The 57,671-nt window shown below is 62.5% G+C and carries 47 protein-coding genes and 1 tRNA gene (2 of these 48 cut by a window edge); 29 read left to right on the top strand and 19 right to left on the bottom strand.

The annotated features are described in order from the left end of the window. From CCOS864_RS27330 to CCOS864_RS27315, 4 genes are all read right to left on the bottom strand, one after another. Nucleotides 1–515, bottom strand: partial view of a diiron oxygenase gene (locus CCOS864_RS27330; RefSeq protein ID WP_115089502.1) — the 5' portion only. It extends 427 nt beyond the left edge of the window; 515 of the gene's 942 nt are visible here — the first part of the coding sequence; the start codon lies at nt 513–515; its stop codon lies off the left edge, out of view. Further along, nucleotides 512–1,288 carry a DUF3050 domain-containing protein gene (locus tag CCOS864_RS27325; protein ID WP_115089501.1) on the bottom strand — a complete coding sequence of 259 codons (777 nt, stop codon included), beginning with the start codon at nt 1,286–1,288 and terminating at the stop codon, nt 512–514. The genes CCOS864_RS27330 and CCOS864_RS27325 overlap by 4 nt, the downstream gene beginning before the upstream one ends. 626 nt (nt 1,289–1,914) lie before the next feature. Beyond that, nucleotides 1,915–2,502 carry a thioesterase domain-containing protein gene (locus CCOS864_RS27320; RefSeq protein WP_115089500.1) on the bottom strand — a complete coding sequence of 196 codons (588 nt, stop codon included), beginning with the start codon at nt 2,500–2,502 and terminating at the stop codon, nt 1,915–1,917. Between the two features lie 77 nt (nt 2,503–2,579). Continuing rightward, entirely contained in the window at nt 2,580–3,275 is a 696-nt protein-coding gene (locus tag CCOS864_RS27315; protein WP_115089499.1) for a GntR family transcriptional regulator, read from the bottom strand. Nucleotides 3,276–3,582: 307 nt separating this feature from the next. Here CCOS864_RS27315 and lapG point away from each other — a divergent pair, with 307 nt between their 5' ends. Continuing rightward, nucleotides 3,583–4,275, top strand: a complete 693-nt coding sequence (gene lapG, locus CCOS864_RS27310; protein ID WP_115089526.1) for a cysteine protease LapG — start codon at nt 3,583–3,585, stop codon at nt 4,273–4,275. Nucleotides 4,276–4,285: 10 nt separating this feature from the next. After that, nucleotides 4,286–6,232: a cyclic di-GMP receptor LapD gene (lapD, locus tag CCOS864_RS27305; protein WP_115089498.1), complete on the top strand. Its 1,947-nt coding sequence runs from the start codon at nt 4,286–4,288 to the stop codon at nt 6,230–6,232. Between the two features lie 37 nt (nt 6,233–6,269). Here the strand turns inward: lapD and CCOS864_RS27300 are convergent, their stop codons facing one another. Then, on the bottom strand, nt 6,270–6,614 hold the full coding sequence (locus CCOS864_RS27300) for a tryptophan synthase subunit beta (RefSeq protein ID WP_115089497.1): 345 nt from the start codon (nt 6,612–6,614) through the stop codon (nt 6,270–6,272). 159 nt (nt 6,615–6,773) lie between these two features. Beyond that, the gene (locus tag CCOS864_RS27295; RefSeq protein ID WP_115089496.1) at nt 6,774–14,831 is read right to left on the bottom strand and encodes a retention module-containing protein; all 8,058 of its coding nucleotides are present in this window, start codon (nt 14,829–14,831) and stop codon (nt 6,774–6,776) included. 347 nt (nt 14,832–15,178) lie between these two features. Between CCOS864_RS27295 and CCOS864_RS27290 the strand changes: the two genes are divergently transcribed. The 7 genes from CCOS864_RS27290 (at nt 15,179) to CCOS864_RS27260 (ending at nt 24,014) form a co-directional block, all read left to right on the top strand. Further along, nucleotides 15,179–16,516, top strand: coding sequence for a TolC family outer membrane protein (locus tag CCOS864_RS27290; protein ID WP_115089495.1), 1,338 nt, complete (start codon nt 15,179–15,181; stop codon nt 16,514–16,516). Between the two features lie 42 nt (nt 16,517–16,558). Then, nucleotides 16,559–18,715, top strand: coding sequence for a type I secretion system permease/ATPase (locus CCOS864_RS27285; RefSeq protein WP_115089494.1), 2,157 nt, complete (start codon nt 16,559–16,561; stop codon nt 18,713–18,715). A 1-nt stretch (nt 18,716) separates the two neighbouring features. Then, nucleotides 18,717–20,078, top strand: a complete 1,362-nt coding sequence (locus tag CCOS864_RS27280; protein WP_166675625.1) for an HlyD family type I secretion periplasmic adaptor subunit — start codon at nt 18,717–18,719, stop codon at nt 20,076–20,078. Nucleotides 20,079–20,326: 248 nt separating this feature from the next. Further along, on the top strand, nt 20,327–21,226 hold the full coding sequence (locus CCOS864_RS27275; protein ID WP_115089492.1) for a TauD/TfdA dioxygenase family protein: 900 nt from the start codon (nt 20,327–20,329) through the stop codon (nt 21,224–21,226). Nucleotides 21,227–21,244: 18 nt separating this feature from the next. Continuing rightward, nucleotides 21,245–22,264 (top strand): ABC transporter substrate-binding protein, encoded by a 1,020-nt coding sequence (locus CCOS864_RS27270; RefSeq protein WP_093377476.1) that lies wholly within the window; start codon nt 21,245–21,247, stop codon nt 22,262–22,264. 5 nt (nt 22,265–22,269) lie between these two features. Beyond that, nucleotides 22,270–23,133: an ABC transporter ATP-binding protein gene (locus CCOS864_RS27265; protein ID WP_115089491.1), complete on the top strand. Its 864-nt coding sequence runs from the start codon at nt 22,270–22,272 to the stop codon at nt 23,131–23,133. A gap of 14 nt (nt 23,134–23,147) precedes the next feature. After that, on the top strand, nt 23,148–24,014 hold the full coding sequence (locus CCOS864_RS27260; RefSeq protein WP_115089490.1) for an ABC transporter permease: 867 nt from the start codon (nt 23,148–23,150) through the stop codon (nt 24,012–24,014). Between the two features lie 5 nt (nt 24,015–24,019). On the opposite strand, the gene CCOS864_RS27255 is transcribed toward CCOS864_RS27260, so the two are convergent. Further along, a complete protein-coding gene (locus CCOS864_RS27255; protein ID WP_115089489.1) occupies nt 24,020–25,030 on the bottom strand; it encodes a helix-turn-helix transcriptional regulator in 1,011 nt (336 codons plus the stop codon). Between the two features lie 206 nt (nt 25,031–25,236). Here CCOS864_RS27255 and CCOS864_RS27250 point away from each other — a divergent pair, with 206 nt between their 5' ends. From CCOS864_RS27250 to CCOS864_RS27225, 6 genes are all read left to right on the top strand, one after another. After that, nucleotides 25,237–26,055 (top strand): tetratricopeptide repeat protein, encoded by an 819-nt coding sequence (locus CCOS864_RS27250; protein ID WP_115089488.1) that lies wholly within the window; start codon nt 25,237–25,239, stop codon nt 26,053–26,055. A gap of 94 nt (nt 26,056–26,149) precedes the next feature. Continuing rightward, complete coding sequence (locus CCOS864_RS27245; protein WP_115089487.1) at nt 26,150–26,602, top strand: MarR family winged helix-turn-helix transcriptional regulator; 453 nt, start codon at nt 26,150–26,152, stop codon at nt 26,600–26,602. Then, entirely contained in the window at nt 26,599–28,689 is a 2,091-nt protein-coding gene (locus CCOS864_RS27240) for an FUSC family protein (protein ID WP_115089486.1), read from the top strand. The genes CCOS864_RS27245 and CCOS864_RS27240 overlap by 4 nt, the downstream gene beginning before the upstream one ends. After that, nucleotides 28,686–28,898, top strand: coding sequence for a DUF1656 domain-containing protein (locus CCOS864_RS27235; RefSeq protein WP_038997753.1), 213 nt, complete (start codon nt 28,686–28,688; stop codon nt 28,896–28,898). The genes CCOS864_RS27240 and CCOS864_RS27235 overlap by 4 nt, the downstream gene beginning before the upstream one ends. Further along, nucleotides 28,895–29,770: an efflux RND transporter periplasmic adaptor subunit gene (locus CCOS864_RS27230; protein ID WP_115089485.1), complete on the top strand. Its 876-nt coding sequence runs from the start codon at nt 28,895–28,897 to the stop codon at nt 29,768–29,770. The genes CCOS864_RS27235 and CCOS864_RS27230 overlap by 4 nt, the downstream gene beginning before the upstream one ends. After that, nucleotides 29,767–31,167: an efflux transporter outer membrane subunit gene (locus CCOS864_RS27225; RefSeq protein WP_115089484.1), complete on the top strand. Its 1,401-nt coding sequence runs from the start codon at nt 29,767–29,769 to the stop codon at nt 31,165–31,167. The genes CCOS864_RS27230 and CCOS864_RS27225 overlap by 4 nt, the downstream gene beginning before the upstream one ends. 83 nt (nt 31,168–31,250) lie before the next feature. Here the strand turns inward: CCOS864_RS27225 and CCOS864_RS27220 are convergent, their stop codons facing one another. After that, entirely contained in the window at nt 31,251–31,997 is a 747-nt protein-coding gene (locus tag CCOS864_RS27220) for a slipin family protein (protein ID WP_038997749.1), read from the bottom strand. A gap of 1 nt (nt 31,998) precedes the next feature. After that, entirely contained in the window at nt 31,999–33,384 is a 1,386-nt protein-coding gene (locus CCOS864_RS27215) for an NfeD family protein (protein WP_115089483.1), read from the bottom strand. A gap of 102 nt (nt 33,385–33,486) precedes the next feature. Here CCOS864_RS27215 and CCOS864_RS27210 point away from each other — a divergent pair, with 102 nt between their 5' ends. The 3 genes from CCOS864_RS27210 to CCOS864_RS27200 all read left to right on the top strand — a co-directional run bounded on the left by CCOS864_RS27210 (nt 33,487) and on the right by CCOS864_RS27200 (nt 34,958). Further along, nucleotides 33,487–33,945 (top strand): aminoacyl-tRNA deacylase, encoded by a 459-nt coding sequence (locus CCOS864_RS27210; RefSeq protein WP_115089482.1) that lies wholly within the window; start codon nt 33,487–33,489, stop codon nt 33,943–33,945. Between the two features lie 60 nt (nt 33,946–34,005). After that, nucleotides 34,006–34,248 (top strand): DUF2789 domain-containing protein, encoded by a 243-nt coding sequence (locus CCOS864_RS27205; RefSeq protein WP_010222083.1) that lies wholly within the window; start codon nt 34,006–34,008, stop codon nt 34,246–34,248. A 71-nt stretch (nt 34,249–34,319) separates the two neighbouring features. Further along, on the top strand, nt 34,320–34,958 hold the full coding sequence (locus tag CCOS864_RS27200; RefSeq protein WP_038997745.1) for a hypothetical protein: 639 nt from the start codon (nt 34,320–34,322) through the stop codon (nt 34,956–34,958). Between the two features lie 12 nt (nt 34,959–34,970). On the opposite strand, the gene CCOS864_RS27195 is transcribed toward CCOS864_RS27200, so the two are convergent. The 4 genes from CCOS864_RS27195 to CCOS864_RS27180 form a co-directional block, all read right to left on the bottom strand. Beyond that, nucleotides 34,971–35,411, bottom strand: a complete 441-nt coding sequence (locus CCOS864_RS27195) for a CBS domain-containing protein (RefSeq protein WP_115089481.1) — start codon at nt 35,409–35,411, stop codon at nt 34,971–34,973. Between the two features lie 174 nt (nt 35,412–35,585). Continuing rightward, a complete protein-coding gene (locus CCOS864_RS27190; RefSeq protein WP_415842486.1) occupies nt 35,586–36,044 on the bottom strand; it encodes a DUF805 domain-containing protein in 459 nt (152 codons plus the stop codon). A 15-nt stretch (nt 36,045–36,059) separates the two neighbouring features. After that, entirely contained in the window at nt 36,060–36,413 is a 354-nt protein-coding gene (locus CCOS864_RS27185) for a zinc ribbon domain-containing protein (protein ID WP_115089480.1), read from the bottom strand. A gap of 134 nt (nt 36,414–36,547) precedes the next feature. Further along, entirely contained in the window at nt 36,548–38,404 is a 1,857-nt protein-coding gene (locus tag CCOS864_RS27180) for a DUF3857 domain-containing transglutaminase family protein (protein ID WP_115089479.1), read from the bottom strand. Nucleotides 38,405–38,584: 180 nt separating this feature from the next. Between CCOS864_RS27180 and CCOS864_RS27175 the strand changes: the two genes are divergently transcribed. Next, nucleotides 38,585–40,558 carry a TonB-dependent receptor family protein gene (locus CCOS864_RS27175; protein ID WP_244211952.1) on the top strand — a complete coding sequence of 658 codons (1,974 nt, stop codon included), beginning with the start codon at nt 38,585–38,587 and terminating at the stop codon, nt 40,556–40,558. A gap of 88 nt (nt 40,559–40,646) precedes the next feature. Here CCOS864_RS27175 and CCOS864_RS27170 read toward each other — a convergent pair whose 3' ends face one another. Both CCOS864_RS27170 and CCOS864_RS27165 read right to left on the bottom strand, forming a co-directional pair. Further along, the gene (locus CCOS864_RS27170) at nt 40,647–40,949 is read right to left on the bottom strand and encodes a DUF3077 domain-containing protein (RefSeq protein WP_115089477.1); all 303 of its coding nucleotides are present in this window, start codon (nt 40,947–40,949) and stop codon (nt 40,647–40,649) included. Between the two features lie 464 nt (nt 40,950–41,413). Then, nucleotides 41,414–41,490 (bottom strand) — tRNA-Arg (locus CCOS864_RS27165). 261 nt (nt 41,491–41,751) lie between these two features. Between CCOS864_RS27165 and gabD the strand changes: the two genes are divergently transcribed. From gabD to CCOS864_RS27150, 3 genes are all read left to right on the top strand, one after another. Continuing rightward, complete coding sequence (gabD, locus tag CCOS864_RS27160) at nt 41,752–43,194, top strand: NADP-dependent succinate-semialdehyde dehydrogenase (protein WP_115089476.1); 1,443 nt, start codon at nt 41,752–41,754, stop codon at nt 43,192–43,194. Between the two features lie 183 nt (nt 43,195–43,377). Further along, nucleotides 43,378–44,658, top strand: a complete 1,281-nt coding sequence (gabT, locus tag CCOS864_RS27155; protein WP_038997739.1) for a 4-aminobutyrate--2-oxoglutarate transaminase — start codon at nt 43,378–43,380, stop codon at nt 44,656–44,658. Between the two features lie 140 nt (nt 44,659–44,798). Further along, complete coding sequence (locus CCOS864_RS27150; RefSeq protein WP_115089475.1) at nt 44,799–46,007, top strand: response regulator; 1,209 nt, start codon at nt 44,799–44,801, stop codon at nt 46,005–46,007. A gap of 100 nt (nt 46,008–46,107) precedes the next feature. Here CCOS864_RS27150 and CCOS864_RS27145 read toward each other — a convergent pair whose 3' ends face one another. Continuing rightward, entirely contained in the window at nt 46,108–47,097 is a 990-nt protein-coding gene (locus CCOS864_RS27145) for a GGDEF domain-containing protein (RefSeq protein WP_115089474.1), read from the bottom strand. 135 nt (nt 47,098–47,232) lie between these two features. Continuing rightward, entirely contained in the window at nt 47,233–48,417 is a 1,185-nt protein-coding gene (gene desA / locus CCOS864_RS27140; protein WP_115089473.1) for a delta-9 fatty acid desaturase DesA, read from the bottom strand. Between the two features lie 149 nt (nt 48,418–48,566). Here desA and dibA point away from each other — a divergent pair, with 149 nt between their 5' ends. From dibA to CCOS864_RS27110, 6 genes are all read left to right on the top strand, one after another. After that, nucleotides 48,567–50,462: a phosphodiesterase DibA gene (dibA, locus tag CCOS864_RS27135; protein ID WP_115089472.1), complete on the top strand. Its 1,896-nt coding sequence runs from the start codon at nt 48,567–48,569 to the stop codon at nt 50,460–50,462. A gap of 175 nt (nt 50,463–50,637) precedes the next feature. Then, on the top strand, nt 50,638–50,820 hold the full coding sequence (gene oscA, locus CCOS864_RS27130; RefSeq protein WP_007941032.1) for a sulfur starvation response protein OscA: 183 nt from the start codon (nt 50,638–50,640) through the stop codon (nt 50,818–50,820). Between the two features lie 47 nt (nt 50,821–50,867). Beyond that, nucleotides 50,868–51,875, top strand: a complete 1,008-nt coding sequence (locus tag CCOS864_RS27125) for a sulfate ABC transporter substrate-binding protein (RefSeq protein WP_115089471.1) — start codon at nt 50,868–50,870, stop codon at nt 51,873–51,875. 88 nt (nt 51,876–51,963) lie between these two features. Then, complete coding sequence (cysT, locus tag CCOS864_RS27120; protein WP_010222098.1) at nt 51,964–52,782, top strand: sulfate ABC transporter permease subunit CysT; 819 nt, start codon at nt 51,964–51,966, stop codon at nt 52,780–52,782. A 14-nt stretch (nt 52,783–52,796) separates the two neighbouring features. Continuing rightward, on the top strand, nt 52,797–53,669 hold the full coding sequence (cysW, locus tag CCOS864_RS27115; protein WP_038997732.1) for a sulfate ABC transporter permease subunit CysW: 873 nt from the start codon (nt 52,797–52,799) through the stop codon (nt 53,667–53,669). A gap of 3 nt (nt 53,670–53,672) precedes the next feature. Continuing rightward, nucleotides 53,673–54,662 carry a sulfate/molybdate ABC transporter ATP-binding protein gene (locus tag CCOS864_RS27110; protein WP_010222100.1) on the top strand — a complete coding sequence of 330 codons (990 nt, stop codon included), beginning with the start codon at nt 53,673–53,675 and terminating at the stop codon, nt 54,660–54,662. Between the two features lie 124 nt (nt 54,663–54,786). On the opposite strand, the gene CCOS864_RS27105 is transcribed toward CCOS864_RS27110, so the two are convergent. Both CCOS864_RS27105 and CCOS864_RS27100 read right to left on the bottom strand, forming a co-directional pair. Further along, nucleotides 54,787–56,394, bottom strand: coding sequence for an alkaline phosphatase family protein (locus CCOS864_RS27105; protein ID WP_115089524.1), 1,608 nt, complete (start codon nt 56,392–56,394; stop codon nt 54,787–54,789). Between the two features lie 100 nt (nt 56,395–56,494). Continuing rightward, complete coding sequence (locus tag CCOS864_RS27100; RefSeq protein WP_115089470.1) at nt 56,495–57,445, bottom strand: LysR family transcriptional regulator; 951 nt, start codon at nt 57,443–57,445, stop codon at nt 56,495–56,497. A 144-nt stretch (nt 57,446–57,589) separates the two neighbouring features. Here CCOS864_RS27100 and CCOS864_RS27095 point away from each other — a divergent pair, with 144 nt between their 5' ends. Continuing rightward, on the top strand, nt 57,590–57,671 hold the 5' portion of the coding sequence (locus CCOS864_RS27095) for a TonB-dependent receptor (protein ID WP_115089469.1). 2,261 nt of this gene lie beyond the right edge of the window; only the first 82 of its 2,343 coding nucleotides appear in the window; its start codon is at nt 57,590–57,592; its stop codon lies beyond the right edge, outside the window.

Genomic DNA, 57,671 nt, shown 5'->3' with positions numbered 1-57,671 from the left:
AGGGTGTTTTCGGCGATACCTACGCAAATCAGCTCAAGGGCGTCGCGAAGGTGCTCCGGCGCCAGCGCCAGGGCCGCAGGTATCGCCCGGCTCAGTTCAATCTCCCGGGGTAGGGCAATCGGCTCGATCCCGGTCAGGGCGATGGTTTGTTGCATGAAGTCCATGGCTACCAGGGCGTGGTAGTCCTCATCTACCACCACGGTCATGGCGTCGTAGCGACAGGCGAACGGAAAGCGAATGGCGAAGCGGTCCTTGGCGATCCGCCGCGCCGTGCGGTCGACGATCTCGGTCTCGAAAATCACCACGTCGTTGATGAACTTGTACAAGCTCTGGGCCAGGGCGAAATCGCGTTGCTGCGGGCACTCGCGCACAAAGGTCTCACTGAGCACCAGCGGCTGGCGGCTGAGCGGGTAGATCAGCCGCTGATCGTCCTCGACCAGGCGTCGTGGCCGGGTGCGGATGGTTGCGTGGCTCTCCCAGGCCTCAGCGAAGGAATGGTAATCGAGGGCGTTCATGCACTGACCTCCGCGACGGTTTCGCGCATCGACAGGCGCAGGCGGTCCCACAGGGCGATGCGGCTGTCGATGGCGGCGATGGCGGCTTCCAGCACCTGGCGCTGCTGCACCGGGTCGCTTTTTACCAGCCTTGTCAGCAGGGCTTCGGCGGCTGGGCCGTGGTCTTCGGCGTCGACCTCGATATGCCGTTGCAGGTAGTAACGGAAGGTCGGCGCCTGTTCGCCGGTGATGCCCCAGTCATCGAGGATGCGCTGGAACATGCTTGGAATGACGCTTTCGCGCCCATGCAGGAAGGCCGCGGCGACGCTATGGGCCGGTGCGCCAAGGGCGGTCTCCAGGGTGTGGCTGACGAACTGCCGGGCCGCCTCGCTGGCGCCAGCGCGCTGCAGGGCGCTGGCGTAACCAACACCTTCACGCTGCAGGCTGACGAAGCGCTCGATCGCCGCCGTGCTGGCGCCAACTTCGCGCATGGCGTCCAGGTACAGCTCGAAATGGCTGTAATGCCCCTGGCCCAGGCGATCGTCGGACTCTTCGCCGAGGACGATCTCGTTGATCAGGCGGGCGGCGTTGGGGTCAAGCGGTGGTAGCCAGGGCAGCTGGATACAGGTCAGCTCCTGCTGCAGGCGCTTGGTCAGCGACATGAAATCCCAGACGGCAAATACATGGGTTTCCATGAACCGCTGCAATACCGGCAAAGAATCTATTTCGGCAAAGATCGGGTGGGCGGCAAGTTCGGCTTTGCGGGCGATAAGATGCGAAGTCAACGTATTCATGGGGTTTCCTTGTCAGTGGCTAATGTCCGGTCAATCGGCCTTCATCGACAGTTTCGAAGTTTTCAATGGCCGAGCAGGGGCCTCGACCGAACAGTTCGATAGCTGCGTGATGACAGGCGTATCGATGCAATAAGCATCATTTTTCTCAGGTTGACGGGGGCTTTGTGATCAGGCTGGCCCGTGCCTATAAAAAGTTAGAACAACTTTTAAGTGTTCGGCAATAACTTTGTTAATTATATTTTTAGTTGGTTTTTTCGAGTGCGAAGTAAGTAATTAAAACTTTAGTTTGAAGTTTTATTGATAGGTAAGTGCTCCTTCCGGCAACGAAGTGTCAGAATAAAAACTGCGTGAGTGAATGCCTCACTCGGAGCACAGAAGAATGGAAGTCGGACCTGGTTGACTCTAAGGGGCAGCTGATCGATATCGGTCCTTGCCCGGCGCTAGGCTCCTTCTGCAGGTGTGCAAAAAGCAGACGACCAGGTCCGCCCGAGGGCAATCAGCGGTCGCTGCGCGGGTAAGAGTGTGCCGAAAATGCAGGGGCCGCCATGGCTGGCTGAAACAGGAAGAGACAAATCAGGGGCGCGAGAGCACCCCTTGAGGGCAGGGGATGGGTATGTCTGGAGGGGTCAGAGGCTAAGCAGGCCCAGGTGCGTATTGATGATTTGAATCAGGCGCTGGTTGAACCGGGGGGCTTCGCCTTGGTCATCGGGCAGTTCGATCAGCTCGATCTCCCGGCAGCTGTAGTCGTGCCAACCCAGCATGCGCGGCAGATACCCTGACGGATACAGCGCAGTGACTGGCACTTTGAGTCCGGCCGGGGCCTCGCCTGCATCAGCTGAAGGGCTGTCGCTGGTCGAGACAAACAGATGGCGGGTCTGGCCCGGGTGCAGTTGCTCGGTGTTGCGGGCCAGGGCGAAAGCCAACTGCGCCCCTACGCCCTGACCAAACAGCGCATGGGGTTTGTGCAGGTAGACCTGCAAGCGTTCGACCAGGGTGGCGATCAGGGTGGGATTGTTTTGCAAGGGCAGTGGACGGGTCAGGTCGCCATAGGCCAGGACGTTGACGGTCACCAGTTCGATATGGTCATTGAGCGCTACGGACCAGGCGCGGTATTGGCTCAGATGGTCCTGACTGCAGGCGAGGCAGATCAGGCGGATCTGCGGCGGCTGGGCAGAGCCCGGTACGGTTCTGCGCTGAAGAGTGGGAGCGTGCACTGCCTTTCCTTCCGCTCAAGGTGTGCCCCGAGCGCGATTGCTGCCAGTGGCCGGGGTCGCCGGCCATGGCTGTGGGTTCACTCTGCCGATTGTCTGCTCAGGTAGGCCTTGATCGTTTTTGCCCCGTTGTTCAGGTGGCGTTCGAGGATCCTGATGGCATCTTCAACCGACTTGTCGTTAGCGGCGTCCACCAGCCCGATGTGATCGTCCTGGGTCAGCTTGCCCAGGCCCATCGACGACAGGTGGAAGCGCAGAAAGCGTTCTTCTTCATTGAGCTCGTTTTCAATCAGGCGCAGCAGCTTCTGGTTGGGCGCCTTGCTGTACAGGCTCATGTGAAACAGGCGGTTCAGGCGACCGATTTCGGCATGCCGGGTTTCGTTTTCCAGCTCCGCGATATAGCCGCGAGCCATGGCGATATCCTCGGCGTCGAGCAAGGGGATCGACTGGCGCAGGGCCTCGGACTCCAGGAGGACCCGCAAGGCGTAGGTGTCCACGGCATCTTCGCCGATCAGTGGCGCGACCACGGCGCCCTTGTGCGCCACCACCTGCAGCAGCGACTGCGCTTCGAGCTGGCGCAGGGCCTCGCGCACCGGCATGCGGCTGACGCCAAACAAGGTGGCCAGTTCCTGTTGACGCAAGGCCATGCCCGGCGCCAGGCGACCATCGAGGATGGCACTGCGCAGCCGCTCTTCAATCACACTGCGCGCCAGGTGGGGCGGAACTTGCTCGCCACCGCCCAGAATGTCGCTCAGAAGTTTGGTTTTCTCGGCCACGCTGTCTCTGCCTGAAGTCGAAACGGTTTTGGATCCAGGATCCAATAACACTAGTTAGGGGAGATTTACTTGTCAAACCGTGCCGACGAGAGCCCTGATTTCACTAACGAAACAGCAATCAACGGCCGCTTGCTTGCTATCGTGAAGGAAGTTTTTGCTCAAGGGAAGCCGGGTTGCAGCCCACGCCTGACAAGGGGTTGCCCGTGATCAACAGTTTGATGGCGCGATGATTGTAAGGTGCCATTGTTTTTTCCGGGTCGAGGCCGCACCATCGGCGTTTTCCACAGGTCTGCGCGGATTGTTCGCATTGGCGATACCTCTGGCTGTTCAATTGACTGTGCGTCGGCTTGGCCTTGCCGTGGTGCTCGGCTGCCTGTTGCTGGGCGGTCTGCACGCCGATTGGGATTTCTCGCAGATCAGCCGCCGCGCCCAGTCGTTGTACGGGCCCTTGGGGCCTGGTCAGGGCCGGGTCGATGCCTGGCAGAACCTGTTGGCGACCCAGAAGCAGGGCAGCGAGGCCGAACGCCTGAAAGTGGTCAACCAGTTCTTCAACCAGCAGCTTCGCTATGTCGAGGATATCGACCTGTGGCGCGAGGTGGACTACTGGGCAACCCCGGTGCAGTCGTTGATCAAGGGCGCCGGCGACTGTGAAGACTACGCTATCGCCAAGTATTTCAGCCTGCGCCGGCTCGGTGTTCCTGCCGAAAAACTGCGGATTACCTACGTCAAGGCCTTGCGCCAGAATCGCGCGCACATGGTCCTGACCTATTATTCAAGCCCGGAGGCCATGCCACTGGTGCTCGACAGCCTGATCGACGCGATCAAGCCCGCCAGCCAGCGGCCGGACCTGTTGCCGGTGTATTCCTTCAACGGTGAAGGCCTGTGGCTGACCGGTGCGGGTGGCAACAAGAAGGTGGGCGACACCAAGCGCTTGTCGCGCTGGCAGGATCTATTGAAGAAGATGCAGGCCGAAGGCTTCCCCGCCGAGCCGGCTTACTGAAGGAGCACAGATGTCACTGTTCAAACAATTGCTGCTTGCCATCTGCCTGTTCCTGGTAGTCGCCTTCAGCGGCAGCTTCATGGTCAGCCTGGAGAGTTCGCGCAGCCAGTACGTCAACCAGCTGCGCTCCCATGCCCAGGACGCCGCCACGGCCCTGGCGCTGTCGCTGACGCCGAATATCGACGACCCGGCGATGGTCGAGCTGATGGTCAGCTCGATCTTCGACAGTGGTTATTATTCGAGCATCAAGGTCATCGACACGGGCTCCAATGCCTTACTGGTCGAGCGCCACGCCGAGCCAGATGCCAACGGTGTGCCGGCCTGGTTCATTCGCCTGATCGGCCTGGAGCCCGCCGGTGGCGATGCCATCGTCAGCCGCGGCTGGCAGCAGGCGGCACGGGTCGAGGTGGTCAGCCATCCGATGTTCGCCCTGGCCAAGCTTTGGCAGAGTGCCCTGGGCAGCCTCGGCTGGCTGCTGCTGTGCGGCGCCTTGAGTGCGGTGCTCGGCGCGCTGTTGCTGCGCCGCCAGCTCAAGCCGCTGGATTACATGGTGGCGCAGTCCCACGCCATCGCCCGGCGCGAGTTCCTCAGTTTGCCGGACTTGCCGCGTACCCCGGAACTGCGCCGGGTAGTGCAGGCCATGAACCAGATGGTCGAAAAGCTCAAGGCGCTGTTCAAGGAGCAGGCCGAGCGTAGCGAAAAGCTGCGGGTCGAGTCGTACCAGGACAGCCTCACCGGGCTTGCCAACCGCCGCTATTTCGAGATGCAGCTCAACGCCCTGGTCAGCAACCTCGAAGAGGCGCGCCCGGGTTACCTGTTGCTGCTGCGGGTCAAGGACCTGGCCGGGCTCAACCAGCGCCTGGGCGGTCAGCGTACCGACCAGTTGCTGCAGGCGGTTGGCCAGCAACTGCAACGCACCTGCGCCAACTACCCGGAAACCAACAACCTGATTACCCGCAGCCGCGGCGGCGAGTTTGCAGTGCTGGCGCCGGGGCTGGTGCATGAAGAGGCGATCCAGCTGGCCCAGGCCCTGGAAGTGACCCTGCAGAGCCTGGCCGATACCGGCGCCAGTGATGTAACCCCGGTCGCCTGCATCGGCATGGCCCCTTACAGCCCGGGTGACGAGCCCCAGGCTTTGCTCAAGCTGGCTGACGAAGCCCTGGCGCGCGCTGAAAGCCAGCTGGAGCCAGGCTGGGTGTGCCTGGAGCAGGGTACTGCACCGCAAGCCGGCGATACCCACCATGCCTGGCATACCCTGCTCGATGAAGCGTTGCAGCAGGGGCGCTTCCAGCTGTTCTTCCAGCCGGTGGTGGCCTGTGATGCACCGGAGCGGGTGCTGCATTACAAGGTGATCTCGCGGGTGCTCGACGCCCAGGGCCAGGCCATCGCCGCCGGACGCTTCCTGCCCTGGCTGGAGCGTTTTGGCTGGTCGGCGCGGCTCGATGTACTGATGCTCGAGCAAGTGCTCAAGCACATGCACACCCACAAGGAAGCGCTGGCCCTTAACCTGTCGGCAGCGACCCTGGCCGATCCGAAGGCGTTGCAGCGGGTCTATGACCTGCTCGGCCAGAATGCCGTGCTGGGTCCGCGCCTGACCCTGGAAATCGGTGAAGAACAACTGCCTGAACAAGCCGTGCTTGAGCAGCTCACCCGACGCCTGCGGGTACTGGGCTTCAGCCTCAGCCTGCAGCGTTTCGGCGGACGTTTCAGCATGATCGGCAACCTTGCACACCTGGGTCTGGCCTACCTGAAGATCGACGGCAGCTACATCCGCGCCATCGACCACGAACGGCACAAGCGCCTGTTCATCGAAGCGATCCAGCGCGCAGCGCACAGCATCGACTTGCCGCTGATTGCCGAGCGGGTCGAAACCGAAGGTGAGCTCAAGGTATTGCGCGAGATGGGTATTCAGGGGGTTCAGGGAAGACTGGTCGGCGAGCCGGCACCCTGGCGTTGAGGCAAGCGGCTGCAGGCCCGCAACGGGCCTGCGCCAGTCAGATCAGGCCGCTGTGTTCTTCACTGTCATCGATCAGGTTGGTCAGGCCGCCCAGCACCTGACGGGCATTGGATCGGCTGAGCAGTTTGGCCTGAGCGCCGGCCGGCAGGTCGGTGATGCTGATCACGCCTTTGGTGGTCAGCACCTCGATCAAGTCCTCGAGCACCCGGATCATGTCCAGGTCACTCTGTTTGAGCTGCTTGAGGCTGTTCTCGACTACGTCGTCGGCGAACCACTCCTGGACCTCGGCATGGTCGGCCGGGAGCATCTCCGTGTATTCGGCGTAGGGTGCGGCCTCTACCCGGACCAGTTGGCCCTGTGCATCGCGTTGCACGTAGAACATGGGGGTATCCCTCTGAATGTCAGTCCGTATCCGCAGTCAGCAGCATAGGCCAAGCTGGCCGGGCGTGTAGCCCCGGCGAGCGAGTATGCGCTGTGAATACGGTGCAGGCAAAGTCCGAAGCGCCGCGCCAGCCCCGGGAGGGCTGGCGCAGGCTGTGGATCAACTGTTGGAGTGGTCGATCTTGATGGTTGGGTCGGCACCGGTAACCAGCGAGTTGATCGTGGTATTGGCCCAGTTGACCCCTTCCAGCTTGATCGTCACATCGGCATTGGCCAGGCCGCCAGAAGCGTTGAGCTTGCCTTCGGAGCTGACCTGCAGGGTCGACTCGCCGTTGACCGTGGTGATCTTCAGGTAGTTGTCGATGGTGCTGGCCTTCTCGCCCTGGAGCAGGTCGCTCAGGTCCAGACGGTCACCTTCGGCAGCCTTGAAGTCCTTGATCACGTCCTTGCCGGTGTCGCCGGCCTTCCATACGAAGGTATCGGCACCGCTGCCGCCGGTCATGATGTCGTCGCCCTTGCCGCCGATGAGGATGTCGTTGCCTTCACCGCCAAGCAGGGTGTCATTGCCGGTACCGCCGAGCAGGATGTCATTGCCCTTGCCACCATCGAGGTAGTCGTTGCCACCCTGGCCGAAGAGAATGTCGTTGCCGTCGCCACCGAGCAGCGTGTCCTTGCCATCGCCAGTACGTGATACATCAAACTCGCTGACGTGCTCGGCGATGTACTGGTGCAGCACGCGTCCGTCGACATCACCCTGGTCCACGCCCAGCTTGCCGGCCACATAGGCTTGCATGGCTTCGACGCCGTTGCCGGCGATGCCGTCAAAACTGACCAGGTCACCGAACAGGATGTCATTGCCGTCGCCGCCACTGACTGCATCGTTGCCCGGCAGGCTGGCCTCGGTATGGCCAAGAATCGCTTCGGCCAGTTTGCTCGGGTCGATGTTGGCCTGCGGTTTACCATCGGTGTCGTATGGTTTCAGATCGTTGGAGTTGACCCCGCCATTGAGGCCGATCGCTTCCACGCTCGAATGCTTCGACAGCAACAGGAAAGACTCTTTGGAGTTGGCGTCGACGTAATACCAGTTCTGGCTCGACAACTCATAGGTGCCATCACCTTGCGCGTGCAACTCGCCCGAAGCGTTGCTGTCGGCGCGCCAGCGGTAGCCATCCCAGTATTGAGACGAGAGGTTACCCTGCTTGTCGATACTGATCCGGTTGTAGCCACCGACCATTTCATTGCTGATGACATTGCCCAGTTTGTAGTTCAGCGAGGCCAGTACGCTATCCATCGAGTAGCCCGAGTCTTTGAACGTCGGGTTACCTCGCTCGTTGCCTTGAGAAACGTTTGGCTGGCCATCGGTAATGAAGAACGTCTGGTTGCTACCGTCACTGCCGGTGTCCTTGAGGTTCTGGAACCAGTTGGCGGTGGTTTTGAACGCATCTTCGTAGTTGGTATTGCCGCCGGGAGTCAGCTTCTTCAGTGCAGCTTGCAGCGCTGCCAGTCCACCATTGTCGGCCAGGTTGATCGAGAAGGTGGTGTTGACCTGGGTGGAGAAGTCCACCAGCAGAATATTCACCGTACCCGACTGAGCACCTTTGACACTGTTAGCCAGGGTGTTGAACACCGACTCCAGGGATTTCTTCGCCGCGTCCACACCGGCGTAACCCATACTGGCTGAAGTATCGACAATGAACGCCAGGTTGTAATCCTGCCCTGGGGTTACATGCAAGCCATTGACGTCGGCGACCACGATGTCGTTGTTGGTGCCAAAGTCGCGGCTGTCGTTATCGGACGTCAGGTTGGTGGTGGCATAGGTATCCGGGTAAACGGTGACCTTGATCGTGCCCTGGGTGAAGTCGGTGCTGCCGTTGGCCTTCTCGGTGGCCGTCGAAGTGACGGTCACGTCGAACTGGCCCTGGTAGTAGGCTGGCGGCTTGATGCTCAGGCCGTTGAGGTTCCAGCCGGTGACGTCGACCTGGCTACTGCCGACGGTGACAGTGTGGCCGGCGCCATCGCTCAGTACCGAGCCTGCCGGAATGCCGCCCAGCTTGACGCTGAGGGTCTCCGAACCATCGGTGTCGGTGAGGTTGGTGGAGATACCGACCAGCTTGACGGTGCCGTTCTCGGCGCCTTCATTGAGCTTGTAGCCCTGGTAGTAGCCTTCGCCATTGGCACCGTGCAACTCGCCGACGGTGACGCCAGCATTGGTCAGCTCGTTCACGCCCGGGTACATCGGGATGTTGGCGTTGTTCAGGTCGACCGGGGTACTGCCATTGACCGACAGGTTGACGTCGTAGCTGCCCGGGCCGCTCTGGTTGGCGTGGTAGATATCCAGGGTGTAGTAGCCGCTGATGGTCGGCTTGAACGATCCGCTGATCGCACCGCCCGCACCCCAGGTGGCCTGGGCCACGTTCTTGCCGCCGATGGTGATCAGCAGGCTGTCATCGCCGACACCGCTGAAGCTGTAGGTCTTGCCCGCTTCGAGGTAGATCAGGCCGGAAGTCTTCGAGCCCGAACCGCCGACGACGCTGGAGTCGGACTGGGCATTGGTGACCAGCGAGCTGCTGTTGGCCTTGCCCGAGTTGTCGAACACGGTCTTCAGCGCATCGCCGGTGATGCCGTTGCCGTTGGTACCCAGGCCGCTGAGGCTGTTCCAGGTTTCCTTGACCAGGCCGATCGAGTTGACGTTGTTGCTGCCGATGTTCAGGTCAGGTTTGTCGGCCACCGGAGTGATGTCGACCTTGACGGTGCTTTCGTTGCCCAGGCCCTGGCCATCGGTTGGCTTGAACTTGATGTGTGCGTAGTCGGCCTCTTTGTTGCCGACGCCGGTGCCACCGTTGGCATTGATACCCGACTCGTTGCGATCCGGCACGAACTTCAGCTTGCCGGCATCGATGTCGGCCTTGCTGAAGACCTTGCCAGCATCGGCTTCGGTCAGGGTTTTCCAGACGTTGCCATCCTTGTACTGCAGCACGCCGTCGGCGGGCAGTTTGGTGATGGTCAGGCCCAGGTTGGCCGCCGGGGTATCGGCATCGATGATGCCGAAGTTGGCCCAGCTCAGCACCAGGTCGGTGTCTTCGGTACCGGTCACGGCGCCGCCCGCGGCAACAGGTGCCTCGTTGCTGACGATGGTGGTGGTGACACTGCCCGCGCTGCCGCTGACTGCCAGGTTCTCGAAGTTGCCGCCGGTGGCCGAGTCGATCTTCACGGTGAAGTTCTCGGCACTCTCGGCAATGCCATCACGGATGATCGGCACGCTGAAGGTGCCCACATCGCTGCCCGCCTTGATCACCACGGTGGCGACGCCGGTGTAGTCCGCACCGTTGGTGGCGGTGCCGCTGTAGGTCAGCTTGATGACTACATCGGTTTGCGCCTTGTTGGTCAGGGTCAGCGTGTAGTTGGCCGAGTCACCTTCCGCCACCGAGGTGGTGCCGCTGATGCTGACGGTGGTGGTGTCGATGGTGTCGGTCACCTGGGTGACGGCTGGCTGCTTGCTGATCGCCAGGTCTTCGAAGTTGCCACCGGTGGCGCCAGTGATGGTGGCGTTGACGCTGCCCGCATCGATGTACACGTCATCCGCTGGCGCAGGCACGCTGGCCGTGCCCGTGGTCTTGCCGGCATCGATGGTGATGGTTGCACCGTTGCTCAGGGTCACGGTGACCGCGGTCTGCGCCTTGTTGCTCAAGGTCGCGGTGTAGGTGATGTTGCCACCTTCGGCGACCGATGGCGTGGCGCTCAGGGTCAGGTTGGTGGTGTCGATGGTATCGGTAACGCTGGTCACGGCGGACGAACCGTCGACCTTTAGTTCTTCGAAGTCACCGCCGGTGCTGCCGGTGATTTTCGCACTGACGTTACCGGCATCGATGTACACGTCATCGCCAGGCGCGGCGATGGTCACCTTGCCTTCGGTCTGGCCTGCGGCGATGGTGATGGTCTCACCGTTGCTCAGGGTGACCTTCATCTCGGTGCCAGCAGGGTTGCTCAGCTTGGCCACGTAAGTGATCGAGCCGCCTTCGGCCACGGTCGGAGTCGCCGTCAGGGTCAGGCTGGTGGAGTCCTTGGTGCCCGGGCCGTCAGTGACGGTGGTGCTGGTGTTGCCGGTGCTGACCAGTTTTTCGTAGTTGCCGCCGCTGGTGCCGGTGATGCTGTTGGTCAGGGTCGGATTGGTGGTGTGCACGTTGTTCGGTGCAACGTAGTCCACAGTGCCGGTGCTCTGGCCTACAGGAATGGTGATCTGCTGACCGTTGGCCAGGTTGATGACCAGGTCGGAACCGGTCACCGGCGCGCTGACTTTCGCGGTGTAGGTGACCACGCCGCCTTCGACAACACTGTTGGTGCTGGCGGTCAGGGTTACGGTGCTGGTGTCGATGGTGTCCTTGACGTCGGTGACAGCCGGGGTGTTATCCACAGCCAGCTTCTCGAAGTCGCCACCGGTGGTGCCAGTGACAGTCACGCTCAGCTTGTCAGCGTCGATGTATACGTCGTCGCTTGGTGCATCGATGGTGATCTTGCCTTCGGTCTGGCCCTTGGCGATGGTGATGACTTCACCGTTGCTCAGGGTGACCTTCATCTCGGTACCGGCTGGGTTGGTCAGCGTCGCGGTGTAGGTGATCGAGCCGCCTTCGTTGACTGTTGGCGTCGCGGTCAGCTTGAGGCCGGTGGTGTCGTCAGTACCTGGACCGTCAGTAACGGTGGTCACCGGGTTGCCCGCAGTGTCCAGCTTCTCGTAGTTGCCGCCGGTGGTGCCGGTGATGCTGTTGGTCAGGTCCGGGTTGGTGGTGTGCACGTTGTTGGGTGCGACAAAGTCCACGGTGCCCGAGCTTGCGCCGACAGGGATGGTGATTTGCTGACCATTGGCCAGGGTGATCACCAGGTTCGAGCCGGTTACCGGAGCAGTGACAGAAGCGGTGTAAGTCACCACGCCACCTTCAGTCACGCTCGGAGTGGCGGTCAGGGTGACAGTCGAAGTGTCGATGGTGTCGGTCACTTCGGTGACGGCTGGAGTGTTATCCACATCCAGCTTCTCGAAGTCGCCGCCAGTGGTACCAGCGACAGTCACGCTGACTTCCCCTGCATCGACGTACACGTCGTCTTCCGGAGCCGGAACAGTGATGCTGCCTTCGGTCTGGCCCTTGGCGATGGTGATGACTTCACCGTTGCTCAGGGTCACCTTCATTTCGGTGCCGGCTGGGTTGGTCAGGGTAGCGGTGTAGACGATTTCGCCGCCTTCGGCGACGGAGCCAGTGGCGGTCAGCTTCAGGCCGGTGGTGTCGTCAGTACCCGGACCATCGGTGACGGTGGTCACCGGGTTGCCCGCGGTATCCAGCTTCTCGTAGTTGCCACCGGTGGTGCCGGTGATGCTGTTGGTCAGGTCCGGGTTGGTGGTGTGCACGTTGTTGGGTGCGACAAAGTCCACGGTGCCCGAGCTTGCGCCGACAGGGATGGTGATTTGCTGACCATTGGCCAGGGTGATCACCAGGTTCGAGCCGGTTACCGGAGCAGTGACAGAAGCGGTGTAAGTCACCACGCCACCTTCAGTCACGCTCGGAGTGGCGGTCAGGGTGACAGTCGAAGTGTCGATGGTGTCGGTCACTTCGGTGACGGCTGGAGTGTTATCCACATCCAGCTTCTCGAAGTCGCCGCCAGTGGTACCAGCGACAGTCACGCTGACTTCCCCTGCATCGACGTACACGTCGTCTTCCGGAGCCGGAACAGTGATGCTGCCTTCGGTCTGGCCCTTGGCGATGGTGATGACTTCACCGTTGCTCAGGGTCACCTTCATTTCGGTGCCGGCTGGGTTGGTCAGGGTAGCGGTGTAGACGATTTCGCCGCCTTCAGCGACCGAGCCAGTGGCGGTCAGCTTCAAACCAGTGGTGTCATCGGTGCCCGGACCGTCAGTAACGGTGGTCACTGGGTTGCCCGCAGTGTCCAGCTTCTCGTAATTACCACCGGTGGTGCCGGTAATGCTGTTGGTCAGGTCCGGGTTGGTAGTGTGCACGTTGTTCGGCGCAACAAACTCAACCGAACCGGTGCTCTGACCGACAGGAATAGTGATCTGCTGACCATTGGCCAAAGTAATAACCAGCGCAGAGCCAGTCACTGGTGCAGTCACCGAAGCGGTGTAAGTGACCACGCCACCTTCAGCCACACTGCTGTTCGCTGTCAAAGTGACAGTCGAAGTATCAATGGTGTCAGTAACTTGCGTAACAGCCGGGGTGCCATCTACAGCAACTTTCTCGAAGTCGCCGCCGGTAGTGCCAGTGACAGTCACGCTAACTTCACCGGCATCGACGTACACGTCGTCTTCCGGTGCCGGAACAGTAATGCTGCCTTCAGTCTGACCTGCAGCAATAGTGATCACCTCACCATTGCTCAGGGTTACCTTCATTTCGGTGCCGGCCGGATTGGTCAGCGTGGCGGTATAAACAATCGAGCCGCCTTCAGCGACCGAACCGGTAGCCGTCAGCTTAAGACCGGTAGTGTCATCAGTACCTGGACCGTCAGTAACGGTAGTCACCGGATTACCCGCGGTATCCAGCTTCTCGTAATTACCACCGGTAGTACCGGTAATGCTGTTGGTCAGGTCCGAATTGGTAGTGTGCACGTTATTCGGCGCAACAAACTCAACCGAGCCAGTGCTCTGACCGACAGGAATAGTGATCTGCTGACCATTGGCCAGGGTAATAACCAGTGCAGAGCCAGTAACCGGCGCAGTGACCGAAGCGGTGTAGGTAACCACACCACCTTCAGCCACACTGCTGTTCGCTGTCAAAGTGACAGTCGAAGTATCGATGGTGTCAGTAACTTCGGTAACCGCCGGCTGATTGCTGACCACCAGGTTCTCGAAGTTGCCGCCATCGACATTGTCGATGCTCACGCTGACGTTGCCGGCATCGACATACACATCATCGCTTGGTGCAGGCACGGTGACGCTGCCTTCAGTCTGGCCCGCCGCGATGGTGATCACCGCGCCGTTGCTCAGGGTCACGGTCACCGGGGTGCCGGCCGGGTTGGTCAGGGTCGCGGTGTAGATGATCGAACCGCCTTCGGCCACGGTGCCGGTGGCGTTCAGGCTCAGGCCGGTGTCATCGATCGAGTCGTTGATGGTGGTGACCGCCGGGGTCGGGTTCGGAACCAGGTTCTCGAAGTTGCCACCGGTAGCGCCCGTGATGGTGGTGCTGACGCTGCTGCCGTTGTTGTAGACGTCGTTCGGCGGGGTTTGCACGTCGACGGTGCCGGTGGTCTGGCCGGCGCCGATGGTGATGGTGCTGCCGTTGGACAGGGTCACGGTGACCGGCGTCTGCGCCGGGTTGGTCAGGGTGGCGGTGTAGGTGATCACACCGCCTTCGGTGACACTCGGGTTGGCGCTCAGGCTGACCGTGGTGGTGTCGATGGTGTCGGTGATCTGGGTCACTGCCGGGGTGGTGTCCGGGGTGACGATCAGGCCCGCGCCGCCGGTGGTGCCGGTGATGGTCGCGGAAATCTCGCTGCCGTCCAGATACACAGTATCGTTCGGCGGGATGGTCACGCTGACGCTGCCGGTGGTCTGCCCGGCGTTGATGACGATGACCTGGCCATTGGACAGGGTCACGGTCAGGTCGGTCAGCGGTGGCTGGCCCAGGGTGGCGGTGTAGGTGATCACGCCACCCGCTTCGGTGATCGACGGCGTGGCGCTCAGGGTCAGGCCGGATTCGCGCGTAGGCGTGGTGGTTGCCGGGTTGTTGGCATCGTCCAGGCCGCCCAGTTCCTGGGTGGCGGCGCCGGTGGCAAAGCCGATCGGGCCGGTCGGGAAGCCAATGGTCGGGTCGACCGAGCCTGCGGTGGCGTCGAGCATCACGAAGCTGTGGCCACCACCGGCCGCGCCGCCGCTACCTGCGGCCGACGGGCCTGCTGCGGTGGCTTCGAGCTCGGTGGTCGGGTCAGCACCGGCGGCGATGGCCTGCTGCAGCTCTTCCACCGAAGGCGCAGCCTGGGCGGTGGCTGCCGCCAGGTCAGTGCTGCTGTCCGGGGTCTCGGCGCTCCACTGGGTGTCGCGGCCCAGGTCCAGGGTGCGGCCGTCGGCCAGCTCCAGGGTGACAGCGCCGGCCAGGCCGGTCAGCACCTGCTCGCCAGCGAACAGGCGGTCACCTTCGATGAGTACACGTTGAATCCCTTCTGGGGATACGGCGATTACTTGGCCAACAATGCTTTTGACGATGGCAACAACACTGCTCATTGGACTCTCCGGACTACCCGTTCAATTTGGCTTCCATGCCAGCCGGCGCTGAATTGCCGCTTTCTGATGGAATGTTTCAATAGTAAGTTTGGCGCTTTTGACGTCAATATATTGTCGATAACTGTTGGCTATTAAGTTTATGCCAAAGTATTGACCTTCCTGCTGCCATCCTAAACAATCAGCACCGTAATGTCACATTGATATTTGAGCGGCTGCCACTCTTCCTCCGTACGATCCAAGTACCCCTTCGGAAGTTTCCGACATAAGGTCATTCCGGTTGCCATTTTCTAATGCAGCAACGATTTCTGCTGTGATTTGGGACAAGACGTCCCTGGGAAAAAAGTTAAATGCGCGCGTCACTGTTCACTGCTCTTCCTTTCGTCCTCGCCACCAGTTTCGTTCAAGCACAGAGCCTGCCAGAGGCCATGCAGAAAGCCCTCGAGGTACACCCGGAAATCCAGGCCGGGGTTAACAGCCGAATCGCTGCCGATTACCAACTGCGCGCCGCCAAAGGCGGTTACCTGCCACGCGTCGACGTGCTGGCCGGCTACGGCCGTGAAGGCACCGACAGCCCGAGCACCGGCAACCGCTGGGAAACGCTCAACCGCGGTGAGTCGAGCGTGCGCCTGCGGCAGATGGTCTTCGACGGTTTTGCCACCTCGAGCGAAGTCGGCCGCCAGCAAGCCACCGTCAACTCCCGCGCCTACTCGCTGTTGGGTGCATCCGAGCGCACCGCGCTGACCGTTGCCCAGGTCTATCTGGATGTCCTGAGCCGTCGCGAGATGGTCCGCCTGGCAGAAGACAACCTGCGCAGCCACGAGCGCATCTACGACCAGATCAAGCTGCGCACCGCCCGTGGTGTTGGCCGCCTGGCTGACCTTGATCAGGCCGAAGCGCGCCTGGCCCAGGCCCGCAACAACCTGATCACCGAGCAGACCAACCTCGCCGATGCCAAGACCAACTACCTGAGCGTGGTCGGTCAGATGCCGGACGAGTTAAGCAGCCCTACGCCGTTTGTCGACCTGTTGCCGGCCAACCTCGACGAAGCCCGCCAGCAGATGGTCGAGAGCAGCCCGATCCTGCGCTCGGCAGAGTCCGATATCGCAGCGGCGGAGAAGCAATACGCAGCGGCAAAGTCTACTTTCTATCCGCGTTTTGATGCAGAACTCGGACGGACGGCCGATAACGATCTGGATGGCATGAACGGCCACAACAATGAATGGCAGGCTATGCTGCGTATGAGCTTCAACTTGTATGCCGGCGGTAGCAACAAGGCCGACCTGGAATCCAAGTCGTACCTGACCAACCAGGCGCTGGACATTCGCAACAATGCCTTGCGCCAGCTCAATGAGGAGCTAGGCCTGGCATGGAATGCTATGGACAACGCCAATGCGCAGTTGCCGATCGCCCAACAATACGTCGATCACAGCAACAGTGTGCGCACCGCCTACCAGAAGCAGTTCAGCCTGGGCGAACGTACCTTGCTAGACTTGCTCGACAGCGAGAACGAACTCTTCACTGCCCAACGCCGTCTCACCGAAGTGAAGAACAGCCAGCTGTTTACTCAGTATCGAATCAAAGCGACCATTGGTCAGCTGCTCAAGAGCCAGGGTGTTGTCGCACCGATGGCCTCTGTGGTGCAGAACGACCTTAAACCGAAAGTGAACCTGCCAGGCATGAACTGAGGTTCACTGTTATAGCCAACCGCAACCGTTAAGAGAGCCCGCGTGGAATCAGAAGTCAGTCGAGTCCAGCTCAGCCATGATCCACGCAGTCAGCACGACGATCCGTTGCTGGACAGCCTGCTGTCTCTTTGCGTGCTGCACCAGAAGCCCGCCAGCCGGGCCATGCTGACCACCGGCCTGCCGTTGCCGGCCCAACGCCTGAGCCCGGAGCTGCTGCCACGCGCGGCAGCCCGTGCCGGCCTGCAGGGCCGCTTGCTGCAACGCAAGCTGGAGCAGATCCCGAGCATCGCCATGCCGGCCATGCTCCTGCTCAAGGACGGTCGCAGCACGGTCTTGCTGGGTTGGGAGAACGACGACACCGCGCGCCTGTTGCTCAGCGAAAGCGACGGCGGCGAAGTGCATGTCAGCCGCGAGGCCTTGCAAAGCGACTACAGTGGCCGGGTGTTCTTCGCCCAGCCGCAGCACAAGTTCGACGTCAACCATGGCAACCTGATCCCGCGGGCGCGCTCCTGGTTCCGTGACACCCTCAAGCGCAGCCGCTGGCTGTACATCGACGCCATCGCCGCAAGCCTGGTGATCAACCTGATTGCCCTGGCCGCACCGCTGTTCGTGATGAACGTCTATGACCGCGTGGTGCCCAACCAGGCCACCTCGACCCTCTGGGTCCTGGCCCTGGGTATCTCCGGCGCCTACATCTTCGACCTGATCCTCAAGGGCCTGCGCAGCTTGTGCCTGGACCTGGCCGGGAAGAAGACCGACCTGATCATCTCCGCCACGCTGTTCGAACGCATCGTCGGCATGGCCATGAAATACCGGCCGGCAAGGGTCGGCAGCTTTGCCCAGAACATCCATGAATTCCAGGGCCTGCGCGACTTCCTCGCCTCGCTGACCCTGACCAGCCTGATCGACCTGCCGTTCACCCTGCTGATCCTGCTGGTGATCGCCATCATCGGCGGGCACCTGGTGTGGATTCCAATCATCGCCTTCCCGCTGGCCCTGGGCATCGGTTATGCCCTGCAGAAGCCGCTGGTGGCGACCCTTGAGCGAACCATGGCACTGGCCTCCGAGCGCCAGTCGAGCCTGATCGAGACCCTCGCCGGGCTCGATGCGGTCAAGGTCAACAACGCCGAAAGCGAACGTCAGTACATGTGGGAGCAGACCATCGGCACCCTCAGCCGCCTCGAGCTGCGGGTCAAGGTGCTCTCGGGCCTGGCGATGAACATCACCCTGCTGATCCAGCAACTGGCGGGCGTGGCGCTGATCTGCGCCGGTGTCTACCAGATCATGGCTGGCAACCTGAGCATGGGCGGCCTGATTGCCTGCTACATGCTCAGTGGCCGCGCCCTCGGCCCGCTGGGCCAGCTCTCCGGCCTGCTGACCCGTTATCAGCAAGCCAAGGTGACCATGGTCTCCACCGACCAGATGATGGAACTGCCGCAAGAGCGCAACTTCGAAGAACGCCCGCTGAGCCGTCAGGTACTGCAGGGCGCCATCGAGTTTCGCGGCGTCGATTTCACCTACCCCAACCAGCAGAACCTGGCGCTCAAGGGCGTCAATGTATCGATCCGCCCCGGCGAGAAGATCGGCATCATCGGTCGCAGCGGCTCGGGCAAGAGCTCGCTGGCCAAACTGATCGTCGGTCTCTACGAAGCCGATGCCGGCTCGTTGCTGGTCGATGGCGTGGACATCCGCCAGATCGACGTCAGCGAGCTGCGCCACAACATCGGCTATGTGCCCCAGGACATCCAGCTGCTGGCCGGTACCCTGCGCGACAACCTGGTCAGTGGTGCCCGTTACGTGGAGGACGAATTGGTCCTGCAGGCCGCCGAACTGTCCGGGGTTCACGAATTTGCCCGCCTGCACCCGCAAGGCTACGAGCTGCAGGTTGGCGAGCGGGGCCAGAACCTGTCCGGAGGTCAGCGGCAGAACGTCGCCCTCGGCCGTGCCCTGTTGCTCAACCCGCAGATCCTGCTGCTCGACGAGCCGACCAGCGCCATGGACAACACCGGTGAAGAACGCCTCAAGCAACGCCTGCAAGTGGTCATCGAGAACAAGACCGTGGTCCTGGTGACTCACCGGGCTTCGCTGTTGTCACTGGTCGACCGCCTGATCGTTGTCGATCGCGGGCAGATAGTCGCGGATGGCCCGAAAGCCGCCGTCATGGATGCGCTGAAGAAGGGGCAGATCAGTGTTGCTTAAGATGGATATGGGCCAGATCAAGGACAGCCTGCGCAGGTATTTCAAGGGTTCCGAATCACTCAGCGGCCAGCCGCTGCCCGAGGTCAACAAGGCGCTGATCGAAGATGCGCCGCGCATCGTGCGCCTGACCATCTGGGGGGTGATCGGCTTCTTCCTGTTCCTTGGCCTCTGGGCCAATTTCGCCATTATCGACGAAGTCACCCGTGGCGAAGGCAAGGCCATCCCGTCGTCGAAACTGCAGAAGATCCAGAACCTGGAAGGCGGCATCGTTGCGCAGATCTACGCCAAAGAGGGCGAGATCGTCGAAGTGGGCGACCCGTTGCTGCGCCTGGACGATACCCGGTTCGTTTCCAACGTCGGTGAGACCGAGGCTGATCGCCTGGCCATGGCCCTGCGTGTCGAGCGCCTGAGCGCCGAGGTCGAAGACCGGCCGCTGAAGATCGACGAAGAAATCCGCAAGGCCGCGCCGAGCCAGGCCGCCAACGAAGAGTCCCTGTACCAGAGCCGCCGCCAGCAGTTGCAGGACGAAATCGGCGGCCTGCAGGAGCAACTGGTGCAGCGCCAGCAAGAGTTGCGCGAGTTCAGCTCCAAGCAGGGCCAGTACCGCAACAGCCTGCAGCTGCTGCGCCAGGAGATCAGCATGTCCGAGCCGCTGGTGGCTCAGGGCGCGATCTCCCAGGTTGAAGTGCTGCGCCTCAAGCGTGCCGAGGTCGAGAACCGCGGCCAGCTGGATGCCACCTCGCTGGCGATTCCGCGTGCCGAGTCGGCGATCAAGGAAGTCGAGCGCAAGATCGACGAGACCCGCGGCAAGTTCCGCAGCGAAGCCCTGACCCAACTCAATGAGGCGCGCACCGACCTGAGCAAGGCCCAGGCCACCGGCAAGGCCCTGGACGATCGGGTCAACCGTACCCTGGTCACCTCGCCGGTGCGCGGTATCGTCAAGCAGCTGCTGGTCAACACCGTTGGCGGGGTGATCCAGCCGGGCAGCGACCTGGTCGAGATCGTGCCGCTCGATGACACCCTTTTGGTCGAAGCGCGCATCCGTCCGCAAGACATTGCCTTCCTGCACCCGGGGCAAGAGGCGATGGTCAAGTTCACCGCCTATGACTACACCATCTACGGCGGCCTCAAGGCCAAGCTCGAACAGATCGGCGCCGACACCATCACCGACGAAGACAAGAACACCTTCTACGTGATCAAGCTGCGCACCGAGCGCAGCCACCTGGGCACCGACGACAAGCCGCTGCTGATCATCCCGGGGATGGTCGCTTCGGTGGACATCATCACCGGCAAGAAAAGCGTGCTGAGCTACCTGCTCAAGCCGATCATCCGCGCCCGGGCCGAAGCGCTGCGCGAGCGCTAAAAGCATCGCTGGCAAGCCAGCTCCCACAGTTGGACTTTGTGGGAGCTGGCTTGCCAGCGATGAGGGCCTGAAGCTCACCATATGCTTATGCTCTAAAGATATTTAAATTCTTTCTCTTATGACTTTATAGTCACTCCCCTGCGTACCTGTCGACCAATCGGCGCGCCGCACGACCGAACCAACACGGAACACCGTGAGTTTCTGATCGATGCGCGCACCTTTGGGCGCGCTCTGCGTGGGAGTGAATCATGTCAGCGGCCTCTAACGCCTTGTCGTCCATCGACAGCGCACAGCAGCAAGCCTTCGAAATCCTGCCGTTCAGTGGTGCCGTCGGCGCCGAGATCATCGGCCTGGACCTGACCCGACCGGTCAGCAGCGAAGACTTCACCCGGATCCACCGGGCCCATCTCGATCACCACGTGCTGGTGTTTCGCGACCAGCGCATTACCCCCGAACAACAAATCGCCTTCAGCCGCCGCTTCGGCGTGCTGCAGATCCACGTGCTCAAGCAGTTCTTGCTCAGCGGCCACCCGGAAATCCTGATCGTCTCCAACATCGTCGAAAACGGGCAGAACATCGGCCTGGGCGATGCCGGCAAGTTCTGGCACTCGGACCTGTCGTACAAGGAACTGCCAAGCCTGGGTTCGATGTTGCACGCCCAGGAGCTGCCCAGCGAAGGCGGCGACACCTTGTTCGCCGACATGCACAAGGCCTGGGACGGCCTGCCCGAGGCCCTGCGCAAAGCCGTCGAAGGCCGCAGCGCCGCGCATTCCTACACTGCCCGCTACAGCGAAACCAAATTCGAAGGCAACTGGCGCCCGGCCCTGACCGCCGAGCAGTTGGCCCAGGTCCAGGAAGTGATCCATCCGGTGGTACGCACCCACCCGGAAAACGGCCGCAAGGCGCTGTTCGTCAGCGAAGGCTTCACCACCCGCATCGTCGGCCTGCCTGAAGACGAAAGCCGGCAGCTCCTCGCCGAGCTCTACGCCCACAGCGTGCTTGAGCAGAACATCTACCGCCACCAATGGCAGCCCCATGACCTGGTGTTCTGGGACAACCGCTCGTTGATCCACCTGGCCAGCGGCTGCCCCGCGCACCTGCGCCGCAAGCTGTACCGCACCACCATCCAGGGCGATGCCCCGTTCTGATTACTCGAGGAGTACAGCATGCGCAAATCAATCAGCCGCCTGGCGGCCAGTATCGGCCTGGGTGCCAGCCTGCTCGCCGGCAGTCTGGTAGCACCGGCCACGGCCCAGGCCGAAGGGGAAATCCGCATTGCCGAACAGTTCGGCATTGTTTACCTGCTGCTCAACGTGGTGCGCGATCAGAACCTGATCGAGAAGCACGGCAAGGCGCAGGGCATCGACATCAAGGTCGACTGGACGCAGCTGTCTGGCGGCGCCGCGATCAACGACGCCTTGCTCTCTGGCTCGGTGGACATCGCCGGTGCCGGAGTCGGCCCGCTGCTGACCATCTGGGACCGCACCCAGGGCCGACAGAACGTCAAGGCCGTGGCCTCGCTGGGCAACTTCCCCTACTACCTGGTCAGCAGCAACCCCAAGGTGAAGACCATCGCTGACTTCAGCGAGAAAGACCGCATTGCCCTGCCGGCGGTGGGTGTCTCGGTGCAGTCGCGCTTCCTGCAGTACGCCGCCGCCAAGCAATGGGGCGACAAGGAGTACAACCGCCTCGACAAATACACCCTGGCCGTCCCCCATCCCGATGCCACGGCGGCCCTGCTGGCTGGCGGCACCGAGCTGAACGCGCACTTCTCCAACCCGCCGTTCCAGGACCAGGTGCTGGCCAACAAGGACGTGCACGTGGTGCTCAACACCTACGACCTGCTCGGGCCGAACTCGCCGACCGTGCTGTTCGCCACCGAAAAATTCCGCAACGACAACCCCAAGACCTATAAGGCCTTCGTCGATGCCCTGGCCGAAGCCGCCGAGTTTGCCCAGAACGACAAGGCCGCCGCAGCCGACACCTACATCCGCGTGACCAAGGCCAAGATCGATCGCGAGGCGTTGCTGAAGATCATCGACAACCCGCAGTACGAATTCAGCGTGACGCCGAAGAACACCTATCCGCTGGCCGAGTTCCTCTACCGCGTGGGCGCGATCAAGCACAAACCCGAATCCTGGAAAGACTATTTCTTCCAGGACGAGAAACCGTTGCAAGGGAGCTGAGCCGGATGAACACCCCATTGCAAGGCCACACGGTCAGCAAATTGAGCAGCGTCGCCACGCCGCCGCTGCTGCAGGTGGATAACGTAAGCCTGGAGTACCGCACTGCGCAGCGCGTGGTGCGGGCCACCCACCAGGTCAGTTTCGAAGTGGACAAGGCCGACCGCTTTGTCCTGCTCGGGCCCTCGGGCTGCGGCAAGTCGACCCTGCTCAAGGCGGTGGCCGGTTTCATCGAGCCCAGGGAAGGGCAGATCCGCCTGCAGGGCCAGGCCGTGCATGGCCCGGGCCCGGATCGCATCGTGGTGTTCCAGGAGTTCGACCAGCTGCCGCCATGGAAAACCGTCAAGCACAACGTGATGTTCCCGCTGCTGGCCTCGGGCACGCTCAAGCGCAGGGAGGCTGAAGAACGCGCCTTGCACTACCTGGAAAAAGTCGGCCTGGCCGGCTTTGCCGATGCCTATCCGCATACCCTGTCGGGCGGCATGAAAGCCCGCGTGGCGATTGCCCGGGCGCTGGCCATGCAGCCGAAGATCCTGCTGATGGACGAACCCTTCGCCGCCCTCGACGCCCTGACCCGGCGCAAGATGCAGGAAGAGTTGCTGCTGCTCTGGGAAGAGGTGCGTTTCACTCTGTTGTTCGTCACCCATTCGATCGAAGAAGCGCTGGTGGTGGGCAACCGCATCCTCTTGCTGTCGCCCCATCCGGGCCGGGTGCGCGCCGAAATCCACAGCCACCAGTACGACCTGCAGAGCCTTGGCGCCAGCGACTTCCAGGCGTCGGCGCGGCGCATCCACCGTTTGCTGTTCGACGACGATGCCCAGGCCGAGCACGACCCGGCATTGGGTTTCGCCGACATTCGCATTGCCTACTGACCGGGAGTTTTGCCATGACCACAACTGTTACACCGCGTCAGGAATACGAAATTGTCCTCGAGCCGCTGCTCAGTATCCCCGTTGAACGCGAACTGCCGCTGGGCCAGCGCCTCTGGCAACAGGGCTGGCTGCGCAAGGGCCTGATCCTGATCCTCCTGGCCCTGGCCTGGGAAGCCATCGCCCGCTACCAGGACAATGACCTGCTGCTGCCCAGCTTCGTGCAAACCGCAGCAGCCCTGTATGACGGCCTGCTCAGCGGCGAGTTGCCGGCCAAGGTCGGCGTGTCGCTGGTGGTACTGCTCAAGGGTTATCTGCTGGGGATCGTCCTGGCCTTCGGCCTGACCAGCCTGGCGGTGTCGACCCAGTTCGGCCGCGACCTGCTCAGCACCCTGACCTCGATGTTCAACCCGCTACCGGCGATCGCTTTGCTACCGCTGGCGCTGCTCTGGTTCGGCCTGGGCGACAACAGCCTGATCTTCGTGCTGGTGCATTCGGTGCTCTGGGCCCTGGCGCTGAATACCTACGCGGGTTTTCTCGGGGTCTCCGAGACCCTGCGCATGGCCGGGCGCAACTATGGCCTGCGCGGCTTGCGCCTGGTGGTGCATATCCTGATTCCGGCGGCGCTGCCGTCGGTCCTCTCGGGCCTGAAGATCGGCTGGGCCTTTGCCTGGCGCACGCTGATCGCCGCCGAGCTGGTGTTCGGCGCCACCAGCGGCAAGGGCGGGCTGGGCTGGTACATCTTCCAGAACCGCAACGAGCTGTACACCGACAAGGTTTTCGCTGGGCTTGCGGTCGTGATCCTGATCGGCCTGCTGGTCGAAAGCCTGGTGTTCAACACCCTGGAGCGTGTCACCGTGCGCCGCTGGGGCATGCAGCGCTGAAAGGCTCAGGCCGATTGATATTGCGCCGCGGCATTGTTGAGGGTTTCGGCAATCTGTCGGCGCAGGCTCAGGGGCTGTTCGACGATCAGCCCGTCACCCTGGCTCAGTAGCCACCAGCGCAGCTGCCAGCTGTTGCTGACGGTGGCCTGCAGGCGGTGGCCAGCTTCCAGCGGAGTCAGGTGCATGTCGGCCGACAGTGGCGTCTCGCGCACCAGGCGGGCCAGGTTGTCGCTGATCCAGGCCTGCAGTTCGATCTTGTCGGTATCGCCGAACTGCAGGGCATCGCTGCGCAGGTACGCCTGCAGATCGAAGGCGCGCAGGCCCTCGGTGGGGCTGTCGAGGATGCGCAGCTTGCGAAAGCGATGCACGGCGAACTGGCGAATGTCGGTATAGGGCACGGCAGTGGCAATCAGGTAACTGACCTGGCCGCGCTGGATCAACGCCAGCGGGTTGAGGGTCAGCTCGCTGAGCTTGTCGTTATGTGCCGAGTAGTACTGGCAGTGCAGCTGGTATTCCTCGAGCAGCGCGTGTTGCACGGTCTCGAGGATGCTGTCGGGCACTTCCGGGGCCTGCATGTTCATGTCCGGGCGCACGCTGGCGACCTTGTCCAGCCAGCGCGCCACCTTGTTCGCCCCCGACAGGTGTTCGAGCTTCTGCCGGGCATGGCTGAAGCGCGGGTCCAGCACCTTGAGCATGCTCCCCGGCAACAGCGGGCGTACCGCTTCTTCCACCAGCGCCAGGCTCAGGGCCTCGCTGACACTGATACCGCGCAATTCGATGCAGGCGTTGGCCGCCCAGTGCCAGCCGTACGGGATGCTCTTGTCGTTACGCTCCAGCGGGAAGATCAGTGACAGCTCGTTGAGGTCGCGCTCGATGCTGCGCTTGCTGATGGAAAAACCTGCGTCCTGCAGGCGACCGACCAACTCGGCACTGGTAATCCCCGGTGAGCGGCTGGGCAACTGGCGCAGCAACTCCCATTGGCGGCTGAGGGTGGCACGTGTCGTGGCAGAGGGCAAAAGGTGGCGTCCTTGTCTAGGCTTGCGGTTGTAGCATGGCGCCAGCGCAGTGATATGGCAATTAGCCATTTATGTATCCAGATCAAGGATGAAGCAGTTGAGTGCCCTAACTGAATCGTTCGCGACAGGTTTTGTCGTGACCGTGCGCAGAATCACGCCTCATCACTCCCGCTGTTGGATCTGTGGGTAGTTCAATGAGGACGAACATGTCAGCTGCCAGCAACATTTACCCACTGCTTGAGCGCCTGTTGCCCGAGCGGATCATCCCTGCGCCCGGCCGGCCCGGCCGCCTGCAGCGGTTGTACGCCGGGGTCGGCATGCCCAGCCAGCGGGCAGCGCTGGGCGAAAGTTTCAGTCTGATCAGCCGCCTGGATGAGGCCAGCGACCTGCAGGCGGAGTACGAAGACCTGCGCGCCCAGGCCCTGGAAGGCAACGTGGGTGCGCTCAACGATCTGGGCTGGATCTGGCTCAATGGCAAGTACTGGCGCGCCGACCCGACCCTGGCCGGGCACCTGCTGCGCATGGCGGCCCTGCAGGGCAGTGCCGCGGCCTGGTTCAACCTTGGCCAGCAGCATTACTTCGGCAAAGGCGTCGAGGTGGCCTATGCCAGCGCGGCGGAGTATTACCAGCAGGCATTCGAGCGTGGCCTGGAACACGCCGCCGCAGCGCTGGGCGATCTCTACGAGGAAGAAATCTGCGACAGCGATACCCAGGAATGGCAGGTCGATCTGCAGCAGGCCTATCACTGGTTCCTGCGCGGCGCCCAGCGCGGTGAAGCGCGCTGCCGCTTCGAGGTCGGCTACCGGCTGCTGCATGGGCTGTCGGTCAACGTCGATAGCAAAGCTGCTGTGTACTGGCTGGAGCTGGCCGCTGTGGCCGGGGTGATGCAGGCCGCCGAAGAGCTGGCACTGCACTTTAGCGAGACCAACAACGCCCTGCGCTACCTGTTCTGGCGCGAGCAGGCGATCAGCCTGGGCAGCAAGCTGGCGCTGAACATGAAGCTGGACGATCAGTTGCAACCGTGAACACGACGTCTGTCAGCCACTATTGACGGCAGGGGCGGTGATCGAAGAATATTGATAGTTAGCAAACTATGAATATAGCCACGAACCTCCCCTCATGACCCTCGACGCACTGCAACTCAACATCAGCAGCGGTATGGTGGTGGCCGGCCGGCACTGGCGGCGCATCTGCCAGGCGACCCTGGCCGGCTACGGCATTTCCGAAGCCTGCGCGGTGCCACTGCTGATGATCGTGCGGCTGGGCGATGGCGTGCATCAGGTCGCCGTAGCGCAAGCGGCAGGGCTCGAAAGCCCGTCACTGGTGCGCCTGCTCGACCAGCTGTGCAATGCCGGCTTCGTCTGCCGCACTGAAGATCCGGTCGACCGTCGAGCCAAGGCCCTGAGCCTGACCGCCAGCGGCCGGGTGCTGGCTGAAGCCATCGAAGGCGAACTGGTGCGCCTGCGCCGCGAAGTGCTCCAGGGCATCGACGAAGCTGACTTGCTGGCCACCCTGCGCGTACTGCGCGCCTTCGAAGAGGCCGCCCAGCGCACCCCGGGCGTGCCGGCGTGAGCGGATTTTTCAGCTCAATGCCGCCCGCGCGCGACTGGTTCTACGGTGTGCGCACCTTCGCCGCATCGATGATTGCCCTGTACATTGCCCTGCTCATGCAGCTGCCACGGCCTTACTGGGCCATGGCCACGGTTTATATCGTCTCCAGCCCGTTCGTCGGGCCGACCAGTTCCAAGGCTCTGTATCGCGCCATGGGCACCTTGCTCGGCGCTGCCGGGGCGGTGTTTTTGGTGCCGCTGCTGGTGCAGACGCCGGTGCTGCTGACGGTCGCCGTGGCCTTGTGGACCGGCACCTTGCTGTTCCTCTCGCTGCACCTGCGCACCGCCAACAGCTATGCGTTGATGCTTGCTGGCTACACCTTGCCGATGATTGCCCTGCCGGTGGTCGACGACCCGCTGGCGGTGTTCGATATCGCCTCTTCGCGGGCCCAGGAAATCTGCCTGGGCATTGTCTGTGCGGCGGTGGTCGGGGCGATCTTCTGGCCGCGGCGCCTGACCCCGGTGCTGGTTGGCGCCACCGGCAACTGGTTCAGCGAGGCGATCCGTTACAGCGATACCTTTCTGGCCCGCGAAGCCAGCGCCGATAAGGTCGGCGGCTTGCGCGCCTCGATGGTCACCACCTTCAACTCGCTGGAGCTGATGATTGGCCAGCTGTCCCATGAAGGCGCCCGCCCGCAAACGGTGAAGAACGCCCGCGAGCTGCGCGGGCGGATGATCCACCTGCTGCCGGTGATCGATGCCCTCGACGACGCCTTGCTCGCCCTTGAAGGCCGCGCCCCGGCCCAGACCGAACAATTGCAGCCGTTGCTGACTGCGGCCCGTGCCTGGCTGCAAGGCACCGCGCAGGCCCCCTCGGCGGCGCGCTGGTCAGCGTTGCGTGCACAAATCGAACACCTGCAACCGAGTGCCGCGGCCCTTGATGAACGCGCCTCTCTGCTGCTGTCCAACGCACTCTATCGCCTGGCCGAGTGGGTCGACCTGTGGCAGGACTGCTGCAGCCTGCAGCACGCCATCCGCAACGAAGACCTGTCGCCCTGGCGCGCGGTCTATCGGCACTGGCGCCTGGGCCGGCTGACGCCGTTTTTTGATCGTGGGCTGATGCTGTACTCGGTGTTCTCCACCGTCAGCGCAATCATCGTCGCCACCACGCTGTGGATCTTGCTTGGCTGGGGCGACGGTGGCAGCGCGGTGATTCTCGCTGCCGTGGCCTGCAGCTTCTTTGCCGCCATGGACGACCCGGCGCCGCAGATCTACCGGTTTTTCTTCTGGACTTCGCTGTCGGTGCTGTTCGCCAGCCTTTACCTGTTCCTGGTGCTGCCCAACCTGCACGACTTCCCGATGCTGGTGCTGGCCTTCGCCGTGCCGTGCATCTGCGTCGGCACCCTGACCGTGCAGCCGCGCTTCTACCTGGGCACCTTGCTGACCATCGTCAACACCGCCTCCTTCATCAGCATCCAGGGCGCCTACGACGCCAACTTCCTGACCTTTATCAACGCCAACCTGGCCGGGCCGGTGGGCTTGCTGTTCGCCTTCGTCTGGACCCTGGTGGTGCGCCCGTTCGGCGTCGAGCTGGCGGCCAAGCGCCTGACCCGCTTCAGCTGGCACGACATCGTCGGCATGACCCAGCCGGCCACGCTGGCCGAGCACCGCCACCTGGGTGTGCAGATGCTCGACCGGCTGATGCAGCAACTGCCGCGCCTGACCCAGACCGGCCAGGACACCGGCACTGCCCTGCGTGACCTGCGCGTGGGCCTGAACCTGCTCGACCTGCTGGCCTACATGCCCCGGGTCGGCGCGCATCCGCGCCAGTTGCTGGAGCGGGTGGTGGAAGAGGTGGGTGAACACTTCCAGGCCTGCCTGGATGCCCGCCGTCGCCTGCATGCTCCCGAGGTGCTGTTGCAGAGCATGGAGCGCGCCCGCCGTGCGCTGAACCTCAACGACCTGGCTGATTGCGCCGAAGCCCGCGTGCACCTGCTGCACGCCCTGAGCGGCTTGCGCCTGGCACTGTTGCCGGGGGTCGAGGTGGTGCTGGAGCCGTCCGGCGATCAGTCACAACTGCCCTACGGCATCGATGGAGCGCCGCTGTGATCGGAGATCTGGATATCAGCGGGGTGTTCCTGCCCACGCTGCTGGTGATGATGGTCCTCACCTATTTGCTGTTTCTCGGTGTGCACGCGCTGCTCAACCGCGTGCACTTCTACCGCCTGGTCTGGCACCGGGCGCTGTTCAACGTTGCGCTTTACGCCGTGCTGCTCGGCACGGTCGATCACTTTTGCCGAAACCTGATGCTGCCATGAAAAAACCCTTGTTGACCCTGGGCCGCGTGGTCCTGACCCTGCTGGTAGTGACGCTGGCGACCGTACTGGTCTGGCAGATGGTCATGTACTACATGTTCGCGCCCTGGACCCGGGACGGGCACATTCGCGCCGATGTGATCCAGATTGCCCCGGATGTCTCCGGCTTGATTCAGCAGGTCGAAGTGCGTGACAACCAGGTGGTCAAACGCGGCGACGTGCTGTTCACCATCGACCAGGACCGCTTCCACCTGGCCCTGCGCCAGGCCCAGGCGACCCTGGCCGAGCGCAAGGAAACCCTGGCCCAGGCCCAGCGTGAAGCCCGGCGTAACCGTGGCCTGGGCAACCTGGTGGCGCAGGAGCAACTGGAAGAGAGCCAGTCGCGCCAGGCCCGTGCCGAGTCGGCGCTGGCCGAAGCCCAGGTGGCGGTGGATGCCGCGCAACTGAACCTCGACCGCTCGGTGGTGCGCAGCCCGGTCGATGGCTACCTCAACGACCGCGCGCCGCGTGCCCATGAGTTCGTCAGCGCCGGGCGGCCAGTGCTGTCGGTGGTCGACAGCGACTCCTACCATGTCGATGGCTACTTCGAAGAAACCAAGCTGGCCGGCATTCACATCGGCCAGGCTGTGGATATCCGTGTGCTCGGCGACAACACACGCCTGAGTGGGCGAGTGCAGAGCATCGCCGCCGGTATCGAGGACCGCGACCGCAGCAGCGGCGCCAACCTGCTGCCCAACGTCAACCCGGCGTTCAGCTGGGTGCGGCTGGCCCAGCGAATTCCGGTGCGCATCGCCTTCGATGAAGTACCCGCGGACTTTCGCATGATCGCCGGGCGTACCGCGACGGTGTCGATCGTTGAGGGCAACGGGCAATGAAACGGCTGTCGCTGCTCGGCCTGAGCCTGCTGCTGTCGGCCTGCCAGATGGTTGGGCCGGATTACCAAGTGCCCAAGGACGCCGCTATCCAGCGCGCCGACCTGCAGGGCGAGCTGCGCCAGGACGCCGACAGCGTGGTCTCGGCACCGGTGCCCAAAGACTGGTGGCACCTGTATCAGGACGAACGTCTCAATCGACTGGTGCGCCAGGCCCTGGCGGCCAACAGCGAATTGCGCGTGGCGGCGGCGAACATCGCCAAGGCCCGTGCCCAGGTCGAAGAAGCCGAGGCCCAGGGCGGCCTCAATGGTGGCGTGAAGCTGGGCGCCCAGCGTTTGCAAGAGTCTGGCGAGGCGTTCCTGCTGCCAGAGAAGGTGCCGGTGGCCAACATTGGTGAGGCGATTATCAGCGCTTCCTACCAGTTTGACCTGTGGGGCACCCTCAAGCGTGGCGTCGAGGCCGCCCAGGCCAATGCCGATGCGACCCAGGCCGCCGCCGATACTGCGCGCATTACCCTGGTGGCGGACGTGGTGCGCGCCTATACCCAGGTGTGTGCGGCCAACGAGGAATACCACATCGCCCATGAGTCCCTGGACCTGCAGGAACAAAGCGTGACCCTGACCCAGCGCCTGCGTGACGCTGGCCGAGGTGACGAAACCCAGGTGACCCGTTCGCAGACCCAGTTCAAATCGTTGCGCGCCGAACTGCCGCGTTATCAAGCTGCACGTGAAGCGGGCCTGTATACCTTGTCGATGCTGCTGGCCAAGCCGGTCAATCAATTGCCGGCGGGTACTGGCGATTGCGCCGAGCTGCCGCATATCGCCCAGGTACTGCCGGTGGGTGATGGCGCGGCGCTGCTCAAGCGCCGCCCGGATATCCGCCAGGCCGAACGCAGCCTGGCGGCGGCCACGGCGACCATTGGCGTGGCCACCGGGCAGTTGTATCCGGACATCAGCATCGGTGCTCAGGTGGGCACCATCGGTATCCTCGAGAACCTGGGCAAACCTGCGACCAATCGCTGGGGCTTCGGCCCACTGCTGACCTGGAATGTACCGACCAATGGCTCGCGGGCGCGTATTCGTGAAGCAGAGGCTTCGACCCAGGCAGCGTTGGCGCATTTTGACGGCGTGGTGCTCAACGCCATTCGTGAAACCCAGACCAGCCTTGCGCAGTACAGCGCATTGCTGGAGCGGCGTGATGCCTTGGCTGATGCCGAGCGCTCTGCGCAATTGGCGGCGGATCAGACCCATCGCTTTTACCAGGCCGGGCGCGAGTCGTTCCTCGCTGACCTGCAGGCGACCCGTACCTATACCGACATGCGTGCGCAACTGGCGGCGGCCAATACCCAGGTGGCGATGGGGCAGATTGGCTTGTTCCTGGCGTTGGGTGGCGGTTGGTGAGAGCGGCAAGGCTGCGCCTTGCATCGCCGGCAAGGCCAGCTCCCACAGGTGCTGTGTAAACAGAGCCCTTGTGGGAGCCAGCCTTACTTATCCACAAGCCCCTTGAGCATCTCGATCGGCAACGGAAACACGATGGTCGACGACTTGTCGCCGGCAATGCTGCCCAAGGTCTGCATGTACCGCAGTTGCATCGCCCCCGATTGGCGGCCGAGCATTTCCGCTGCCTGCATCAGTTTCTCCGACGCCTGCAGCTCACCTTCGGCATGGATTACCTTGGCCCGCCGCTCCCGTTCAGCCTCGGCCTGACGGGCAATGGCGCGGATCATCGACTCATTGAGGTCGACATGCTTGATCTCGACGTTGGCCACCTTGATGCCCCAGGCATCGGTTTGCGCGTCCAGCACCTGGCGAATATCCAGGTTCAGCCGCTCACGCTCGGCCAGCAGTTCATCCAGTTCATGCTTGCCCAGCACCGCACGTAAAGTGGTCTGCGCCAGTTGGCTGGTGGCCATGAGAAAGTCCTCGACCTGGATGATCGCCTTCTGCGGGTCGAGCACGCGAAAGTACAGCACCGCGTTGACCTTGACCGAGACGTTGTCGCGGGTGATCACATCCTGTGGCGGCACATCCAGCACCACGGTGCGCAGGTCGACCCGGACCATCTGCTGAATCCCCGGAATCAGCAATACCAGCCCCGGCCCCTTGACCCGCCAGAAGCGCCCGAGCTGGAACACCACGCCGCGCTCGTACTCGCGCAGGATGCGAAACGCCGACAGCAACAGCACCGCCAGCAGCGCCAGCAAGGCGCCAAAACCCAGTTCGAAAAACATTTCAGTCTCCTTGCTCCGGCGCTTGTGCCTCGGCGCTGACGTCCAGTAGTACGCCCTTGCGTGTAATCACCCGGACGCGTTGCCCCACCTGCAATGGCGTCTGGCACTGGGCTTGCCACTGTTCGCCCTGCACCTGCACCGAACCGATGAACGGATCACTGTCATTGACCGCCATCACCGTTGCCAGGCTGCCCACCAGCCCGGCATCACCGCTGACCAGCGCGCGCTTGCGCGCCTTCATGGCCATGCCCAGCACGCCGCCGAGCAGCAGCGCCGAGAGCAGGGCGAGGGTCAGGATCAACGCCAGGGGGATGCCGAAGCCGGGCACGTCGGTGTCCATCAGGATCACCGCGCCGACCACGAAGGCGACGATGCCGCCAAAGCCGACCACACCGAAACTGGGCAAGAACGCCTCGGCAATCATGAAGGCGATGCCGAGCATGATCAGCGCCGCCCCGGCGTAGCTCACCGGCAGCAGCTGCAGGGCATACAGGGCGACCAGCAGGCAGATGCCGCCGATCACCCCGCCAACCCCGGAGCCTGGGCTCATGAACTCGAACATCAGCCCGTAGATGCCGATCATGATCAGGATCAGCGCCACGCTGGGGTTGGTGATCACCGCCAGCAGGCGCGTGCGCCAGTCCGGCTCGCGTTCGATGATGGCCGCGTTGGCGGTGTGCAACTGTACCGGCTGGCCGGCGGCTTCGAGGCTGGTGCCGTCGAGCTGGCGGAGCAGATCGGGCAGGTCGTTGGCGATGCGATCGATGACCTTCAGGCGCAAGGCGTCATTGGCCGGCAGGCTGACCGATTCGCGTACCGCCTGTTCCGCCCAATCGGCGTTGCGTCCACGCAGTTGCGCCAGGCCGCGAATGTAGGCAGCGGCGTCGTTGATCTGCTTGCGGGTCAGGGTGTCCTGTTCACTGTTCGGTGCCTGTTTATCGCCGGTGGGCGCAGCGGGCGGAGCGGCCGGGTCCTTGGGCGTGCCCGGCAGGCCGCCGATCTGCACCGGCGTGGCCGCGCCGAGGTTGGTGCCCGGGGCCATCACGGCGATATGGCTGGCGTAGAGGATATAGGTACCGGCGCTGGCCGCCCGGGCGCCACCGGGGGCGACGAAAGTGGCTACCGGCACGGGGCTGGCGAGAATCGCCTTGATGATTGCGCGCATCGAGCTGTCGAGCCCGCCGGGGGTATCGAGGCGGATCACCACCAATTGCGCCTGCTGCGCCTTGGCCTGCTCCAGGCCGCGCACCAGATAGTCGGCACTGGCCGGGCCGATAGCGTTATCGATACTCAAAACCAGCACCGGATTACCGGGCGCTGCCACGCCGCTCGTCAGCGCGCCGAGCATCAATAAAAGCAGCAGGTGCCGACACCAGCGAGCGATCACCTGAATTCACCCGGGCTGTGCGTGTCCAATAAGTTTAGTCGGCTGCTTGAGGCAGCACGGCCTAAACTTCAGAAGTGGGGGGGCTATATCCGGAGGTGCATCATGCGAATGGCAAAAACCCTGCAGCAATGCCTGGACAAGGCCGGCTGCGATTACGACATTGTTCCTCACCCGCACTCATCCACCAGCCTTGAGTCGGCGCGTACCGCGGGTGTACCGGCCGAGCGGGTGGCCAAGTCGGTCATGCTCGACGACCGCCACGGCAACTACCTGATGGCCGTGCTACCGGCCAACCGTCACCTGGACATGAGCAAGGTGCGCGCTACCGGCGCATGGCAAATGACCCATGAAAGCGGCCTGCCACACCTGTTCGGCGACTGCGAACGCGGCGCCATTCCGGCGCTGGGTGACGCGTACTCGATCAAGATGGTGCTCGATCCGACCCTGACCCGTCAGGGCGATATCTATGTCGAGGCTGGTGATCACGATCACCTGATCCACATGAACATGACGCAGTACCTGAAACTGGTGCCAAACGCCGAAGTGCGCGAGGTTTGCTGATGATCAACCCACTGCCAGGCTGGCGTCGTGGATGCCCGGCCTGGCTCTAAGGAGTGCCCCATGGAAGCACCAAACCACAAGTTTTCCGAATTGTTCAAGCAACTGGGATTACCTGACGATCCGAAGGGGATTGATCAATTCATAACCAGCCATTCGCCGCTAAAAAGCGATATCAAGCTGGTCGATGCGCCGTTCTGGACCTCAAGCCAGCGAGCGTTTCTGAAAGACAGTATCGACGAAGATGCCGACTGGGCGGTGATGTTCGACCAGCTCAACGAGGCGCTGCGGCGTCCGAGAAAATAAACGCTGAGCGGCACATCTACCGGCGAACGGCGTTGCTATGCTCAGGAAAAAACAACAAGGGGATAGCGCTAATGAAAGATCCCTATGCCGCCGGTTTCTGGTGTGCCGTGACCGCCCTGGGCCTGCTGACCGTCGGTTATTTCTATGGAATCAAACAGACCCACCACCTGGGTCAGGCCCTGGTGTTTCTCTACGCCGCCGGAGGCGTGATCGGGGCGCTGGCCCTGACCGCGCTGGCCTGGATTGCCTGGCAGCAATTGCGGGTGAGTAAACGGCAGCTGGCTCAGGGCCGAACACTGGTGGCCATCTGGAACACCAAGGTTGCCTTGCGCCGGGTCGAGACGGTCTTTGACCGCTACTTCTGGGGCAGCTATTGGCAACCCGGGCGCACTTTTCAGGAGGTGATGGGCGAACTTGAAGGCACGCCCCTGGAGCAGAGCCTGGAAGCCCTCAAGCGCCAATGCCGCGAGCTGGACCGCGAAACCCACGACCACCGCCGCCACTGGCTGGACAACGCCCGTGAGCTGTCCACCGTGGCCACCGCCATGGCCCGCGAGCGTTATCAACTGGATTTGTGCGACTCGCAGCAAAGCAGCGGTCGCGGCGCCGCCGTACTCAATCGTGACCTGGAAGTGCTGGTGTACACCTGGTCGGCGCGCCTGCGCAGCTTCGACCACCAGCTCGACGAGCTGGAGGGCGAATACCGCTGACCTGGCGTCGACTCAGTCGCCGCGAATGTACTGTTCCAGCTGCAGGATCATGTTGGCCTGCTCGGCGATGGCCTCCTTGACCAGGTCGCCGATCGACAGCAGGCCGAGCAGCTCGCCGTTCTCGACCACCGGCAGGTGGCGCAGGTGACTGTTGGTCATCATGTTCATGCAGTACTCGACGTTCTGGTGCGGGTCGACGGTGATCACCGGCGCACTCATGATCGCGCTCACCGGTGTGCCCACTGAACTGCGCCCCTTGAGCACCATCTTGCGCGCATAGTCGCGCTCACTGACGATTCCCACCACGCGCCCGTCCTGCACCACTGGCAGGGCACCGACGTTCTTCTCGGCCATCAATTTCAGTGCATCGAGCACCATATGGTCGGGGCCGATGGTGTGAACCGAGTGGTGTTGCTGGGCTTTTGTCTTTAGAAGCTGTGCCACGGTTTTCATAGAGGCCTCTGCGATGCTGGGAGTGGGTGACGGCAGATAGCTACAGAATCGTGTACAGATGGCCGCAGGGCAAGGGAGAAAGCGGCATCGATGTGATTGAAAAACGTCATGGGCGCAAAAACGCAAAAGCGGCCAATGATGGCCGCTTTGCTTGGAGACTCGATCAATCCGTGATCAAGCGATACCTTTCGGGTTCGGGCCGAAACGGTTCGGGCCTGGCTGGCTGTCCTGGCACAGGAAGATCAGGTTGACGATCGGGAGCAGCAGCCACCAGCCGCTACGGTCGGTGTCGTGCATGCGTCGAACGCCGACGGCGATACCCGGGATCAGCAGCGCCAGGCTGTACAGGTTGGAGAGGATCGCACCGGTACCGGCCACGCCTTCGATAAAGCCCAGCACCATGGCTACCAGGATGTTGACCAGGAAGAACATCCAGTATTCCTTGCGGCGCGCACGGCCGGAGAACACGGCGTATTTCTTCAATACTTCAAAGTACCAGATGCCAGTCGGCGCAGGTGCGGCGGCCACAGGTGCTGCAGTGGCTGCAGCGGCTTGCGGTGCACCACAGGCCGGGCAAGTCACGGCGCTGTTGTGGATTTCCTTGGCGCAGCCACGGCAAAAAACCATACTCATTTGTTGTCCCTTACATTAATTAACTGATAGTCCGATATACACAAACAGTGAAATGCCCGACAAAGCCGCGCCGGCAATTGCCATGTTGCTTCCCGGTTTTTTGTTGACGATGCTGAGCGTGCCCAGGACCAGCCCGGTCAGCGCAAACAGGCCTAATCCCAGCAGGGTGTCACGGTCCCAATCGGAGTCGTCGAACAGCGAAAGCCCGCAGAGGATGCCGAGGATCAGCGAGGTGATGCCCATCCAGGGCGAGGGCTGGCTGGCAGGTTGCGAGGTGGCGGGGAGATACTGAGGGGCGCCGCACTGTGGGCAGCTGGGTGCCGTTTCATGGATTTCCTTGGCACAACCGCGGCAAAAAACCATTGCCATGACAATTCCTTTTGATCGTTTCTGCTTACGTGTGTGCAGCAGAAGTCGGCGGGGAGTTTACCAAATATTTCATGGATGGCGTAACAGTGGCAGCGCCCTGCTGAACCCCAAAGGATTTAACAGGGCGCAATACGTCAGCTCTTCTGCACGATCACCTGGCTGTTCAGGTCATTGAGCATGGCGTCCAGGGTTGGCTTCATCTTCTCGAAGTCCTTGACGCTGCACACCGCTTTTGGATTGTGGAAGTCCAGGCGGCGCTTGATCACCAGGCTGTTGCCTTGCTGGGCATACTCGGCACTGTAGTCGAAGTGCTTGTCCTTGAGGGTCACAGGCTTTGGCGCGGCGATGATCTTGACGTCGGCCGGGAACTCGAAGCGCGCCTGCTCTTCAGTGATCCCGGAGATGCAGGTGAAGTCCTGGGTGCGCTGCTTTTCAGCGATAAAGCCGAAGACGTTCTGGGCGATGCCGCCAGCCAGGCTGGTCAGGGTCGGCACGCCGATCGGGCCAGGCAGGTTGACCAGGTTTTCGCTGCGACCGTTGATGTGCATCTCGAAGGCGCCGCTGGTTTCCAGGTCGTCGCTGCTGATCTTGCCGCTACCACGCTGGCCGTAGGCGGCGAGGATGCGCTGGGTCAGCAGGTCGCGCTCGGCCGGTTGCATGTTGCGCATCATCCAGCGGTTCATCTCGGCGGCCCAGCCGTCGATCTTCGAGGCATGAATGAAGTCGGCGGCGCCGCTGCTGGCCACGGTGTAGGTGGTGCTGTTGTGCACCAGGCCGGGCTGGGTGGCCGGCGTGCGGCCGAGCTTGCCGGAGCGGGTCAGCACGGTTGGCTTGTCCAGCACCGGGGCTGGCAGGTAGCCGCTGGCGATGGCTTCGGCGGTGGAGTCCAGGTACAAGTCCAGGCTCGGAATATAGGTGACCACGTGGTTGATCACCCCCAGCGTCGGCACCTTGGGCAGGGCGTAGGCGTTGCCGAGGTTGATCAGCGCCGGGGTGCTTTCAATGTTGACTGCGGCCAGCAGCGCTTCGAGCAGGGCAACGTGGTCCTTGCAGTCGCCGTAGCGATTGCTCAGCACGGTATCGGCAGCATGCGGCACCACGCCGCCGGCACCGATGTACACCGCCACGTAGCGGATGTTGCGGCGTACCCAGTCCCCCAGGGCCAGGGCCTTGTCGCGCGGGTCGTCGATCTTGGCCGTGAGCTTTTCGGCCAGTTCACGGATGGCTGGCGTTACCTCGCTGTTGGCCCGCGCCGCGTAGGCTTTGGCGAACTCGCTGTAGTCGGCGAAGGTGGACACGGCCAGGTACTTGCCGTAGTCCGAGTAGGCTACTGCGCCCAGTTCTGTACGGGCGTTGTCACCCTGCACGTAATCCCACTGGTAGACCTTGCGCCCAGGCTCGGCCTTGGGGCTGGAAGCCTTGAAACCCTTGGCCTCGGCGTTGAGCTTGAGGCTCTTCGGCAGGTCGTAGATCAGGGTGAACTGCTGGGTCGGGTGGAATTGTGGCATCGCCAGGTCTTCGAACTGGCCAGGGAACAGCGGGGTCTTGCGCTGTTTCTTGAAGCTCAGCACCAGGCGATCGCCCACGGCCACTTCCGGGAAGATCACCACCTTGACCAGGCTGTCGTGGAACATCGGCGCCTGGGCCGACTGCGGCTCCTGCTGCTCCTTGATCTGCTCGGGGCTGACCAGCACTTTGCGGCCATCCGGCTTCTGGGTGTAGGCCTGGGTAACTTCAAGGCTTTCCAGGGTGCGGTTGTAATACAGCGACTGCTGAGCCTTGGCCTGGATTGCGCGTTCTTCGTTGATCAGCAGGACTAGGTCCTGGGTGGAGGCGTAGCTGCCGTCTTCGGCGACCACGGTGCGTAGAATGTCCTTTTCGATGGTGACGGAGGGGTCGGTACCGTCGTCCTTGGCCTGTGCCATGTTCAAGGCGAACAGACAGCACAGCATCCCGACCAACCGGGCCGGGGTCAAAGCGAACCGCTTCATAAAGATCCTTCTTGCTGGTGTATTCCAGGGGCCTGATTCGATAAATGCGAATCAGTTAATGGCATTTTGCCTTATAAGTAGCCCTTGCTGCTGCGACAATTTTCTCACCACAGGTTTTTCCTGCGTTTTATGTCTCTATCGATTCAAGGACTCAGCATGTTTACCAGGCGGCACTCCGTCATGACCCTCCTGTTGCTTGGCGCCGGTAGCGCCTGTGCCGACAGCGTCGAACTGGCGCCGCTGGAAGTGACTTCGACGCGGGTCAATTCCGCCTGGCTGCAAACCCCGGCATCCGTTAGCGCCGTGGACATCGCCGAAAAGCCCGGCGAGCAACTGCTGACCCTTGATGCCCTGCTTTCTGCAGTGCCCGGCATTGTGTCGCAAAGCCGCTACAACATGGCCCAGGGCATGCGCCTGTCGATTCGTGGCTTTGGCGCGCGTTCGAGTTTCGGCATGCGCGGCATTCGCGTGCTGGTCGATGGCGTGCCGCTGACCATGCCCGATGGCCAGACCGAAATGGACGGTGTTGATCTGGGCCTGGTGGAGCGCGTCGAAGTGATCCGCGGCTCGGCCTCGACGCTTTACGGCAACGGTGCTGGCGGCGTGCTGGCGATCCAGACCCGCGAGCCGTCGCTGACACCGCAGTCGTCCATCGATGTCAGCGGCGGTGAGTACGGTTACCAGCGCCTGCGCGCCGAAACCAGCGGTACTACCGGCAACCTTGGCGGCCTGCTGGCGCTCAATGTCACCAACCTCGACGGCTATCGCCAGCACTCCACCTCCGAGGCGCGCAACCTCACCGGCAAGCTGCGCTGGCAGGGCGATGCCGGGCAACTGGGGGTCACCTTCCAGGCGCTGGACAACCGCTCCGAAGACCCCGGCGCCCTGACCCTCGCCGAAGTACACGCCAAGCGTGACCAGGCCCGCGCCCAGAGCCTGCTGTACAACGCCGACGAAGACATCACCCAGCAGCGCCTGGCGCTGAACTGGACCGCTGACCTGAGCGAAGACGACAGCTACCAGGTGCGCAGCTGGCTGGGGCGGCGCGAGTTTGGCAACCGCCTGCCTTACGCCAACGGTGGGCAAACCTCTTACACCCGGCTGTTCGCCGGAGTAGGCGGGCAGTACACGCACAAGGCCAACTGGTTCGGCCTGGATCAACAAGTCACCGCCGGTGTCGATCTTGAACAGCAACGCGACGACCGTGAACGCCACAACAACCAGATCGGTGGCGGTACCGGTGCGCTGACCCTGCGCCAGCAGGAGAAGGCCGGCAGCGTTGGCCTGTACCTGCAAGACAGCATCGAACTGAGCGAGCGTTGGCAGCTGACCCTGGGCGGGCGTTACGACAGCATGCGCCTGGCGGTGGACGATCGCTTCGAGCGCGACGGCGACGACTCCGGCTCGCGCACCCTCGACGACTGGAACTACAGCGCTGGCTTGAGCTATCGCCTGAGCGAGCATTACCTGGTCTATGCCCGTGTCGCTACCTCATTCGAAACGCCAACGGTCAATGAACTGGCCAACCCGGCGGGCGGCGGATTCAACCCGGGCCTGCAACCGGCGAAGGCGCTCAATCGTGAGCTGGGGATCAAAGGCGAATGGAGCGACTTGCGCGCCGAGGCGGTGCTTTACAGCATCGCGCTTGAAGATGAGCTGGTGCCCTATGTTGACGGCGGCCAGACCTTCTACCGTAACGCTGGCAAGTCGCGCCGCGACGGTGTCGAGTTGAGCGCCGACTACCAGGTGCTGGAACACTGGCGGTTGTCCATGGCCTACAGCTTCAACAACTACCGCTACACCGACTTCAACGGCTTTGACGACAATCGCCTGCCGGGCATTCCTCGTCAGACTTTGTTCAGCGAAGTGGCCTACGAGCGTGATGGTTTCTATGCGCGCTTGAACATGAACGCCTACGGCCCGCAGTACGCCGACAACGCCAACAGCGCGCGGGTTGCCGGGGTGGCGTTGCTCAACCTGCGGGTGGGCAAGCAGTTCGACCTGGGCGGCCAGACGTTGGAGCCGTATCTGGGGGTGGATAACCTCAGTGACCGTCATTACTACGACAATTTGCGTATCAATGACGGCGCCGGGCGTTACTACGAGCCGGGCCCGGGGCGCACCCTGTATGCCGGGGCGCACCTGAGTTTCTAACCCGGTAGGAGCGGCGGTGCGACGATTCTGCCACATCGCCTCGCGGGGCAAGTCGTACCGCCGCTCCCACAATGCCAGTGGTCAGCGGCTATTCACCCACCCGCTCCTCAATCCCATCCAGCAAGGCATCCACCAACCCTTTGGCCATCTCTACCGAATGCAGGGTCGACCACAAGAAGCCCTTGTGGGCCGGATCAATATCGTCGAACGCTTTGTAGCCAGTGTCGTAAGCGCAGCCTAAGTAGAGAGAGGCATGCACCAGCGCATCATGGGCGGCGACACCGGAGCAGACAGCGAACAGCGCAGAGTGCCCGGCTTGGCAATTGCCGAAGACGGAGTGGGCGGTGGCGGCGGTTTTATCGAGTGGTGGATCTGGGACGATTTTTTTCATGTCAGGTTCTTCCGGGTGAAGCTGACACTGTCATCCGTTACCACACGAATGGGTGGCAGCTGTACGCGGGGTGGTAAACCGGGGAGAACCCTAAACCCGGCAGGCTCGAAAGCCTCCCGCGCACAGCCGCCATAGGCTGTGTAGGGTTCACGACACCGGGTTACCACACCCGATCACCGAGTTTTCGGTGACGGGCAGGAGCCTAGAGGCATGAGTTCCCAGGGACAATCAGACGGGCATCGACAGACCGCGTAGGGTATTTCTTAGGACGACACATTTCGAGACTTCGAAACATAATCTGACATAGACGCGCGCTGGTAGGAGCGGCGGTGCGGCGACCCGACTTGCCCCGCGATTGCGGTCTGCCTGCCGTATCGCATCGCGGGGCAAGCCCGCTCCCACACAGGGAGTACTGGGTCGGAAAACAAAAAAGGCCCAGGTATTCACCTGAGCCTTCATCGATATGGCGCACTCGGCGGGATTCGAACCCACGACCCCTGCCTTCGGAGGGCAGTACTCTATCCAGCTGAGCTACGAGTGCAACGCGGGCGCCATGATACCCATCTAGGCTGGCGGCGTCCATCGTCAGAATGACTGTGGTCGATTTCGCACATTCAAGGGGCTATAAGTGACGTTGATCCGAAAAAATCAGCCGCACAGCGCTTTTTGTTCTTTTTTTCGAACACCCTATTGTCCTTTCTCCTCGTTGATCCTAGGATTCGTTTGAGATTTCAAACGCTCTCCTTTTTCTACAATCAATAATTCGCGCCGTGCCTGCACGGTGCAGTTAAGGAAGCCCGACATGCAGCTTAAAGACGCCCAGTTGTTCCGCCAGCAAGCCTTCATCAATGGAGAGTGGCTGGACGCGGACAACGGCCAGACGATCAAGGTCAACAACCCGGCGACGGGCGAGATCATCGGCACTGTGCCGAAGATGGGCGCCGCTGAAACCCGCCGTGCCATCGAGGCCGCCGACAAGGCGCTGCCGGCCTGGCGCGCGCTGACCGCCAAAGAACGTGCTGGCAAGCTGCGTCGCTGGTTCGAGCTGATGATCGAGCACCAGGACGACCTGGCCCGCCTGATGACCACCGAGCAGGGCAAACCACTGGCCGAAGCCAAGGGTGAAATCGTCTACGCCGCTTCCTTTATCGAGTGGTTCGCTGAAGAAGCCAAGCGCGTCTACGGCGACACCATCCCGGGTCACCAGCCAGACAAGCGCCTGATCGTGATCAAGCAGCCGATCGGCGTGACCGCGGCCATTACCCCGTGGAACTTCCCGGCGGCGATGATCACCCGTAAAGCCGGCCCGGCCCTGGCCGCTGGCTGCACCATGGTGCTCAAGCCTGCTTCGCAAACCCCGTACTCGGCCCTGGCCCTGGTTGAGCTGGCCACCCGTGCCGGTATCCCGGCTGGCGTGCTCAGCGTGGTGACCGGCAGCGCCGGCGACATCGGCAGCGAGCTGACCGGCAACCCGATCGTGCGCAAGCTGTCGTTCACCGGCTCCACCGAAATCGGTCGCCAGCTGATGGCCGAATGCGCCAAGGACATCAAGAAAGTTTCCCTGGAGCTGGGCGGCAACGCGCCGTTCATCGTGTTCGACGACGCAGACCTGGATAAGGCCGTCGAAGGCGCGATCATCTCCAAGTACCGCAACAACGGCCAGACCTGCGTTTGCGCCAACCGTATCTACGTTCAGGACGGCGTCTACGATGCCTTCGCCGAGAAGCTCAAGGCCGCTGTGGCCAAGCTGAAAATCGGCAATGGCCTGGAAGACGGCACCACCACTGGCCCGCTGATCGACAGCAAGGCCGTGGCCAAGGTCCAGGAACACATCGACGACGCCGTCGGCAAGGGCGCCAAAGTGCTCAGCGGCGGCAAGCTGATCGAAGGCAACTTCTTCGAGCCGACCATTCTGGTCGACGTGCCGAAGAACGCTGCCGTGGCCAAGGAAGAAACCTTCGGCCCGCTGGCGCCACTGTTCCGTTTCAAGGACGAGGCCGAAGTCATCGCCATGTCCAACGACACCGAGTTCGGCCTGGCCTCGTACTTCTATGCCCGTGACATGAGCCGTGTGTTCCGTGTCGCCGAAGCCCTGGAGTACGGCATGGTCGGTATCAACACCGGTCTGATCTCCAACGAAGTCTCGCCGTTCGGCGGTATCAAGGCCTCGGGCCTGGGCCGCGAAGGCTCCAAGTACGGCATCGAGGACTACCTGGAAATCAAATACCTGTGCATCAGCGTCTGATCGCAGCGTAAGGCTTTACCTCTGCCAGCGGGGCGCGAGAGCGACGTCTCGCTGGCCTTTTTACACCGTACACCCAGTGGCCTGGGCCCCTGCAGCAGTCGATCAACGCATGCTGCCTGCAGTTGAATACCGGCCACTCCGACTTGAATCGCGCCACCTTGTGTGTGGCGAATTGAGGACATTATGAGCAAGACCAACGAATCTTTGATGCAACGTCGTGTCGCCGCTGTTCCACGCGGTGTTGGCCAGATCCACCCGATCTTCGCCGAGTCGGCAAAAAACGCCACCGTCACTGACGTCGAAGGCCGCGAGTTCATCGACTTCGCCGGCGGTATCGCGGTACTGAACACCGGTCACGTGCACCCGAAGATCATCGCTGCCGTTGAAGCCCAGCTGCACAAACTGACCCACACCTGCTTCCAGGTGCTGGCTTACGAGCCTTACGTCGAGCTGTGCGAAAAGATCAACGCCAAGGTGCCAGGCGACTTCGCCAAGAAAACCCTGCTGGTCACCACCGGTTCCGAAGCCGTTGAAAACGCCATCAAGATCGCCCGTGCCGCCACCGGCCGTGCCGGCGTGATCGCTTTCACCGGCGCTTACCACGGCCGTACCATGATGACCCTGGGCCTGACCGGTAAAGTCGTGCCTTACTCGGCCGGCATGGGCCTGATGCCTGGCGGCATCTTCCGCGCCATCTACCCGAACGAGCTGCACGGTGTGAGCATCGACGACTCGATCGCTTCCATCGAACGCATCTTCAAGAACGACGCCGAAGCCCGTGACATCGCTGCCATCATCCTCGAGCCAGTTCAGGGTGAAGGTGGTTTCTACGTCGCGCCGAAAGAATTCATGAAGCGCCTGCGTGCCCTGTGCGACCAGCACGGCATTCTGCTGATCGCTGACGAAGTACAGACCGGCGCTGGCCGTACCGGTACCTTCTTTGCGATGGAGCAGATGGGCGTTGCTCCAGACCTGACCACCTTCGCCAAATCCATCGCTGGCGGCTTCCCGCTGGCGGGTGTCTGCGGCAAGGCCGAGTACATGGACGCCATCGCGCCAGGCGGCCTGGGCGGCACCTACGCCGGTAGCCCGATCGCTTGCGCCGCGGCCCTGGCCGTGATGGAAGTGTTCGAAGAAGAAAAACTGCTGGACCGCAGCAAGGCCGTTGGCGAGCGTCTGGTCGCCGGCCTGCGCAAGATCCAGGACAAGCACCCGATCATCGGTGACGTGCGTGCCCTGGGTTCGATGATCGCTATCGAAGTGTTCGACAAAGCCGGTTCCCACACCCCGAACGCTGCCGCTGTAGCCTCGGTTGTGGCCAAGGCGCGTGACAAGGGCCTGATCCTGCTGTCGTGCGGCACTTACGGCAACGTCCTGCGTATCCTGGTTCCGCTGACCTCGCCTGATGAGCAACTGGACCAAGGTCTGGCAATCATCGAAGAGTGCTTCGCAGAACTCGCGTAAACTGTGACGCATTAGAAGAAAACCCGCTTCGGCGGGTTTTTTTTCGCCCAAAGGAAGGCCAGGGGGCTAAGGTTGCCTGTAAGTAGACACCCAGGAAGGTGCACTGGATTGCGTGTAGCGGAATATCGGGAGAGTTGTGTATGAGCGTTGTAGAGCCCGCCCAGGCACCGTGCGTGCTGATTGCCGAAGGCGACCCCTGGGTACGGGACATGCTGAGCCAGATGCTCCTCAGCGTGCGCTGCGATGCGCGTTTGCGGGTGTGTGCCGACGGCTCGCAAGCCCTGGCGGGGCTGGCCAGCAAGCCCGACCTGATCATCGCCGCGCGTGAGCTGCCCGGCGGCGATGGCCTCGACTTGCTGCGCAACGTGCGGGCCAAGGGCCGTCAGCCGGCGCTGCCGTTCATTCTCATGAGCAACCGCAGTGACGCCGCCAGTGTGCGCGAGGCGCTGCCGTTCGCGCCGACCGCCTACCTGAGCAAGCCGTTGAACATGGACTCCCTGCGTCAGCGCCTGGAAGACCTGTTGCTCAGCGCCGGGGAGGAGGTGGCTTGCCCGGTGCCGCCGTTGCAGCCAGGCTCAACCTTGCCGCGCTTCCTCGAGGGGCGCCGCGCCACCTCCGATGGCGGCCCGCTGTTTGCCGACGTGAAGCTGGCGATCAAGCGCAGCCTGCAACCCCAGGGGCTGGACCTCAAGGTGCTGGAAGCCGAGATCCGCAACGATCCACAGGTCACAGCCGTGCTCATCGCCGCTGCCAACAGCGCTGCACTGCATCGTGATGGCGCGGTGCAGAGTCTGATGCAGGCGCTGAACAAGCTGGGTACAACCCAGAGCATGAACCTGATCCTCGGGCTCGCGCTCAAGCGTAGCGCCAAGCTCAGCGATCCAATCCTGTCGCGCCATGCCGAGCATTTCTGGAACTTGTCGCTGCACACCGCCGAATACGCGCGCACCCTGGCGCGCATGCTCGAGCTCGACCAGGAACGCTGCTATTGCGCCGGCTTGCTACATTGCCTGGGCGATCTGGCGCTGGTGCGTTGCTTGCAGGAATGGCAGCAGGCCGGGGGTGAGCTGGATGAGGATTCGGTGGAGCTGTCGCTCAACGAGTTTGCTGCGGCGTTTGGTTCAGCCTTGCGTACCCGCTGGCGTTTGCCGCTGGAGCTGCGTGAGCTGATTGCGGCGATCTACCAGTTGGGCGGTGGCGTGTATTCGCGCGATGCGCTGGTGATGAACCTGGCCGGGCAGATGGCACGCTTGCCGGCAGATCAGGGGCTGGAAGGCTTGGCCGAGAGCAAGACCGCGCGGTTGCTCAAGGTGGGGCTGGCGGAGCTGGGCAGGTTGCGCAAGATTTGAGATTTTGGGGCCGCTGTGCGGCCCAATCGCTGGCAAGGCCAGCTCCCACAGGGTTTGCATGCCCCGGCCCTTGTGGGAGCTGGCTTGCCAGCGATGCTTTTCAGCCTCTTACAATCTGATTCTTGCCCTGGCGCTTGGCCTGGTACATCGCCGCATCCGCCCGGGCAAACAGGCTGTCCAGCGATTCATCGTCCTCGGTGATCCCGGTCAGCCCCTGACTCACCGTCACCCCGAAGACCTTGTCTTCATGGCTGAAGCTCAAGCGCTGAATCTCGCGCTGCAGGCGTTCGGCAATCTGCTGAGCAATCTCCGGCGTGCAACCCGGGAACACTGCCGCAAACTCTTCACCACCAATACGCCCGAACTGATCACCGCGGCGCAAAACTGCCTTGCCGGTATCAGCAATGCGCTGCAGCACATAGTCGCCTTCCTGATGCCCGTAGGTGTCGTTGATCTGCTTGAAGTCATCGATGTCGAGCAGCAGGAACGCTAATGGCGTCTGCTGCAGCCGCGCGGTTTCGAAGGCGTGCTGGGCACACTCGAAAAAGTGCCGACGGTTGCTGCTCTGGGTCAGCACGTCGGTGGTGGCCAAGCGCTGCAGTTCGCCTTCGAGCTGCTTCTTTTCGGTGATGTCCTCGGCCATGCCGACAATGATTACCCGCTGGTCCGGATCGGACTGCTGGTTGATGAAGCACTTGTCGCTGATCCAGCGCACCTGGCCGTCGGCGGCGATGATGCGGTACTCGCGGTCTTCCACCGCGCCTTTGACCAGCACTTCAGCCAGGCTGCGTTCGGCGTAGTCGAGGTCGTCGGGGTAAATGCTGTCGCGCCACTCATTGAAGTCGGCCAATAGCAGCCCGGCGGGGCGGCCAAAAATGCGTTCGTAGGCGGGGCTGACGTAGAGCACCTGGCGGCTTTCCCAGTCGAATGCCCAAAGCACCGCGTTGACGCTGTCGAGCAATGAACTGAACAACTGCTCGCGCTCGCTCAGGCGTGCGACTTCGCCTTGGGCATGCATCAGCGCCAGAAGGGTTTGGGCGGCTTCAGGTGGCGGGTTGCAGGCCAGGGTAGTTGGTTTGTTCTTGACCATTTGCGCGGAAATTCTCACGACTGGGGCGTGCGGCCACGACCCGGCCCGCCACGCGGGCGATATGCCTGTCAGAGTGAGATTAGGCGGGTAAGTTCCGGTCGGCGCGCCGCTAAGCGGGCGCGCCGATCAACGGCATCAGGCCAGGGCAGGGCGCAGCGAGTAGGTCTTGAGCTGGGCGGCAAAGTCGCGCAGTGACTGGATGCCGCTGGCCTCGGCTTCGTGGACCCAGTCCTTCATGGCGGCGAGCATGTCGTGGCCGTTGGCGCTGGTGCGTGCCCAGATCTGTTGCAGGGCCAGGCGTTTCTCGTAGATGGTCTTGAGTGCCTGGCTGTGCTCGAGCATGGTCTGGATGCGCAGGTGGTGACGGTCTTCCAGCAGGCTGGTTTCCCGCGACAGCAAGCGCTTGGCACGGCGGAACTGGTGGCGCACCGAATCGTCGACCCGCGCCAGTTCCTGCTTGACCAGCGGCGCGATCACCAGCTTGCGGTACTGGGCCATGATCTGGAAGCGGTTGTTGAGGATCGCCATGGCGGTGTCCATGTCCAGCTGGCCCTTGCCTTCGACCCGGTGGGCGATAGGCGCGACGCGCTGCACCTTGGCCAGGCGCAGCCAGCAGAACAGCTTGATCCAGGCCCAGCCCATGTCGAACTCCCAGCGCTTGACCGAGAGCTTGGCCGAATTGGGGTAGGTGTGGTGGTTGTTGTGCAGCTCTTCACCGCCAATGATGATGCCCCAGGGCACCAGATTGGTGGCGGCGTCGCGGCATTCGAAGTTGCGATAGCCGACTGCGTGGCCCAGGCCATTGACCACGCCGGCAGCCCAGAACGGAATCCACATCATCTGCACCGCCCAGATGGTGATGCCCGCGGTGCCGAACAGCAGCAGGTCGATCACCGCCATCAGGGCGATGCCGCCGAGCTTGTAGCGGCTGTAGAGGTTGCGTTCGATCCAGTCTTCCGGGCAGTTCTTGCCGTAGATACGCAGGGTTTCCGGGTTCTGTGCCTCTTCGCGGTACAGCTCGGCGCCCTTGCGCAGTACCGTGGACAGGCCCTTGATCACCGGGCTGTGCGGGTCGTCGACGGTTTCGCATTTGGCGTGGTGCTTGCGGTGGATAGCGGTCCACTCGCGGGTGTTCTGCGCCGTGGTCAGCCACAGCCAGAAACGGAAAAAGTGCTTGAGCCCGGCGTTGAGTTCCAGCGAGCGGTGGGCGGAATAACGGTGCAGGTAAACGGTGACACTGACGATGGTCACATGCGTCATTACCAGGGTAACTGCCAGCAATTGCCACACTGACAAGTTGAGCAAACCTTCGTACCACATAGGCGAAATGGCCCTCAAAAACATAGGGAACAGCGGGAAACATTATCCCTGCGCCAGCAAATAAAACCAGTCGGCCTTTTAGATAGGAGGTCACCGGATGTTTCTACCCTATAATCCCCACAAATATTTGTGGGTTTGCCCGGGACCTTATGTCTGCTTCCATTCGAGACGCCATGCGCATGGCGGCGCTCTACCTCGTGCTATCGGTACTGTGGCTGGCGCTGTCTGATCAGTTATTGAACAGTCTTTTCGATGCGCCGGAGCATATCGCCCGCTGGCAGCTGATCAGCGCGCATTTCTGGGTGTTGTGTAGCGCCTTGCTGATTTTTGTCTCGCGCGCCCGCCTGCTCAATTTCATCGGCGTCGGTGTGCGCTTGCGCCGCGAGGACCGCGAGCGCCTGCGCATGGCTGCCGCGGTGTTCGACAGCACCCTGGAAGGGGTATTGGTGACCGACCGCGATGGCCTGATCGTGCACGTGAACCGGGCGTTCATGCAGATCACCGGCTACGACAAGGACGAAGTGCTCGGCCAGCGCCCGAGCAAGTTCAAATCCGGCCGTCACGGTGCGCCGTTCTACCAGCAGATTTACGCCACCCTGGCGGAGAAGGGCGAGTGGAGCGGCGAGATCTGGAACCGGCGCAAAAGCGGCGAGGTGTATCCGCAGTGGCAGACGATTTGCGCCATCCGCGATGACAGCGGCGAGTTGAGTCATTACGTCGCGGTGTTCAGCGACATCAGCGCGATCAAGCATTCCGAGCGTGAGCTGGCGTATCTCGCTCATCACGACCCGCTCACCGACCTGCCCAACCGCCTGCTGTTCAACGACCGCACCGAGCAGGCACTGGCGGCGGCCCAGGCCAACAAGCGCGGCTGCGCCTTGCTGTTGCTCGACCTGGACCACTTCCAGAGCATTAACGACAGCCTCGGCCACAACATCGGCGACCAGTTGCTCAAGGTGGTCGGTGAGCGCTTGAAGGCGCTGCTGGGCAACGGCGTGACCCTGGCCCGCCTGGGTGGTGACGAATTTGCCGTACTGGCCGAGAACTGCCCGCAGGTGGGCCAGGCCGCCGCTTTGGCGCAGAGCATCATCGACGGCATGAAAGCGCCGTTCGAGGTCGACGGCCAGCGCCTGTTCATCAGCGTCAGCATCGGCATCAGCCTGTTCCCCAGCGACGCCCTGAGCGCCGAGCAATTGTTGCGCAATGCCGATTCTGCGCTGTTCAAGGCCAAGAGCAACGGCCGCGCGGGCTATGCGCTGTACACCGAAGAGCTGACCGCCCATGCCCAGCAGCGGGTCGAGACCGCCGGGGAGCTGCGTCGGGCATTGGAGCAGGAAGAACTCAGGGTGTATTACCAGCCCGTGCATGACCTGTTCAGCGGCAAGATGATCGGCGTCGAGGCGCTGGTGCGCTGGCAGCATCCGCAGCGCGGGCTGGTGCCGCCCGGGGAGTTCATCCCGATTGCCGAGCGCACCGGGCTGATCGCCGATATCGACACCTGGGTGCTGCGTCAGGCCTGCCTGCAGATGGTGCAATGGCAGGCCGAGGGGCGGGCGCTGGAGTTTGTTGCGGTGAACATTTCCAGCCGGCTGTTTGGCCATCGTGACCTTTACCAGCAGGTCGCCCAGGTGCTCCACGACACGGCGCTGGACCCGGCCGTGCTGGAGCTGGAAGTCACCGAAAGCGCGGTGATGGAAGACCCTGAGGTGGCCCTTGAGCAACTGCATCGCCTGCGTGAGCTGGGCTTGCGCCTGGCCATCGATGACTTTGGCACCGGCTACTCGTCGTTGCTGCGGCTCAAGCGCCTGCCGGTGCAAAAGCTCAAGATCGACCAGGGTTTTGTCGCCGGCTTGCCCTGTGATGAAGACGATGTGGCGATCGTGCGGGTGATCATCGCCCTGGCCCGGAGCATGGGCATGCTGGTGCATGCCGAGGGCATCGAGCAAGCCGAGCAGGCGCGCTTTCTGCTGGAGCAACAGTGTCAGCTGGGCCAGGGCTACTGGTTCGGGCGGCCGGTGCCGGCGCAGCAATTGCGCTGGGCCTGAGGGCCCTATCGCGGGGCGGCGATCCGACTTGCCCCGCGAAACTCTATTTCAGTTATATAAAAATTCTTAAATAGTATTTTTAAGAATATTCGCGCCCCCCTAAGATTGCCCTCAAGCCAGGCGCAGTCGCTCCCCTTCACGCACTGCACGGCACCCATATCACAGGAGCACGAGCATGAGCGCATCTCTGCGTAGCGTTGACGGTCAGGACGAAGCCACCATTCTGCGCGAAATCCAGAGCGCCCTGCGCGACCTTCGGTTTGGCGCGGTGGAAATCACCGTGCACAACGCCCAGGTCGTGCAGATCGAACGCAAGGAAAAGTTCCGCCTGCAGAACCCCGGCAACAAGCCCAGCTGATTATCGCGCCACCTAATTAGAAAAATACGCCAATCGGGAGCTTCACCATGTCCATCCGCCGTTATGCCCTGGCCGCCCTCGCCAGCGCCGTTTTTGCCGGTTCCGCAATCGCCAAGGACTACGAACTGCTGAACGTGTCCTATGATCCGACCCGCGAGTTGTATCAGCAGTACAACGCCGAGTTCGTCAAGCACTGGCAGCAGGCTCACCCGGACGACAAGGTGAAGATCCAGCAGTCCCACGGTGGTTCGGGCAAGCAGGCCCGCGCGGTGATCGACGGCCTGCGCGCCGACGTGGTGACCCTGGCCCTGGCGGGCGACATCGACGAAGTGGCCAAGCTCGGCAAGACCCTGCCGGACAACTGGCAGACCCGCCTGCCGGACGCCAGCACCCCCTACACCTCGACCATCGTGTTCCTGGTGCGCAAGGGCAACCCGAAAGGCATCAAGGACTGGGGCGACCTGATCAAGAAAGACGTCTCGGTCATCACCCCGAACCCGAAAACCTCCGGCGGCGCCCGCTGGAACTTCCTCGCCGCCTGGGCCTACGGCCTGAAAGCCGGCGGCAGCGAGGCCAAGGCCCAGGAATACGTCAAGGAGCTGTTCAAGCACGTACCGGTACTGGACACCGGCGCCCGTGGCTCGACCATCACCTTCGTCAACAACGGTCAGGGTGACGTGTTGCTGGCTTGGGAAAACGAAGCCTTCCTGGCCCTCAAGGAAGACGGTGGCGCCGACAAGTTCGACATCGTCGTGCCGTCGCTGTCGATCCTCGCCGAGCCGCCCGTGGCGGTGGTCGACAAGAATGCGCAGAAGAAGGGCAACGAGCAGATCGCCGAGGAATACCTCAAGCACCTGTACAGCCCGGCCGGGCAGAAAATTGCCGCCGAGAACTTCTACCGCCCGCGTGATCCGAAAGTCGCTGCCGAATACGCCAAGCAGTTCCCGAAACTGGACCTGGTGACTATCGACAAAGACTTCGGTGGCTGGAAGACTGCCCAACCCAAGTTCTTCAACGATGGTGGCGTGTTCGACCAGATCTACACGGCGCAGTGATGCAATGCCCGTCAGGATAATCGCCGTTCAGTAGCCAGCATGGGCCCGGGATTCGTCCCGGGCTTCGTGCGTTCAACCAGGGACCTTTATGTCACGTCGTATTTCCCCCGTCATACCCGGCTTCGGGCTGACGCTGGGCTACACCTTGGTGTACCTCAGCCTGATTGTGCTGATACCGCTGGCCGCCATGTTCATACATGCCGCCCAGCTCACCTGGGAGCAGTTCTGGGCCATCGTCAGTGCACCGCGGGTGCTCGCGGCGCTCAAGCTGAGCTTCGGCACTGCCCTCTACGCGGCCATCATCAACGGCATCATCGGCACCCTGCTGGCCTGGGTGCTGGTGCGCTATACCTTCCCCGGACGCAAGATCATCGATGCGATGATCGACCTGCCGTTCGCCCTGCCCACGGCCGTTGCCGGTATCGCCCTGACCGCGCTGTACGCACCGGCCGGCCTGGTCGGCCAGTTCGCCACCGACCTGGGCTTCAAGATCGCCTACACCCCGCTGGGCATCACCCTGGCGCTGACCTTCGTGACCTTGCCGTTCGTGGTGCGTACGGTGCAGCCGGTGCTGGCCGACATTCCCCGTGAAGTCGAAGAAGCTGCCGCCTGCCTGGGGGCCAAGCCGCTGCAGGTGTTTCGCTACGTACTGGCGCCAGCGCTGTTGCCGGCCTGGCTGACGGGTTTTGCCCTGGCCTTTGCCCGTGGCGTTGGCGAGTACGGCTCGGTGATCTTCATCGCCGGCAACATGCCGATGAAGACCGAGATCCTGCCGCTGCTGATCATGGTCAAGCTCGACCAGTACGACTACACCGGCGCCACCGCTATCGGCGTGTTGATGCTGGTGGTTTCCTTCATCCTGTTGCTGCTGATCAACTTGCTGCAGCGGCGCATCGAAACCCCTTGAAGGAGGCCACGTCCATGTCTGCGAACTCTATTGGCGCGGCCGCTTCGGCCAATGCCGCCCGCCGTGGCAGCGCCACTTCACGGCGTATCCTGATCAGCCTTGGCTGGTTGATTTTCGCCCTGTTCCTGCTGCTGCCGCTGGTGATCGTGGTGTCCCAGGGCCTGAAAATGGGCCTGGGCACGTTCTTCGAGGCGATCTTCGAGCCCGACGCCTTGTCGGCGCTGAAGCTGACCCTGATCGCCGTGGCCATCTCGGTGCCGCTGAACCTGGTGTTCGGCGTCAGCGCCGCCTGGTGCGTGAGCAAGTACAACTTCCGTGGCAAGAGCATCCTGGTCACGCTCATCGACCTGCCGTTCTCGGTGTCGCCGGTGATCGCAGGTCTGGTCTACGTGCTGATGTTCGGCGCCCAGGGCCTGTTCGGGCCGTGGCTGCAGGATCACGACATCCAGATTGTCTTCGCCTTGCCGGGCATCGTCCTGGCGACCATCTTCGTCACCGTGCCGTTCGTGGCCCGTGAACTGATCCCGCTGATGCAGGAGCAGGGCACCCAGGAAGAGGAGGCTGCGCGCCTGCTCGGTGCCAACGGCTGGCAGATGTTCTGGCACGTGACCCTGCCCAACATCAAATGGGGCCTGATCTACGGCGTGGTGCTGTGTACCGCGCGGGCGATGGGTGAGTTCGGTGCGGTGTCAGTGGTGTCCGGGCATATTCGCGGGGTGACCAACACCTTGCCGCTGCACGTCGAGATCCTCTACAACGAATACAACCACGTTGCGGCCTTCAGCGTCGCCAGCCTGTTGCTGATCCTGGCGCTCTTCATCCTGCTGCTCAAGCAGTGGAGCGAGTCCCGTATTAACCGTCTGCGCCATAACGCGGCGGAGGAATAATTCATGTCGATCGAAGTTCGTAACGTCAGCAAGCGCTTCAACGCTTTCCAGGCTCTGGACAGCATCAACCTGGATATCCACAGCGGCGAGCTGGTGGCCTTGCTCGGCCCGTCCGGCTGCGGCAAGACCACCCTGCTGCGGATCATCGCCGGGCTGGAAACCCCCGACCAGGGCAGCATCGTCTTCCACGGCGAAGACGTCTCCGGCCACGACGTGCGTGATCGCAACGTCGGTTTCGTGTTCCAGCACTATGCGCTGTTCCGCCACATGAGCGTGTTCGACAACGTCGCCTTCGGCTTGCGCATGAAGCCCAAGGGCGAGCGCCCGAGCGAGAGCAAGATTGCCGAAAAGGTCCACGAGCTGCTGAATATGGTCCAGCTCGACTGGCTCAGCGACCGTTACCCGGAACAGTTGTCGGGCGGCCAGCGCCAGCGTATTGCCCTGGCCCGCGCCCTGGCGGTGGAGCCCAAGGTGCTGCTGCTCGACGAGCCGTTCGGGGCGCTGGACGCCAAGGTGCGCAAAGAGCTGCGCCGCTGGCTGGCACGCCTGCACGAGGACATCAACCTGACCTCGGTGTTCGTCACCCATGACCAGGAAGAAGCCATGGAAGTCGCCGACCGTATCGTGGTGATGAACAAGGGCGTGATCGAGCAGATCGGCTCGCCGGGCGAGGTCTATGAGAACCCGGCCAGTGATTTTGTTTATCACTTCCTCGGCGACTCCAACCGCCTGCACCTGAGTGAAGGCCACCATGTGCTGTTCCGCCCTCATGAAGTGTCGCTGTCGCGTCACGAGATCGAGGGCCACCACCCGGCCGAAGTGCGTGATATCCGCCCGCTGGGGGCAACTACCCGGGTGACCTTGAAGGTCGAAGGGCAGAGCGAGCTGATCGAGGCCGAGGTGGTCAAGGACCATGACAGCCTGAGCGGGCTGGCACGGGGCGAGACCTTGTTCTTCAAGCCCAAGGTCTGGCAGAAAGTGGCCAATATCTGATCATGAGCCGGGGCTGCTTTGCAGCCCATCGCCGGCAAGGCCAGCTCCCACACAAGTCAGCATCACACCGACCACCGTGGGAGCCGGCCTTGCCGGCGATGGGGCGCGTAGCGGCCCCTGAACCTCACCACACCCCAATCTTCACCACGCTATCCTCCCGCGGCTCGCCATAACGAAACCACTGCCCACGCCGCTCGATTTCGGCATGGCTGATGGTGGTCCGCCGCTTCAAGCCCCTCAGCCATTCGAACAAGTAGCCCTGGTGCGTCTCGCGCACATCCGCATAGGCCGGATCCGCGCCCAGGTCGTGCAACTCCTGCGGGTCATTGAGCAGGTCGAACAGCTGCGCGCGAAAGCCGTCATAGGCCAGGTACTTCCAGCGCTCGCTGCGCACCATGGTCATCCGGCAACGGTCGATTGGCTGGCCCAGGCGCTCACGGGCCGGGGCCTGGAAGGCATAGTCGTACTCGGCGATGGCGTAGTGACGCCAGTCGCTGGCCGTGCCATGCAACAAAGGGATCAACGAGCGCCCCTCCAGCCGATGCTCGGCACTCGGCAGCCCTAGCGCGTCGAGAAAGGTCGGCAGCGCATCGATGGTTTCCACCAAGCGCTCATCCACCGTGCCCCGGCTGACATCGGCCGCCGCGCGCGGATCACGCACGATCAGTGGCACACCCACCGCCGGCTCGAGGAGAAACTCCTTTTCGCCCAGGCCGTGGTCGCCGAGGAAATCGCCGTGATCGCTGGTGAACACGATCAGCGTGTCATCCCAGCGCCCATTGCTTTGCAACACATCGAGCAGGCGCCCGAGCTGGTCGTCGATTTGTTTGATCAGGCCCATGTAGGTGGGGATCACTTTCAGGCGCACTTCTTCGCGAGAGAAGTTGAGGCTTTCCTGGTGCTGGCGGAACGCGGCATACACCGGGTGATTGTTGTCTTGCTGAACGGGTATGGCTGCCTGCACCTGGCTGGCGCGGTACAACGCGTGGTACGGCGCGGGGGCGATGTAGGGCCAGTGCGGCTTGATGTACGACAGGTGCAGGCACCAGGGCTGCTCGCCCTGGGCCTGGATGAAGTCGATGGCGCGGTCGGTGGTGTAGACCGTCTCCGAATGCTGCTCGGGCAGGCGCGTGGGCAGGTCGGCGTTGCGCATGTGCCAGCCGCTGAGGATTTCACCGTCGTCGCCTTCGGCGGCATTGGCCCAGCTGTGCCAGGGGTTGTCGCCGGCAAAGCCGTGGTCGCGCAGGTAGCGGGTGTAGGGCGCGCTTTCGCGTTTGTCGGCGAACAGCGGATCGTCGGGGAAGATCCCGTCGTGACGGGCAACGGGCTCGAAACCCACCTCGTTGAGTTGTTCGGCCATGCTCCCGAGCGGGTCGATGGCCAGTTGTTGCAAGGCTTCCTGGTTCGGCGTGGCGTGGGTCTTGCCCACCAGCGCGGCGCGAACTCCGGCGGGCCGCAGGTAGTCACCGAGGGTCAGTTCATCCAGCGGCAGCGGCACGCCGTTCCAGGCCACCTGATGGCTGCTGACGTAACGTCCGGTGTAGGCCGACATCCTCGACGGGCCGCAGATGGTGCCTTGGGTATAGGCGCGGCTGAAGCGCACCCCGGCGGCGGCCAGGCGGTCGATGTTCGGCGTGTGCAGGTGGCGGTGGCCGTAGCACGAGAGGTAATCGCGACGCAGTTGGTCGCACATGATGTACAGCACGTTGCGCACGGCAGTGGGGTGGGGCATGGCAGTCACCTGAGCGAATTTCAGGTGACTGTTTTCGCCGCCCGGGGCGCGCATCACAAGCGCATTTGGCGAATGCTGGCGATGCATGCCGCGCAATGGCTCAGATCGCCAGCTGCTCCAGGTTGCAGGCATCCAGGGCACGGTCGGCCTGGTCGGTGAGGATGATCTGCTCGATCATCGCCTCGGCCAGCGGCGACAGGCGCAGGCGCGCCTGGCTGACGATGCCATAGCGGGTGTAGAGCTCTTCGCAGTCGTCAGCCAGCCCGTCGATGCTCAGCCGCAGCAACTTGCCGGCGGCATTGTGCAGGGCATCGCTGTACGAGCCGCAGATGCCGATGGCATCGGAGTTGAGCACTACACCGAGCAGGCTGTAGCTGTTTTCGCATTCGACATTGGCGACGAAATCCGGGCGGCCGCTCAGGTCGGCGATCACCTTGCGCAGGTTTGGCGGGCGCAAGGTGACGGCCAAGGGGTACTGCAACAGCTGCTCGGCGCTGACGCTGGGCAGCGCCGCCAGCGGATGCCCGGCACGGCAGCAGAAGTGCCAGCGCCGTGGGCGCAGGCGCAGGGTCTGGTACTGCGGATCGGCTTCGAAGTTACGGGTGTCGGCGACGAAGAACTCGAACTCCTCGGCCAGCAGGCGCTTGTTCAGGCTTTGCCAGTCATCGACCTGAAACTGCACTCGTGCCTTGGGGTAGCGGCCGATGAACCCGCCAATCGCCCGTGGTACCAAGCCCGCTGCGGGCGCGGGACCGCAGCCGAAACGCAGCTCGCCTGCCTCCAGACCATTGAACTGGCTGATCTCGTTGCTCAGCTGGCGCGCGCCGCTGATCAGCCGCCGCGCGTGTTCGAGCACCACCAGGCCTTGCTTGGTCGGCGGCAATTCCTTGTGCGAGCGGTCCACCAACTGGCAGCCGGCACTGTGCTCCAGGGCCTGGATGCTACGGCTGAAGGCTGATTGCGAGAGGTTCACCGCGGTCGCCGCGGCGACGAAGCTGCGGTGCTCGGCGAGGGCGATCAGGTGGCGGAGTTGGCGCAGATCTATATGCATTTTTCACATAAAAAGTATCGGGCAAATGCATTTGCTCTGCCTCTGGTGCACTCCTTATAAAGGCAATCTCTTATGCAGTAAATGTATGTCGAATCATAAATAAATAACTGAAAGGAATATAAATTCCTTTGCCAGGAGCCGCCCATGAGCCCGACCCTTCGCGCTGCACCCTTGTCTTCACGGCGGCTCCAGCGCCTGCCCCTGGCCTTGCTGCTGGCTGGTAGCG

It is taken from the genome of Pseudomonas wadenswilerensis (genome assembly GCF_900497695.1).
GTDB lineage: Bacteria > Pseudomonadota > Gammaproteobacteria > Pseudomonadales > Pseudomonadaceae > Aquipseudomonas > Aquipseudomonas wadenswilerensis.
Note: the sequence above shows the minus strand (reverse complement) of the source record. Positions and strands in the feature narration are given on the sequence as shown.

Coding starts and splice junctions, on each gene's coding strand:
- CCOS864_RS27210 (WP_115089482.1), top strand. CDS start 33,487: ATGCGAATGGCAAAAACCCTGCAGCAATGCCTGGACAAGGCCGGCTGC.
- CCOS864_RS27290 (WP_115089495.1), top strand. CDS start 15,179: ATGCGCGCGTCACTGTTCACTGCTCTTCCTTTCGTCCTCGCCACCAGT.
- CCOS864_RS27180 (WP_115089479.1), bottom strand. CDS start 38,404: ATGAAGCGGTTCGCTTTGACCCCGGCCCGGTTGGTCGGGATGCTGTGC.
- CCOS864_RS27265 (WP_115089491.1), top strand. CDS start 22,270: ATGAACACCCCATTGCAAGGCCACACGGTCAGCAAATTGAGCAGCGTC.
- CCOS864_RS27295 (WP_115089496.1), bottom strand. CDS start 14,831: ATGAGCAGTGTTGTTGCCATCGTCAAAAGCATTGTTGGCCAAGTAATC.
- lapD (WP_115089498.1), top strand. CDS start 4,286: ATGTCACTGTTCAAACAATTGCTGCTTGCCATCTGCCTGTTCCTGGTA.
- CCOS864_RS27185 (WP_115089480.1), bottom strand. CDS start 36,413: ATGGCAATGGTTTTTTGCCGCGGTTGTGCCAAGGAAATCCATGAAACG.
- CCOS864_RS27220 (WP_038997749.1), bottom strand. CDS start 31,997: ATGTTTTTCGAACTGGGTTTTGGCGCCTTGCTGGCGCTGCTGGCGGTG.
- gabT (WP_038997739.1), top strand. CDS start 43,378: ATGAGCAAGACCAACGAATCTTTGATGCAACGTCGTGTCGCCGCTGTT.
- CCOS864_RS27230 (WP_115089485.1), top strand. CDS start 28,895: ATGAAAAAACCCTTGTTGACCCTGGGCCGCGTGGTCCTGACCCTGCTG.
- CCOS864_RS27245 (WP_115089487.1), top strand. CDS start 26,150: ATGACCCTCGACGCACTGCAACTCAACATCAGCAGCGGTATGGTGGTG.
- CCOS864_RS27275 (WP_115089492.1), top strand. CDS start 20,327: ATGTCAGCGGCCTCTAACGCCTTGTCGTCCATCGACAGCGCACAGCAG.
- CCOS864_RS27270 (WP_093377476.1), top strand. CDS start 21,245: ATGCGCAAATCAATCAGCCGCCTGGCGGCCAGTATCGGCCTGGGTGCC.
- CCOS864_RS27150 (WP_115089475.1), top strand. CDS start 44,799: ATGAGCGTTGTAGAGCCCGCCCAGGCACCGTGCGTGCTGATTGCCGAA.
- CCOS864_RS27105 (WP_115089524.1), bottom strand. CDS start 56,394: ATGCCCCACCCCACTGCCGTGCGCAACGTGCTGTACATCATGTGCGAC.
- CCOS864_RS27110 (WP_010222100.1), top strand. CDS start 53,673: ATGTCGATCGAAGTTCGTAACGTCAGCAAGCGCTTCAACGCTTTCCAG.
- CCOS864_RS27100 (WP_115089470.1), bottom strand. CDS start 57,445: ATGCATATAGATCTGCGCCAACTCCGCCACCTGATCGCCCTCGCCGAG.
- CCOS864_RS27260 (WP_115089490.1), top strand. CDS start 23,148: ATGACCACAACTGTTACACCGCGTCAGGAATACGAAATTGTCCTCGAG.
- CCOS864_RS27200 (WP_038997745.1), top strand. CDS start 34,320: ATGAAAGATCCCTATGCCGCCGGTTTCTGGTGTGCCGTGACCGCCCTG.
- cysW (WP_038997732.1), top strand. CDS start 52,797: ATGTCTGCGAACTCTATTGGCGCGGCCGCTTCGGCCAATGCCGCCCGC.
- CCOS864_RS27190 (WP_415842486.1), bottom strand. CDS start 36,044: ATGAGTATGGTTTTTTGCCGTGGCTGCGCCAAGGAAATCCACAACAGC.
- CCOS864_RS27225 (WP_115089484.1), top strand. CDS start 29,767: ATGAAACGGCTGTCGCTGCTCGGCCTGAGCCTGCTGCTGTCGGCCTGC.
- desA (WP_115089473.1), bottom strand. CDS start 48,417: ATGTGGTACGAAGGTTTGCTCAACTTGTCAGTGTGGCAATTGCTGGCA.
- gabD (WP_115089476.1), top strand. CDS start 41,752: ATGCAGCTTAAAGACGCCCAGTTGTTCCGCCAGCAAGCCTTCATCAAT.
- CCOS864_RS27175 (WP_244211952.1), top strand. CDS start 38,585: ATGACCCTCCTGTTGCTTGGCGCCGGTAGCGCCTGTGCCGACAGCGTC.
- CCOS864_RS27250 (WP_115089488.1), top strand. CDS start 25,237: ATGTCAGCTGCCAGCAACATTTACCCACTGCTTGAGCGCCTGTTGCCC.
- CCOS864_RS27195 (WP_115089481.1), bottom strand. CDS start 35,411: ATGAAAACCGTGGCACAGCTTCTAAAGACAAAAGCCCAGCAACACCAC.
- CCOS864_RS27125 (WP_115089471.1), top strand. CDS start 50,868: ATGTCCATCCGCCGTTATGCCCTGGCCGCCCTCGCCAGCGCCGTTTTT.
- CCOS864_RS27205 (WP_010222083.1), top strand. CDS start 34,006: ATGGAAGCACCAAACCACAAGTTTTCCGAATTGTTCAAGCAACTGGGA.
- CCOS864_RS27325 (WP_115089501.1), bottom strand. CDS start 1,288: ATGAATACGTTGACTTCGCATCTTATCGCCCGCAAAGCCGAACTTGCC.
- CCOS864_RS27300 (WP_115089497.1), bottom strand. CDS start 6,614: ATGTTCTACGTGCAACGCGATGCACAGGGCCAACTGGTCCGGGTAGAG.
- dibA (WP_115089472.1), top strand. CDS start 48,567: ATGTCTGCTTCCATTCGAGACGCCATGCGCATGGCGGCGCTCTACCTC.
- oscA (WP_007941032.1), top strand. CDS start 50,638: ATGAGCGCATCTCTGCGTAGCGTTGACGGTCAGGACGAAGCCACCATT.
- CCOS864_RS27280 (WP_166675625.1), top strand. CDS start 18,717: ATGGATATGGGCCAGATCAAGGACAGCCTGCGCAGGTATTTCAAGGGT.
- cysT (WP_010222098.1), top strand. CDS start 51,964: ATGTCACGTCGTATTTCCCCCGTCATACCCGGCTTCGGGCTGACGCTG.
- CCOS864_RS27170 (WP_115089477.1), bottom strand. CDS start 40,949: ATGAAAAAAATCGTCCCAGATCCACCACTCGATAAAACCGCCGCCACC.
- CCOS864_RS27145 (WP_115089474.1), bottom strand. CDS start 47,097: ATGGTCAAGAACAAACCAACTACCCTGGCCTGCAACCCGCCACCTGAA.